General features: G+C 74.0%; 55 protein-coding genes and 1 riboswitch (2 of these 56 cut by a window edge). Of the genes, 34 read left to right on the plus strand and 21 right to left on the minus strand.

All coding sequences use genetic code 11. The features are described 5' to 3' along the window. From DOO78_RS01775 to DOO78_RS01810, 8 genes are all read left to right on the plus strand, one after another. Window positions 1-181 carry the final stretch of a 3-deoxy-D-manno-octulosonic acid transferase gene (locus tag DOO78_RS01775; protein ID WP_111467996.1) on the plus strand. 1,220 nt of this gene lie to the left of the window's left edge, so only the last 181 of its 1,401 coding nucleotides appear in the window; its start codon lies off the left edge, out of view; its stop codon occupies window positions 179-181. Between the two features lie 108 nt (window positions 182-289). Next, the gene (lpxK, locus tag DOO78_RS01780; protein ID WP_111467997.1) at window positions 290-1,279 is read left to right on the plus strand and encodes a tetraacyldisaccharide 4'-kinase; all 990 of its coding nucleotides are present in this window, start codon (window positions 290-292) and stop codon (window positions 1,277-1,279) included. A 40-nt stretch (window positions 1,280-1,319) separates the two neighbouring features. Then, entirely contained in the window at window positions 1,320-2,201 is an 882-nt protein-coding gene (locus tag DOO78_RS01785) for a lysophospholipid acyltransferase family protein (RefSeq protein WP_111467998.1), read from the plus strand. Window positions 2,202-2,503: 302 nt separating this feature from the next. Continuing rightward, on the plus strand, window positions 2,504-2,755 hold the full coding sequence (locus DOO78_RS01790) for a hypothetical protein (protein WP_111467999.1): 252 nt from the start codon (window positions 2,504-2,506) through the stop codon (window positions 2,753-2,755). Between the two features lie 64 nt (window positions 2,756-2,819). Beyond that, a complete protein-coding gene (locus DOO78_RS01795) occupies window positions 2,820-3,398 on the plus strand; it encodes a TetR/AcrR family transcriptional regulator (RefSeq protein WP_111468000.1) in 579 nt (192 codons plus the stop codon). Next, window positions 3,386-3,619, plus strand: coding sequence for a hypothetical protein (locus DOO78_RS01800; protein ID WP_111468001.1), 234 nt, complete (start codon window positions 3,386-3,388; stop codon window positions 3,617-3,619). The genes DOO78_RS01795 and DOO78_RS01800 overlap by 13 nt, the downstream gene beginning before the upstream one ends. Next, the gene (locus DOO78_RS01805; RefSeq protein ID WP_111468002.1) at window positions 3,616-3,909 is read left to right on the plus strand and encodes a hypothetical protein; all 294 of its coding nucleotides are present in this window, start codon (window positions 3,616-3,618) and stop codon (window positions 3,907-3,909) included. Before DOO78_RS01800 ends, DOO78_RS01805 begins: the two co-directional genes overlap by 4 nt. A 171-nt stretch (window positions 3,910-4,080) precedes the next feature. After that, entirely contained in the window at window positions 4,081-5,106 is a 1,026-nt protein-coding gene (locus DOO78_RS01810) for an amino acid ABC transporter substrate-binding protein (RefSeq protein WP_111468003.1), read from the plus strand. A 313-nt stretch (window positions 5,107-5,419) separates the two neighbouring features. Here the strand turns inward: DOO78_RS01810 and DOO78_RS01815 are convergent, their stop codons facing one another. The 5 genes from DOO78_RS01815 to xseA form a co-directional block, all read right to left on the minus strand. Beyond that, a complete protein-coding gene (locus DOO78_RS01815) occupies window positions 5,420-6,043 on the minus strand; it encodes a hypothetical protein (protein WP_111468004.1) in 624 nt (207 codons plus the stop codon). A gap of 45 nt (window positions 6,044-6,088) precedes the next feature. Continuing rightward, on the minus strand, window positions 6,089-7,351 hold the full coding sequence (locus DOO78_RS01820) for a papain-like cysteine protease family protein (protein WP_111468005.1): 1,263 nt from the start codon (window positions 7,349-7,351) through the stop codon (window positions 6,089-6,091). Window positions 7,352-7,514: 163 nt separating this feature from the next. Next, window positions 7,515-8,267 (minus strand): SDR family NAD(P)-dependent oxidoreductase, encoded by a 753-nt coding sequence (locus DOO78_RS01825; protein WP_111468006.1) that lies wholly within the window; start codon window positions 8,265-8,267, stop codon window positions 7,515-7,517. A gap of 154 nt (window positions 8,268-8,421) precedes the next feature. Beyond that, a complete protein-coding gene (locus DOO78_RS01830) occupies window positions 8,422-9,231 on the minus strand; it encodes a M23 family metallopeptidase (protein WP_243634301.1) in 810 nt (269 codons plus the stop codon). Between the two features lie 38 nt (window positions 9,232-9,269). Beyond that, on the minus strand, window positions 9,270-10,751 hold the full coding sequence (gene xseA, locus DOO78_RS01835; RefSeq protein WP_111468008.1) for an exodeoxyribonuclease VII large subunit: 1,482 nt from the start codon (window positions 10,749-10,751) through the stop codon (window positions 9,270-9,272). Between the two features lie 110 nt (window positions 10,752-10,861). Between xseA and purD the strand changes: the two genes are divergently transcribed. Both purD and bla read left to right on the plus strand, forming a co-directional pair. Then, on the plus strand, window positions 10,862-12,145 hold the full coding sequence (gene purD, locus DOO78_RS01840; RefSeq protein ID WP_111468009.1) for a phosphoribosylamine--glycine ligase: 1,284 nt from the start codon (window positions 10,862-10,864) through the stop codon (window positions 12,143-12,145). After that, window positions 12,142-13,011 (plus strand): class A beta-lactamase, encoded by an 870-nt coding sequence (gene bla, locus DOO78_RS01845; RefSeq protein WP_111468010.1) that lies wholly within the window; start codon window positions 12,142-12,144, stop codon window positions 13,009-13,011. Before purD ends, bla begins: the two co-directional genes overlap by 4 nt. Window positions 13,012-13,054: 43 nt before the next feature. Here bla and DOO78_RS01850 read toward each other — a convergent pair whose 3' ends face one another. Together DOO78_RS01850 and DOO78_RS01855 are read right to left on the minus strand one after the other, a co-directional pair. Next, complete coding sequence (locus tag DOO78_RS01850; protein WP_111468011.1) at window positions 13,055-13,786, minus strand: ABC transporter ATP-binding protein; 732 nt, start codon at window positions 13,784-13,786, stop codon at window positions 13,055-13,057. Between the two features lie 271 nt (window positions 13,787-14,057). Then, on the minus strand, window positions 14,058-14,909 hold the full coding sequence (locus DOO78_RS01855; protein ID WP_111468012.1) for an ABC transporter permease: 852 nt from the start codon (window positions 14,907-14,909) through the stop codon (window positions 14,058-14,060). Between the two features lie 359 nt (window positions 14,910-15,268). Between DOO78_RS01855 and DOO78_RS27310 the strand changes: the two genes are divergently transcribed. The 11 genes from DOO78_RS27310 to DOO78_RS01910 all read left to right on the plus strand — a co-directional run bounded on the left by DOO78_RS27310 (window position 15,269) and on the right by DOO78_RS01910 (window position 26,882). Continuing rightward, window positions 15,269-16,708: a lytic transglycosylase domain-containing protein gene (locus tag DOO78_RS27310; RefSeq protein WP_111468013.1), complete on the plus strand. Its 1,440-nt coding sequence runs from the start codon at window positions 15,269-15,271 to the stop codon at window positions 16,706-16,708. Window positions 16,709-17,060: 352 nt separating this feature from the next. Continuing rightward, window positions 17,061-17,327 (plus strand): hypothetical protein, encoded by a 267-nt coding sequence (locus DOO78_RS01865; RefSeq protein WP_111468014.1) that lies wholly within the window; start codon window positions 17,061-17,063, stop codon window positions 17,325-17,327. A gap of 356 nt (window positions 17,328-17,683) precedes the next feature. Continuing rightward, window positions 17,684-19,813: an acetate--CoA ligase family protein gene (locus DOO78_RS01870; RefSeq protein WP_111468015.1), complete on the plus strand. Its 2,130-nt coding sequence runs from the start codon at window positions 17,684-17,686 to the stop codon at window positions 19,811-19,813. Between the two features lies 1 nt (window position 19,814). Then, window positions 19,815-20,672, plus strand: a complete 858-nt coding sequence (locus tag DOO78_RS01875) for a MaoC family dehydratase (RefSeq protein ID WP_111468016.1) — start codon at window positions 19,815-19,817, stop codon at window positions 20,670-20,672. 279 nt (window positions 20,673-20,951) lie between these two features. Further along, window positions 20,952-21,527 (plus strand): 3'-5' exonuclease, encoded by a 576-nt coding sequence (locus DOO78_RS01880; RefSeq protein WP_165838671.1) that lies wholly within the window; start codon window positions 20,952-20,954, stop codon window positions 21,525-21,527. Continuing rightward, window positions 21,524-22,357 (plus strand): isocitrate lyase/PEP mutase family protein, encoded by an 834-nt coding sequence (locus DOO78_RS01885; RefSeq protein ID WP_111468018.1) that lies wholly within the window; start codon window positions 21,524-21,526, stop codon window positions 22,355-22,357. The genes DOO78_RS01880 and DOO78_RS01885 overlap by 4 nt, the downstream gene beginning before the upstream one ends. A 72-nt stretch (window positions 22,358-22,429) precedes the next feature. After that, window positions 22,430-23,125, plus strand: a complete 696-nt coding sequence (locus DOO78_RS01890) for a 3-oxoacid CoA-transferase subunit A (protein ID WP_111468019.1) — start codon at window positions 22,430-22,432, stop codon at window positions 23,123-23,125. 39 nt (window positions 23,126-23,164) lie between these two features. Next, a complete protein-coding gene (locus DOO78_RS01895) occupies window positions 23,165-23,800 on the plus strand; it encodes a 3-oxoacid CoA-transferase subunit B (RefSeq protein ID WP_111468020.1) in 636 nt (211 codons plus the stop codon). Window positions 23,801-23,864: 64 nt separating this feature from the next. Beyond that, window positions 23,865-24,938, plus strand: coding sequence for an acyl-CoA dehydrogenase (locus DOO78_RS01900; protein WP_111468021.1), 1,074 nt, complete (start codon window positions 23,865-23,867; stop codon window positions 24,936-24,938). Next, window positions 24,935-25,711 (plus strand): enoyl-CoA hydratase/isomerase family protein, encoded by a 777-nt coding sequence (locus tag DOO78_RS01905; RefSeq protein ID WP_111468022.1) that lies wholly within the window; start codon window positions 24,935-24,937, stop codon window positions 25,709-25,711. Before DOO78_RS01900 ends, DOO78_RS01905 begins: the two co-directional genes overlap by 4 nt. 1 nt (window position 25,712) lies before the next feature. Then, a complete protein-coding gene (locus DOO78_RS01910) occupies window positions 25,713-26,882 on the plus strand; it encodes an acyl-CoA dehydrogenase family protein (RefSeq protein WP_111468023.1) in 1,170 nt (389 codons plus the stop codon). A 247-nt stretch (window positions 26,883-27,129) separates the two neighbouring features. Here the strand turns inward: DOO78_RS01910 and DOO78_RS01915 are convergent, their stop codons facing one another. The 6 genes from DOO78_RS01915 to DOO78_RS01940 all read right to left on the minus strand — a co-directional run bounded on the left by DOO78_RS01915 (window position 27,130) and on the right by DOO78_RS01940 (window position 32,867). Beyond that, window positions 27,130-28,227: a sulfate/molybdate ABC transporter ATP-binding protein gene (locus DOO78_RS01915; protein WP_111468024.1), complete on the minus strand. Its 1,098-nt coding sequence runs from the start codon at window positions 28,225-28,227 to the stop codon at window positions 27,130-27,132. Then, window positions 28,224-29,075, minus strand: coding sequence for a sulfate ABC transporter permease subunit CysW (cysW, locus tag DOO78_RS01920; protein ID WP_111468025.1), 852 nt, complete (start codon window positions 29,073-29,075; stop codon window positions 28,224-28,226). Before cysW ends, DOO78_RS01915 begins: the two co-directional genes overlap by 4 nt. Window positions 29,076-29,099: 24 nt before the next feature. Further along, on the minus strand, window positions 29,100-29,954 hold the full coding sequence (cysT, locus tag DOO78_RS01925; protein ID WP_111468026.1) for a sulfate ABC transporter permease subunit CysT: 855 nt from the start codon (window positions 29,952-29,954) through the stop codon (window positions 29,100-29,102). Window positions 29,955-29,964: 10 nt separating this feature from the next. Then, window positions 29,965-30,990, minus strand: a complete 1,026-nt coding sequence (locus tag DOO78_RS01930) for a sulfate ABC transporter substrate-binding protein (protein ID WP_111468027.1) — start codon at window positions 30,988-30,990, stop codon at window positions 29,965-29,967. 172 nt (window positions 30,991-31,162) lie between these two features. Then, entirely contained in the window at window positions 31,163-32,287 is a 1,125-nt protein-coding gene (gene modC, locus DOO78_RS01935) for a molybdenum ABC transporter ATP-binding protein (RefSeq protein WP_111468028.1), read from the minus strand. Window positions 32,288-32,414: 127 nt separating this feature from the next. After that, window positions 32,415-32,867 carry a DUF1810 domain-containing protein gene (locus DOO78_RS01940; RefSeq protein WP_111468029.1) on the minus strand — a complete coding sequence of 151 codons (453 nt, stop codon included), beginning with the start codon at window positions 32,865-32,867 and terminating at the stop codon, window positions 32,415-32,417. 110 nt (window positions 32,868-32,977) lie between these two features. Here DOO78_RS01940 and DOO78_RS01945 point away from each other — a divergent pair, with 110 nt between their 5' ends. From DOO78_RS01945 to crcB, 3 genes are all read left to right on the plus strand, one after another. Then, entirely contained in the window at window positions 32,978-34,057 is a 1,080-nt protein-coding gene (locus DOO78_RS01945; RefSeq protein WP_111468030.1) for a phosphotransferase family protein, read from the plus strand. Between the two features lie 13 nt (window positions 34,058-34,070). Continuing rightward, window positions 34,071-34,874: an SDR family NAD(P)-dependent oxidoreductase gene (locus DOO78_RS01950; protein ID WP_111468031.1), complete on the plus strand. Its 804-nt coding sequence runs from the start codon at window positions 34,071-34,073 to the stop codon at window positions 34,872-34,874. Window positions 34,875-34,923: 49 nt separating this feature from the next. Further along, window positions 34,924-35,001: riboswitch (Fluoride riboswitch) on the plus strand. 77 nt (window positions 35,002-35,078) lie between these two features. Next, the gene (crcB, locus tag DOO78_RS01955; RefSeq protein ID WP_111468032.1) at window positions 35,079-35,507 is read left to right on the plus strand and encodes a fluoride efflux transporter CrcB; all 429 of its coding nucleotides are present in this window, start codon (window positions 35,079-35,081) and stop codon (window positions 35,505-35,507) included. 54 nt (window positions 35,508-35,561) lie between these two features. On the opposite strand, the gene DOO78_RS01960 is transcribed toward crcB, so the two are convergent. The 3 genes from DOO78_RS01960 to ptsP are packed head-to-tail and all read right to left on the minus strand — an operon-like array spanning window position 35,562 to window position 40,809. Beyond that, a complete protein-coding gene (locus DOO78_RS01960) occupies window positions 35,562-37,292 on the minus strand; it encodes a PTS fructose transporter subunit IIC (RefSeq protein WP_111468033.1) in 1,731 nt (576 codons plus the stop codon). Window positions 37,293-37,321: 29 nt separating this feature from the next. Further along, window positions 37,322-38,269 carry a 1-phosphofructokinase gene (gene pfkB / locus DOO78_RS01965; RefSeq protein WP_111468034.1) on the minus strand — a complete coding sequence of 316 codons (948 nt, stop codon included), beginning with the start codon at window positions 38,267-38,269 and terminating at the stop codon, window positions 37,322-37,324. Next, window positions 38,269-40,809 (minus strand): phosphoenolpyruvate--protein phosphotransferase, encoded by a 2,541-nt coding sequence (gene ptsP, locus DOO78_RS01970; RefSeq protein WP_111468035.1) that lies wholly within the window; start codon window positions 40,807-40,809, stop codon window positions 38,269-38,271. The genes pfkB and ptsP overlap by 1 nt, the downstream gene beginning before the upstream one ends. A 223-nt stretch (window positions 40,810-41,032) precedes the next feature. Between ptsP and DOO78_RS01975 the strand changes: the two genes are divergently transcribed. Together DOO78_RS01975 and DOO78_RS01980 are read left to right on the plus strand one after the other, a co-directional pair. Then, window positions 41,033-42,034, plus strand: a complete 1,002-nt coding sequence (locus DOO78_RS01975; protein WP_111468036.1) for a LacI family DNA-binding transcriptional regulator — start codon at window positions 41,033-41,035, stop codon at window positions 42,032-42,034. Between the two features lie 52 nt (window positions 42,035-42,086). Further along, window positions 42,087-42,521, plus strand: a complete 435-nt coding sequence (locus tag DOO78_RS01980; protein ID WP_111468037.1) for a hypothetical protein — start codon at window positions 42,087-42,089, stop codon at window positions 42,519-42,521. 121 nt (window positions 42,522-42,642) lie between these two features. Here DOO78_RS01980 and hemA read toward each other — a convergent pair whose 3' ends face one another. After that, window positions 42,643-43,869 carry a 5-aminolevulinate synthase gene (gene hemA / locus DOO78_RS01985; RefSeq protein ID WP_111468038.1) on the minus strand — a complete coding sequence of 409 codons (1,227 nt, stop codon included), beginning with the start codon at window positions 43,867-43,869 and terminating at the stop codon, window positions 42,643-42,645. A gap of 234 nt (window positions 43,870-44,103) precedes the next feature. Here hemA and DOO78_RS28025 point away from each other — a divergent pair, with 234 nt between their 5' ends. From DOO78_RS28025 to DOO78_RS02015, 6 genes are all read left to right on the plus strand, one after another. Then, complete coding sequence (locus DOO78_RS28025; protein WP_111468039.1) at window positions 44,104-45,174, plus strand: DUF6817 domain-containing protein; 1,071 nt, start codon at window positions 44,104-44,106, stop codon at window positions 45,172-45,174. A gap of 136 nt (window positions 45,175-45,310) precedes the next feature. Next, the gene (locus DOO78_RS01995; protein ID WP_128079982.1) at window positions 45,311-46,342 is read left to right on the plus strand and encodes an outer membrane beta-barrel protein; all 1,032 of its coding nucleotides are present in this window, start codon (window positions 45,311-45,313) and stop codon (window positions 46,340-46,342) included. A 181-nt stretch (window positions 46,343-46,523) separates the two neighbouring features. Beyond that, a complete protein-coding gene (locus DOO78_RS02000; RefSeq protein WP_111468041.1) occupies window positions 46,524-47,516 on the plus strand; it encodes a Bug family tripartite tricarboxylate transporter substrate binding protein in 993 nt (330 codons plus the stop codon). Continuing rightward, the gene (locus DOO78_RS02005; protein WP_111468042.1) at window positions 47,516-48,490 is read left to right on the plus strand and encodes a Bug family tripartite tricarboxylate transporter substrate binding protein; all 975 of its coding nucleotides are present in this window, start codon (window positions 47,516-47,518) and stop codon (window positions 48,488-48,490) included. Before DOO78_RS02000 ends, DOO78_RS02005 begins: the two co-directional genes overlap by 1 nt. A 78-nt stretch (window positions 48,491-48,568) precedes the next feature. Further along, a complete protein-coding gene (locus tag DOO78_RS02010) occupies window positions 48,569-49,483 on the plus strand; it encodes an EamA family transporter (protein WP_111468043.1) in 915 nt (304 codons plus the stop codon). Window positions 49,484-49,678: 195 nt separating this feature from the next. Continuing rightward, a complete protein-coding gene (locus DOO78_RS02015; RefSeq protein WP_111468044.1) occupies window positions 49,679-50,176 on the plus strand; it encodes a hypothetical protein in 498 nt (165 codons plus the stop codon). Window positions 50,177-50,203: 27 nt separating this feature from the next. On the opposite strand, the gene DOO78_RS02020 is transcribed toward DOO78_RS02015, so the two are convergent. The 4 genes from DOO78_RS02020 to DOO78_RS27315 form a co-directional block, all read right to left on the minus strand. Continuing rightward, complete coding sequence (locus DOO78_RS02020) at window positions 50,204-50,629, minus strand: acyl-CoA thioesterase (RefSeq protein WP_111468045.1); 426 nt, start codon at window positions 50,627-50,629, stop codon at window positions 50,204-50,206. Further along, window positions 50,626-51,645, minus strand: coding sequence for an enoyl-CoA hydratase/isomerase family protein (locus tag DOO78_RS02025; protein WP_243634302.1), 1,020 nt, complete (start codon window positions 51,643-51,645; stop codon window positions 50,626-50,628). The genes DOO78_RS02020 and DOO78_RS02025 overlap by 4 nt, the downstream gene beginning before the upstream one ends. 289 nt (window positions 51,646-51,934) lie before the next feature. Next, window positions 51,935-52,363 (minus strand): phage holin family protein, encoded by a 429-nt coding sequence (locus DOO78_RS02030; protein ID WP_165838672.1) that lies wholly within the window; start codon window positions 52,361-52,363, stop codon window positions 51,935-51,937. A gap of 24 nt (window positions 52,364-52,387) precedes the next feature. After that, the gene (locus tag DOO78_RS27315; RefSeq protein WP_165838673.1) at window positions 52,388-52,735 is read right to left on the minus strand and encodes a hypothetical protein; all 348 of its coding nucleotides are present in this window, start codon (window positions 52,733-52,735) and stop codon (window positions 52,388-52,390) included. Between the two features lie 124 nt (window positions 52,736-52,859). Between DOO78_RS27315 and DOO78_RS02040 the strand changes: the two genes are divergently transcribed. Then, window positions 52,860-53,924, plus strand: a complete 1,065-nt coding sequence (locus tag DOO78_RS02040) for an ABC transporter ATP-binding protein (protein ID WP_165838674.1) — start codon at window positions 52,860-52,862, stop codon at window positions 53,922-53,924. 63 nt (window positions 53,925-53,987) lie between these two features. Then, window positions 53,988-53,998, plus strand: the 5' portion of a protein-coding gene (locus DOO78_RS02045) for a superoxide dismutase (protein WP_111468049.1). It continues 733 nt past the right edge of the window; 11 of the gene's 744 nt are visible here — the first part of the coding sequence; its start codon is at window positions 53,988-53,990; the stop codon falls past the right edge of the window.

Consider the following 53,998-nt stretch of genomic DNA (forward strand, 5'->3'; position numbering starts at 1 on the left):
TCCCGCCCGCGGGCGGGCCATGGCGCAGGCGGCGGCCGCGGCGCTGGCGCCGGAAGCCGGCCTGCCGGCGCGTCTCGCGGAATTGCTGACGGGGCTCCTGCCCGCGGCCGGGGCGGTGGCGGGACGCCCGGCGCCCGATCTCGCCGAACCGATGGCGGCGCCGGGCCGTGGGCTGCGTTGAGGCCATGGCGGTGCGATGCCGGGCGCCGCTGCCGGAGCGGGGCCATGCGCTGGCGGCCGGAGCCGGGACGCACCGGCCCGGCGACAGGAGGAGGCTGATCGAGGCCTGATGCGTGCCCCAGACTTCTGGACCGGAGACGGCCATGGGCTGCTGCCCCTGCTGCTCTCCCCGATCGCGGCGCTCTATGGCGCGGCGACCGCGCGGCGCATGCGGCGGCCTGGCTGGACCGCGCCCGTGCCGGTGCTCTGCTGCGGCAACGCGACGGCCGGCGGCGCCGGCAAGACCACGGTCGCGCTCGATCTCGGCCGGCGCCTGGCCCGCCGCGGCGTCGGCCTGCATTTCCTGCTGCGCGGCTATGGCGGCACGCTGAAAGGGCCGGTGCGGGTCGATCCGCAGGCGCATGACAGCCAGGCGGTGGGCGACGAGGCGCTGCTGCTCGCCGCCGAGCGGCCGGCCTGGATCTCGGCCGACCGGGCCGCCGGGGCGCGGGCCGCAGTGGCGGCCGGGGCGCAGTGCATCGTCATGGATGACGGGCTGCAGAACCCGACCCTGGCGAAGGACCTTTCGCTGCTCATCGTCGATGGGCCCTATGGCTTCGGCAATGGCCGCATCATCCCGGCCGGGCCGCTGCGCGAGCCGCCCGAGGCCGCCGCCGCGCGCTGCCGCGCCGTGGTGCTGATCGGCGAGGACGAGACCGGCGCTCTGGCCCGGCTGCCGCCGCGCCTGCCGGTGCTGCGGGCGCGGTTGAAGCCGGGGCCGGAGGCGGAGCTGCTCGCCGGCCAGCCGGTCTATGCCTTCTGCGGCATCGCCAATCCGCGCAAATTCTTCGCCACGCTGCAGGAGGCGGGCGCGGTGCTGGCCGGCCGCATGCCCTTCGCCGACCACTACCCCTATGACGAGGCGGAGCTGCGCGAGATCCTCGCCGAGGCGGAGCGACTGCGCGCCATCCCGGTGACGACGCGCAAGGACTTCGTCCGCATCCCGCCGGCCTATCGCAACCGGGTGACGGTGGTGACGGTGGAGCTGGACTGGGAGGAGCCGGCCTCGATCGAGGCGCTGCTCGACCCGCTGGCGCAGCGGGTGCCGGTGCCGGCCTGAGCGCGTGTCGGGGGAGGCCGCATCCGCCCGGGCCGGCGGCATGAGGTCGCTGCGGCATGCGCTGGAACGCGCGGCGGTGGCGCTGGTGTTCCGGCTGGCGCGCTGGCTGGGGCCGGAGCGGGCCTCGGATCTGGGGGCCGCGGTCGCGGGCTGGCTGGGGCCGCGGCTGCCGGTCTCGCGCGTTGCCCTCGACAACCTGGCCCTGGCCCTGCCGGAGCGCGGCGCGGCGGAGCACCGCCGTATCCTGCGGGGCATGTGGGCGAATCTCGGCCGCACCGTCGCCGAGCTGCCGCATCTCTCGGCCATGCGCTGGGAGTTCGCCGGGGCCGAGCATCTAGCGCCGATCGCCGCCGGCGGCGGGCCGGCGATCCTGGTCTCCGCCCATCTGGCGAATTGGGAGGTGATCCCGCCGGCGCTCGCAGGGCTCGGCATCCGCGTGGGCAGCGTCTACCGCGCCGCCGACAACCGGGCGGTGGATGCGCTGGTGAACGGGCTGCGCGCCCATGCCGTGGCGGGCGAGCCCCTGCCGCTCTTCCCGAAGGGGGCGCAGGGGGCGCGGGCGGCGCTGAAATTCCTGGCAGGGGGCGGCGTGCTCGGGATGCTGGCGGACCAGAAGCTGAACGACGGCATCGCCGTGCCGCTGCTCGGGCATCTCGCCATGACGGCGCCGGCCCCGGCGCAGCTCGCGCTCCGCTTCCGGTGCCCGGTCATCCCCGGGCGCGTGCAACGGCTGGGGCCCTGCCGCTTCCGCCTGGCGGTCGACCCGCCCCTGTCCCTGCCGGAGCTGGCCGACCGGCAGGCGGCGATCCGGGCGATGACCCTGGCGATCAACGACCGGCTCTCGGCCTGGATCCGCGAGCGGCCGGAGGAGTGGCTCTGGCTGCACCGCCGCTGGCCGAAGGCGAGGCCGGCGGGCGGCTGAGGCCGGGCGCCGGACGGTTTCACCCTCCTGCGCCCTCACAGGCGCGCCAAAAGGCGCGACGCGCGGCGCCCATTCGGGCGCTCGGCCCTGCGGGCCGCAGGCCAGCACGTCGTGCGCCTGGCATGAGGCCGCGCCCGCCCGGGCGGCGTGGCATCGTCGGGAGGCTGGTCCCGCGACCAGCGGGCGCGCGCCGCCGCATTTCGCCACCGGATCGCCCCGCGCCGCCATCGCCGCGCCCCATCGCCGCCCTGCTGCCCGGCCAGGATCGCCGCCGTCGCCACCTGCTTCTGGAGGAGACCAGCATGCGGTTCCGTGCCGCCCTTCTCGCCGCCCTCGCCTCCCTGCCGCTGCTCGCCGGCGCCGCCTCGGCGCATGGCGGCTGGGGCGGCGGACCGGGCCATGACTGGCGGGCCCGCGAGGCGCGGCGCGCCTGGATCGAGCGGAGCCGGGCCCACGAACGGGCCTGGCATCGGGACCGGATGCGCATGCCGCCGCGCCAGGCCTGGCCGGCGCATCCACCGACCCCGCCCTACCGGCACCCGCCCCGTTGGTGATCCCCTGGCCTACTGTACCGGCTGGACGGTTGACAGACCGTCCGGTCGGTATAGTGTCCTCCCCATGCCCGACGGCCTGCCCAGCACCGATTCCCGCACCCGCATCCTCGATGCCGCGGAGGCGATCGTCCGCAGCCGCGGCGTCAGCGCCCTGACGCTCGAGGCGGCGGCGCGCGGGGCGGGCGTCTCCAAGGGCGGGCTGCTCTATCACTTCGCCTCCAAGGAGGCGCTGCTGACCGGGCTGCTCGGCCGCATGGCGGAATGGATGCAGCATGATTTCGAGGCGACGGTCGCCAGCCAGCCCGAGGGGCCCGGCCGCGTCGCCCGCGCCATGATGGCCTGGGCCTTCGCGCTGACGCCGGAGCGGGTGCATGAGCGCTGCGACCGGGCTGCCGCCGTCTTCCTCGCCGCCTTCCACCACGACCCCGCCCTGCTCGGGCCGATCCGTGCCGTGGTGACGCGGATGCGCGCGGCGGTGGCGGCCGATGGCCTGCCGCCCGGCCATGGCCACGCGATCATGGCGGCCGGGGACGGGATCTTCATGGCGCGGCTCTTCGGCCTCTACACGCCGACGGAGCAGGAGCGCCGCGACCTGCACGCCGCCCTCGCCCGCCTGCTGGAGCCGCCGTCATGCGCCTGCTGACCCTCCTCGCCGCCGCCGGCACCGCCCTGATGCTGGCCGGCGCCGCCATCGCCGCCACCCAGGCGCGCCCGGACGCGCCCCGGATGCTGGGCGCCCTCAGCCAGTTCTTCGAATGCGGCGATCCGGCCGAGGCGGCGCTGCTGGCGCGCGACATCCTGGACGAGGCGGAATTCGCCGCGACCCTCGACCCGTCGCTGCTCGCCCGGATGCGGATCGAATGACCGCGCCGGCCTCCCTGGAGCGCGCATCGGCCGGCCGGCCGGCCGCCCTGCCGGCGACGGGGCTGCTGCCCTGGGCGCCGGAGCTGACGGGCGAGGCGCCGCCCGGCCCCGCCGCCGCTCCCCCGGCCGATCCGCCGTCGGCGGCCGGCTGCCTGCGCCGATGGCTGCGGGCCGCCCGCACGCCGCTGTTCTCGGTGGTCCTCGGCGGCCTGCTGGTCGGCGTGGTGCTGGACCATGCCTCGACGCTCGTCGCCGGCCTGCGCAGCGCCGTCGCCCTGGCGCTGCCCTGATCCGGCCCTGGCGGATCGTTCCGCCAGAAGCGCCCCCGGAATGGGCGGTTCCTGCCGATCCCTTGGTCAGGGGGCGTCCCGCTGCCGCCGTTTCGGGCCGAGGCGGCGTTGACAGCCTGCTGAGCGAGCAGGGATCCTGGCGGCCGCATCGCACATAAGGAGCCGGGACTCATGCTGGGACGTGGCCTGCTCGCCGCGGCGTCGCTCGCCGGTGCGCTGCTCACCGCCGGCATCGCCTCCGCGCAACAGACGCTGGAGGCGATCAAGGCGCGCGGGCAGCTCATCTGCGGCATCAACACCGGCATCGCCGGCTTCGCCCTGCCGGACAGCAAGGGCGTCTGGCAGGGGCTGGACATCGATCTCTGTCGCGGCCTCGCCACCGCCATCTTCAACGACCCGGTGAAGCTGCGGCTGGTGCCGGTCTCCTCCTCCACCCGCTTCACCGCCCTCGGCACCGGCGAGGTGGACGTGCTGTTCCGCACCAGCACCCAGACCATGCTGCGCGACACCACGCTCGGCCTGCGCCATGCCGTCACCTATTTCTACGACGGCCACGGCTTCATGGTGCGCCGCGCCTCCGGCGTGCAGAAGGCGGCGGATCTGCGCGACGCCACCATCTGCCTGATCCAGGGCACGACCAACGAGCAGGTGACGGCGGATTACTTCCGCAGCATCAACACGCCCTTCAAGCCGCTGGTCTTCGACCGCACCGACCAGGCGGCGGCGGCGCTGCAGGCCGGGCGCTGCGACGCCTTCGGCACCGATGCCTCGCAGCTCGCCGGCACCCGGGCGACGCTGCCCGACCCGAAGGAATGGCTGATCCTGCCCGAGCGCTTCAGCAAGGAGCCATACGGCGCCTATGTCCGCCGCGACGACGCGCAGTGGTTCGACGTGGTGCGCTGGTACACCTATGCCATGATCGAGGCGGAGGAGCAGGGCATCACCCGGGCGAATGCCGAGGAGATGCGCCGGACCTCCACCAACCCGAACACCCGCCGCCTGCTGGGCGTGACGCCGGAACTGGGCGAATCCCTCCGCCTCGACCGCGCCTGGGCCTTCAACGCCATCCGGGCGCTGGGCAATTACGGCGAGATGTACGACCGCAGCATGGGCCCCGACACCGCGGTCGGCCTGCCGCGCGGCCCGAACGAGATCTGGACCCGCGGCGGCTTGCTCTACGCCTTGCCGATGCGCTGAGGAGGTGGGCGGGGCGCGGCCCTCGGGTGACGCCGCGACCGCTTCGCCCGCCACCGATCTGCCGGCCGCAATCCCGACAGGGGCGCCCCGATCCCGGCGATGGGGCGTCCCGCCGTCGGTTGTCCGAAGTGGTCGCACGCCGACACGAAGGCGGGCGGGCCTCGGAGCATCGTCGCCCGATCAGGTGATTTCGCCTGGTCGGGATTTGTTCCAGAGCAGATCCCGTCCGGGTGGAAACACTCGGACGGGTGAAGATGCTCTGAAAACAACACGCTGGAGCATTTGCCGCGAATGCGGGGGAGCGGACAATGCTCTAGCCACCCTTGCGCGGGTCGGAGTTCGCCAACTTGCTCTGCGCCGCCGGCGCCAGCGCCTGGAGAAAATCCGCCGCCGAATAATGCCGGCCCGGCGTCAGCGCCGGATCGGTCGGGTCCGCCGGCACCAGGATGTCGGCGCTGCCGCCCTGGCCCCGCAGCCAGACAGCCGTGACGAAGAGCGCCGGCACGCGCAGCACGGCCAGCTCGTAGTTCCCGGCCGCCACGGCTGGATCCGCCGGCAGGGTTTCGATCAGCCGCCGCACGCCATCCGGCTGCGGGCCCTCGGTCATGCCGTCGAAGCGCGCGGTATCCGCGGTGACGTCGGCGGCGACCACGCGGCCGCCGCCCGAGGGCAGCAGATGCGTCCAGTGGACCAGCGTGGCGGCGGAGAGGCCGGCGCCGCCCACGATGGCGTCGAGCCCGAGCGTGTAGACGCGCGACGAGACCGTGGCCAAGCCGCCCTGCGGGGCGGCGGTGCGAGCCCGGTTCATGAAGATGGCGGCGCCGGCCGCGACAGCCGGCGCCTGCGCCGCGATGCCCGGGCTGGCGGCTATCCTCGGCACGGCGGCATCCACCGCAGCGACGGATTCCGGCGGCGGAGCTGGGATGGTGAGGGGCATGGGATGCGTTTCCTCTGTGTTCGGTAATGCGGGAACCGCCGCGGCTCAGGGCTTGGTGTAGTAGGTGTGGGTCCAGCTGCCCGAGCCCGAGTAGCGTGTCCGCAGGGTTTCGTAGGGCACGATCGAGGTGGAGCCGGAACCGCAATCCGAGACGAAGACCAGGTCCTCGCCCTGCCGCCCGGTGGCGGTGATGAAATGCGCGCCGCCCCCCGACCAGGCGACGCGGATGCCGAGCGGCCGTCGCTGCAGCATCTGCTCCATGATCGTGTTGGCCGAGACGGAGCCGCCCTCGATGGAGACGAAATGCCCCGTCCGCTGCAGCGCGTCGTCGAGGAAGCCATAGACGTTGCAGACCGTCGAGGCGCCCGTGCCGCAGCAGTCGTTGCGGCCGAGCTGGCCGTTGGCGACGGCGCACTGCGTCCAGCCGGAATTCGGGTCGTAGAAGAGGGCGATGCTGGTCGAGGTCGCGGCCCAGCACCAGTTGCTCTGCTGCTGCCGCTGCATGGTGAAGCGCAGCACCGCGGAATCGGGTTGCTCCCCGGCATAGCCGGCGAGGAAGGCCGGCCGGTAGCCCTGGGCGGGCAGCTGCTCGAACAGGAGTTGGTAGGCTTCCGACGTCATGGCGTGGTGCGCGACCGGCACTGCGTCCGGCAGCTTCTCCCACAGCGCGGCGTACAGATCCTGGCCGCCGACCGTGCAGGCACGGGCGCATCGCAGGTGGTAGCCCTGGCCCGCGAGGTCGGTCGAGACGGCGTCGAACTCGGCCTCCTTCAGTCGGTGCCGCGCCACCCAGGCGGGACCCGCTGCCTTTACCCAGATCGAGGCGTAGCGGTCCTGCCCGCCCACCGCGTAGCAGTCGATCCAGACCGGCCGGTAACCCTGTGGGCTGAGCTGCTGGCTGAACAAGGCTTGGTGGCCATCCGAGTTGAGGCCGTGCCGCGCCGCCCAGGCCGGGCCGGGGGAATTCTCCCAGATGGCGGCATAGTGGTCCCTGCCGCCGAGCTCGTAGCCACTGACGCAGGTTGGCCGGAAGCCCTGCTGCGTCATCTGGTCGAAGGTCGCCTGGTAGGCCTGGGAGGTTAGGCCGTGGCGCGCCGCCCAGGCCGGGCCAGAGGTCTTCTCCCACAGCGCCGCATAGAAATCCCTGCCATTCAGCGAATAGCCGGAGACGAGCTTCGGCCGGAAGCCCTGCTGGGTCATCTGGTCGAAGGTGGTCTGGTAGGCCTCGGAGGTCAGGCCGTGGCGCGCCGCCCAGGCCGCCCCTCCCGACCTCTGCCAGACTGCAACATAGAGATCCCGCGTGGGCATGGTGCTTTCCTCGAAGCACCGGACCGCATTGTCCGGCGCGCCGAGGGGACGCTAGGCCGGTATTCATGCCGTATGATGTGTTGCCCGGCACAAGGCGCGGAGCGCAGCGGCGGCCGGTGCGGCGCGACGCGCGCGGCCGCGCTCATGCCAGCAGCCGTTGGTATCAGATCGCGCCGCCATCGACGACGAAGCTTTGCGCCGTCACCATCCGGCTGTCGTCGGCCGCTAGCCAAAGCACCATCCGCGCGAGGTCCGGCGGATAGAGCTTCTCCTTCAGGCATTGCCGCTCGAGCGTGGCCCCGACCGCCTCCGGCGTCGCCCAGAGCTGCTCCTGCCGCTCGGTGAAGACCCAGCCCGGCACCACGACGTTGCAGCGGATGCCGAAGGGCCCAAGATCCCGCGCCAGCCCACGCGCCAGGCCGTGCACGGCCGATTTCGCCGTGGTGTAGGCCGGCATGCCGCCCTGCGCCTTCATCCAGGACACGCTGCCGAAAAAGAGGATCGAGCCCTGCCGCGCCGCCTGCATCATCGGCGCGACGGCCTGGGCGCAGAAGAACTGGTGGCGCAGGTTGGTGTGCATGCGCTCGTCCCAGTCGTCAGGCTCAACCGTCTCCCAGCCATGGCGGTCGTCGCGCGCGGCGTTGTTGACCAGCACGCCGATCGGGCCGAGAGACCGCGCCACCTCGGCCACCGCCAGGCGCAGCGCCGGGATGTCGCGCAGGTCGCAGCGCAGGAAGAGCGCGCCGGTCTCCGCCGCCACCCGCTCGCCATTGATGGTGTCGATGTCGAGGAAGGCGGTGCGCGCCCCCTGCGCCGCGAATTGCTCGACCATGCAGGCGCCGATGCCGCTCGCCCCGCCGGTGACGAGCACCACGCGGCCCCGCAGGCTCGGATAGCGCGCGAATTCCTCCGGCATGCTCGTGTCCCCCTCAAAGGCTGGCCGTGCCCATCGAAGCCGCCGCCACCCGTTGTCCTGCCGCGGCTTCGCCGCGACAGGCTGTGACGCCCCTTGGGCCAGACGCGACTCATCGACCCCCCGCAACGCCGCGAGCGACGTCGTGGGGAGTGATCTAGCCCGTGACCGGCGGCAGCACCGGCTGCGCGTCCAGCCAGGTGGCGAACCAGGACAGGCCGAAATGCAGATGCGGCCCGGTGACCCGGCCCGTGGCGCCGACCGCGCCGATCCGCTGCCCGGCCTCGACCTGCTGCCCCTCCCGCACCCCGATCGCCGAGCAATGCGCGTAGAGCGTGTTCACCCCATGCCCGTGGTCGAGCACGATCAGCCGGCCGAAGAAGAAGAACTCGGCGGCGAGCGCGACCGTGCCGCCGCAGGCCGCGACGATCGGCGTGCCGGTCGGCGCGGCGATGTCGAAGCCGTAATGCGGCTGCCGCGGCTCGCCGTTCAGGATGCGCTGGCTGCCGAAGACGCCGCTCACCCGGCCATGCGTCGGCAGCACGAAGCCGGCGGCGAAATCCGTCCGGGCGCTGTCGAGGGCGCGGGCCGCGGCCAGGCGCTCGCGCTCGGCGGCGATGCGCCGCAGCGCCGCGGCATCGGGCGTCACCTGCTTCGGCGGCAAGCCGCTGATGGATTGCACCGGCCAGTCGCGCTTCGCCACCGCCATGCGCTGCGCCTCCGGCCGGCCGCCGGGCGGCGTCACCGTCAGCACCGCCTCCGGCCCCTGGTCGCGGCCGAAGCCGAAGGCGTATTCGCCGCCCGGCCCGACCCGCAGCGCCCGGCCGTCCAGGGCGAGGCGCGTGCCCGGCGCGACGCGGCCGGTGACCAGGCCGCCCTGGGCGAGCTCCGCGGCCCGGGCGGGGAGGGCAGCGAGCAGCGGCAGGGCGAGCAGCCCGCGCCGGCCCAGGGATGGAAGGGGCGCCACGGCGCCCGGGCGGCCTCTCCTCGGCATGCCTGCGTCCCTCACAGCAAGGCCCCCTGCTCCCCATCCTCGCGCTTGCGGCGCGCGGGCTTCGTCCCCTCGGCGGTCGCCCGCACCGGGCCATCGGCGAAGGTTAGCACCAGCCGCTCGCCGGGCGGCACCGCGGCGGCGCTGGCCAGCGGCGTGCCCTCGGCATCGGCGACCAGGGCGAAGCCGCGCGCCAGCACCGCCTGGTAGGAGACGCCCTCGAGCCGCGCCACCAGCCCCTCCAGCCGGGCCCGCTTCTCCCGCGCCAGGGCCGCGACCGGGGTCGCCGAGAAGCGGGCGAGCGCCGGTGCCGTCGTGCCGCGGGCGAGCTGGCGCCGCATCGCCCCCTCCGCGCGCTGGCCGAGCAGGCCCAGCGCGGCGCGGCGGGCGGCGATACCCTCGCGCGGATGCGGCAGGCGCGGCGCGGTCCGGGCCAGCGCCCCGCGCTTGCGCTCGAGCAGCGCCGGCAGGGCGACGGCCAGCCGCTCGCCGCGATCCTCCAGCCGCTGCCGCAGGGCGCCGAGCAGGTTCGGCAGGTCGGGCAGGCCGCGCTCGGCCAGCATCAGCCGGCGGCGGGCGCGGTCGAGCAGGGCGCGGCCGGATTGCAGCAGCCGCGCCTCGGTCTGGGCGAGGTCGGCCAGCAGGTCGGCGCGGGCCGGGATGGCCATCTCGGCGGCCGCCGTCGGCGTCGGGGCGCGGCGGTCGGCGGCGAAGTCGATCAAGGTCGTGTCCGTCTCGTGCCCGACGGCGCTGATCAGCGGGATCGGGCTCTCGGCGGCGGCGCGGACCACGACCTCCTCGTTGAAGGCCATCAGGTCCTCGAGGCTGCCGCCGCCGCGGGCGACGATCAGCACGTCCGGCCGCGGCACCGGCCCGTCCGGCGCGATGGCGCCGAAGCCGCGGATGGCGGCGGCGATCTGCTCCGCCGCGCCCTGGCCCTGCACGGGGACGGGCCAGAGCAGCAGGTGGCGCGGGAAGCGCCGGGCGATGGTGGTGCGGATGTCCTGGATGACGGCGCCGCGCTCGGAGGTGACGACGCCGATGACGCGGGGCAGCACCGGCAGCGCCCGCTTGCGCTCCGGCGCGAAGAGCCCTTCCTCGAGCAGGCGCAGCCGCAGCATCTCGATGCGGGCGAGCAGCGCGCCCTCGCCGGCATAGTCCAGCCGGTCGATGACGAGCTGGTATTTCGAGCGGTCGGCATAGGTGCCGATCTTGCCGGTGGCGATGACCTCGACGCCGTTCTCCGGCTTGATCGCCAGCCGCGGCACGAAGGTCTTCCAGATCACCGACTCGATCTTGGCGTTCTCGTCCTTCAGCGAGAGGTAGATGTGGCCGGAGGGGTAGCGCTTGAGCTCGGTGATCTCGCCGCGCACCCGCACCCGGCCGAAGGCGTCCTCCAGCGTGCGGCGGATGGCGCCGGCGATCTCGGAGACGGCGAATTCCGGGATGTTCGGCGCGGCCTTGGCGGCGCCGGCGCGGGGCGCGGTCGTGTCCATCGCCGCAGGATATGCTAGGGGGCCGCCCGCGGGGAGCCCGTGGGGCGGCGATCCCCACCCGGTTCCGCAGGCGGCACGGCCGCCGAACGGGCGGCAGGAGGCATGGCGGCATGAAGGTCCTCGTGGTCGGCGGCGGCGGGCGGGAACATGCGCTGTGCTGGGCGCTTTCGGGCTCGGCGCTGCTGACGAAGCTCTGGTGCGCGCCGGGCAATGCCGGCATCGCCGAGGTCGCGGAGTGCGTGCCGATCGGCGCCGAGGACGTGCCGGCCCTGGTCGATTTCGCCCGGGCGCAGGGGGTGGAGCTGGTCGTCGCCGGGCCGGAGGCGCCGCTCACCCTCGGGCTGGCGGATGCCTGCGCCGCGGCCGGGCTGCGCTGCTTCGGCCCCTCGGCGGCGGCGGCGCGGCTCGAGGGCAGCAAGAGCTTCACCAAGGCGGTGGCGGATGCGGCCGGCGTGCCGACCGCCGCCTGGGCCCGGTTCGAGGACCCGGCGGCGGCGCGCCGCCACCTCCGCGAGCGGGGGGCGCCGATCGTCGTCAAGGCCGATGGCCTGGCCGCCGGCAAGGGCGTGGTGGTGGCCGAGACGCTGGCCGAGGCCGAGGCGGCCATCGCCGAGATCATGGAGAGCCGGGTGCACGGCGCCGCCGGGGCGAGCGTCGTCATCGAGGAATGCCTGCGCGGCGAGGAGGTCTCCTTCTTCGCCCTCTGCGACGGCGAGACGGCGCTGCCCCTCGGCGCGGCGCAGGACCACAAGCGGGTCGGCGAGGGCGATACCGGGCCGAACACCGGCGGCATGGGCGCCTATTCGCCGCCGCCGGCCTTCACCCCGGCGCTGCAGGCGCAGGTGATGGCCGAGATCGTCCGCCCGACCCTCGCTGAGATGGCGCGCCGCGGCACGCCCTTCCGCGGCGTGCTCTTCGCCGGGCTGATGCTGACCGGGCAGGGGCCGAAGCTCATCGAGTTCAACGTCCGCTTCGGCGACCCGGAATGCCAGGCGCTGATGCTGCGGCTGCGCAGCGACCTGCTGGCGGCGCTGCTCGCCGCCTGCGACGGCGAGCTCGGGGATTTCGACCTGCGCTGGGACGAGCGGCCGAGCCTCGTCGTCGTCATGGCGGCGCGCGGCTATCCCGGCGCCTATGCCAAGGGCACGGAGATCCGCGGCCTGGAGCGGGCCGCGGCGGTGCCGGGGGTGCAGGTCTTCCAGGCCGGCACGGCGCGGCGGGCGGATGGCGCGGTGGTGGCCACGGGCGGCCGGGTGCTCGGCATCGCGGCGCGCGGCGAGACGCTGCCGGCGGCGCGGCAGGCCGCCTATGCGGCGGTCGATGCCATCGACTGGCCCGAAGGGTTCTGCCGCCGCGACATCGCCCATCGGGCCCTGCCAGGAGGTGGGCGGTGACCGGCCGGCGGGCCCTGCTCGGCGGCACCCTGGCGCTGGCCGCCGGGCGCCCCGCCGCGGCGCGCGGCTTCGAGCCGCTGCCGGCGGCGCTGCAGCGGATCGAGCGGGAGAGCGGCGGCCGGCTCGGCTTCGTCATGCTCGAATCCGGCTCGGGCGGCGGCGCGGCGCATCGCCCGGCCGAGCGCTTCCCGATGTGCAGCACCTTCAAGCTGCTCGCCGCCGCCGCCGTGCTCGCCCGCGTCGATGCCGGGCAGGAGCGGCTGGAGCGGCGGGTCCGCTTCGGGCGGGCGGCGCTGGTGCCCTATTCCCCGATCACCGAGCAGCAGGCGGAGGGCGAGGGGATGACGCTCGCGGCGCTCGCGGCCGCGGCCATCGGCTACAGCGACAACACCGCCGGCAACCTGCTGCTGGAGGCGATCGGCGGCCCGGCCGGGCTGACCGGCTTCGCCCGCGGCCTCGGCGATGCGGTGACCCGGCTCGACCGCATCGAGCCGGCATTGAACGAGGCGCTGCCCGGCGACCCGCGCGACACCACCTCGCCGATGGCGATGCTGACCGATCTGCGGCGGCTGCTGCTCGGCGATGCGCTCTCCGCCGCGGGACGGGAGCGGCTCACCGGCTGGCTGCTCGGCAGCCGCACCGGCGACAGCCGCATCCGGGCCGGCCTGCCGGCGGGCTGGCGCTTCGGCGACAAGACCGGCTCGGGCGAGCGGGGCACGACCAACGATGTCGGCATCGTCTGGCCGCCGGGGCGGCCGCCGGTGCTCTTCGCCGCCTTCCTGACCGAGACCGAGGCCGGGATGGAGCAGCGCAACGCGACCCTCGCCGCGGTGGGCCGCGCCATGGCGGCGGAGCTGATCGGCTGACCGGCCCGCCGGCCGGCCAGGCGGCGCAGGGCGCGGCGCGGGGTCAGGCCGGCTCCAGCACCTCGGCCACCGGGCCGTCGGCGACGATGCGCCCGGCATCGAGGCGGATCGCCCGGGTGCACCATTCCCGGACCACCTCCATGTCGTGCGTCGCCAGCACCAGGATGTCGGCGTCGTTGACCAGGCGGGTGAGCTTCTCCCGCGCCTTGGCCATGAAGGCGGCGTCGCCGGCCAGGAACCACTCGTCCATCAGCAGCACCTCCGGCTCCATGACCGTCGCCATGGCGAAGGAGAGGCGCACCTGCATGCCGGCCGAATAGGTGCGGACCGGCACGTCGAGGAACTCGCCGAGGCCGGAGAAGGCGCCGACCTCGTCGGCCATGGCGGTGCTCTCGGCCTCCGACAGGCCGCGGAACAGGCCGCGCAGCACGATGTTCTCCCGCCCGGTCGATTCCTGGTCCATGCCGGCCGAAGGGTCGATGAGGGAGCCGATGAGCCCCGCCACCTCGAGCCGCCCGGCGACCGGCTCGTAGACGCCGGCGAGGGTGCGCAGCAGCGTCGTCTTGCCGGCGCCGTTATGGCCGATCAGCGCCACCCGCTCGCCGCGCTCGATCCGGAAGGAGAGGTCGCGGAGCGCGGAGACGACCACGCGGTGCGACGCATCCTCCCGCAGCCGCAGCGGCGCCTTGGAGAGGATGCGTTTCTTCAACGACCTGGCGCCCATGTGGTAGAGCGGGAAGTCGATGGCCAGGCTCTCGGCGAGGATGTGGGGCATGGGGTGGCCTGCGTGCTCCGTCGCCCGGGGCCGGTGCGCCGGATCGGCGCCCCGGCCGGGGCGGGCCAGACCACGATCCGTTCACACGGGCTCGCGGACCATGGGCCAGCCTGTTGTTGTGTCGCGTGAGTCGCGCCTTCGGTGCGTCCACCCCAGGCGGTCACGCCCTAGAGCATGTCCTGCGAACTTCCGTTCACCTGAAATGCTCTAGGTGGTTGTTTTTACGAGCATCTTCACCTGTCCGGATGAGGTCATCCGGACAGGATCTGCTCTAGACCCAGAAGGCGATGCGGCCGCGGAAGCGGACGAAGAAGGCGAGGGCCACGGCGGCGACGAGCAGCGTGTAGAGCACCGCCGAGAGCCAGACCAGGGGCGTGACCCCGCCCTCGACCAGCGGTCCGCGGACGGTCTCCATCACCGTGTAGAAGGGGTTGAGCGGCAGCCAGCGGGCGGTGTCCCCCAGCAGCTCCGGCTTCCAGAGCACCGGCGACATGTAGAAGGCGAGCTGCATGAAGCTGTTGACGATCGGCGCGATGTCGCGGAAGCGGGCGCAGACCATGCCGAGCAGCAGCGAGACGAAGAAGGCGTTCACCACGACGAGCAGCAGGCCGGGGAAGAGCAGCAGCACCTCCCGGCCCGGCAGGGTGCCGGTGGCGAGGAAGACGAGGAAGACCAGCGGCAGGCTGTGGGCGGTGATCAGCGCGTTGCGGAAGACCGAGCGCAGCACATGCACCGTGAAGGGCAGGGGGAGCTGGCGGATGATCCCCTCGGCGCTGGTCAGGCTGGTGCAGGCATCCGTGACCGTCTGGTTGATCATGCCCCAGACGATCAGGCTGACGGCGACGAAGGGCAGGTAGTTCCGCACCTCGAGCTTGAAGAGCGAGGAGTAGAGGATGCCGAGCCCGACCACCATGACGGCGGTCGAGAGCGTCAGCCAGAAGGGGCCGAGCACCGAGCCGCGGTAGCGGTTGCGGATGTCGAGCCGGGCCAGGGCGGCGGGCAGCCGCCAGCGCCTGAGGCCGGTCGCCAGATCCTCGAGCGCCGCCGCGCGGCGGCGCGGCCGTGCCGCGTCGCAGATATAGAGCTGGCCCTGGTCGGGCCGCGGCAGGGTCGCATCCAGCATGGGCCGGCCTATAGACCGGTCCGGCCATGGCTTCCAGCGCGATGCGCGGCTGGCCCCAGGACCTCCGCGTCGCCATCAGGACACAGGCAAGAAATGACGCATGCAAAGTATTGCGATGAAGACTCGGTCTTGCCGAACGCGCCCATAAACGTGTAGGGCTGACAGTCTTACGGACGCATGCCGTCCGCCTGGTCTTCGGGGCAAGCCTGGAGTCGCGCATCGTGGGGACGGTGCGCGTCTCGGGGGGGCAGGCTTCGGAACCCGGTGGTCCAAAACCCGACGGAGCCAAGGGGATGCCCCAGGGGAAGCGGACGACGATCGAGGCTGGCCGGACAGCGAGGGCGCCAGGCGCCCGCCTGATGCGCCCGGTCATCGCCTTGTCGGTCCTCGCATTGCTGGCCGCCTGCGGCCAATCGACCCAGACATCGGGCGGCAAGCATGCCGCCGCGGTGTATGGCCACTACAACCGCCCGAGCAGCTACGATCCGCCGGGCCCGCCCGGCGATCCCTGGGGGCCCTGGATCCGCGACGCCGCGCGCCGCTTCGACGTGCCGGAGCGCTGGATCCGCGAGGTCATGCGCCAGGAATCCGGCGGCCGGGTCGGCGCCACCAGCCCGGTCGGCGCCATGGGGCTGATGCAGGTCATGCCCGGCACCTACCGCGAGGTGGCGGCGCGCTACGGCCTCGGCGACGATCCCTACCACCCCTATGACAGCATCATGGCGGGGGCGGCCTACATCCGGGAGATGTACGACCTTTACGGCACGCCGGCCTTCCTCGCCGCCTACAATGCCGGCCCGCGGCGGCTCGAGGACTATCTCTGGAACAGCCGCGGCCTGCCGGCCGAGACGCGCAACTACGTCCGCCGCATCGGCCCGAACATCATCGGCCACCATCCGCAGCGCCAGGTGGCGCCGGAGATCCAGCTCGCGGGCGAGATCCCACTCAGCATCCCGGCCGGGCCGCGCCGCATGGATGCCGGCACCATGCTCGCCCTCAGGGAGCAGCGGAACGCGCAGCAGCCCGGCATCCAGGTGGCGCAGCTGCCGCCCGGCCCGGTGGTGCGCATGGAGCCGATCCCGGATGGCAGCACCGAGCGGCCGGTCCAGGTCGCCTCGCTGGGCCCGGTGGTGCGCATGGATCCCATCCCGGATGGCAGCACCTACCGCGCCGGCCAGGGCGAGGTGGTGCGCATGGAGCCGATCCCGGACGGCAGCACCTATGGCAGCACCTACCGTTCCGCCGCGCCCGCCAGCCAGGGCGAGGTGGTGCGGATGGAGCCGATCCCCAACCCGCCGGAGCCGGTGCCCGAGCCCGCGCCGCGCCGCGCCGCGCCCGAGGCGCCGGTTGCCGCCGCGCCGCGGCCGGCTGCCCTGGCCGCCCGCCCGGCGCCCGCCCGCACCCAGGTTGCCGCGCTGACCGCGCCGCCGGCCCGGCCGGCGCCCGCCGCTCCGGCCGCCGGCTTCGGCCTGATGGGCACGGCGCAGGCGGCCACCATGCCGAACGCGGCCCGGCCGGTGCTCGGCCGCGCCCCTGCCCCTGCTCCTGCCCTGGCCACCGGCGGTGGCTGGGCGGTGCAGGTCGGCGCCTTCGCCAACCAGGCCCAGGCGCGCGGCGCGGCGGCGGCGGCGAAGGATGCCGCCGGTGGCCGCCCGATGGTCCAGCCGGTCGGTGCCGGCAAGGCGATGCTCTATCGCGCCCGGGTGACCGGCCTGTCGCAATCGGCCGCGCAGGCCGCCTGCGACCGGCTGCGCCGCAAGGGCGGCTGCATGGTCATCTCGCCCGACTCGCAGGGCTGAGACGCGCCGCCGGCGGCCCCCTGGCCGCCGGCCGTGCCGCGCCCGCCCCGGCGCCCCTACGATCCTGCATCGCAATTGCCGGCGGGGCGCAGGCCCGCCCGTGCCGAGTCGCGCCTTCGGGCGTTGTCCCCCAGCCGCAACCGGCGCCGGAGGATGGTCCCGGCAGGACTGTCCCGCCGGCACGCTTGCGGATGGCGGAAGAACCATGCCACGCCAATCCGCTGCCTGCCCCGGCCGGATGACGGGTCGGTCGCGGATCGGGCCGGCCCTGGTGGCCCCGAGGGTGGAGCGCCGTTCCGGTCGGACGGCGCGACGCCGCAGCGCGTGCCTTGATTGGATCGGAGGAGCATGCATGTCCGACCCCACCCCCGAGCCCGGCCTTGCCGCGCCGGGCCTCGTCCCGGTCCGCCGCCCGTATCCGCCCCTCATCGCGGGCGGCGAGGGCGAGGATGACGAGGAGGAGGACGAGTTCGACGAGGACGACGATCTGGACGAGGAGGAGGACGAGTTCGACGAGGACGACGCCTTCGACGGGGATGAGGAGGCGGACGACCTCGACGAGGATGAGGACGAGGACCTCGACGATGACGATGACGATGACGACGAGGAGGAGGAGTAGGGCCGATCGCGGACGGGGCCGCCGCGTGATCGCTTGTGGCGGACGCACCGAGACGCGTGACGCCCGCGATTGAAGAATGGCCTGGACCAGGGCCCGTGACCCCGTGGGGGCAAAGCATGGTCCAGGCGCCTGGGCACGCGACGCGGCCGCGGCGGCCCGGCGCCCGCCCTGGCGCGTGATCCGCCGCGCCGTCCGGGCAGCCCATGGCCCATGGCGGGCCGGGCCTTGCCCCGGCCTGCCTCGCGTCACCCGATCGGGCGTCGCCGCCTGGCCGGGCCCGGCGGCCCTTCCCCCTTGCTGTCGCGCCGCCTCTCCCTCAGGGTGCGGGACCGATAGCAAGCTAATGGGAGACGTCCATGACTGCCGTTGCCGCGCCGGCCAGTGCCGGTTTCGCATCCCTCGATGCGCTGGTGCGGCCCCGCTCCGTCGCCGTGATCGGCGCCTCCGACGAGCCGGCGCGGATCGGCGGCCGCCCCATCGCCTACATGAAGGAGCGCGGCTTCGCCGGTGAACTCTGGCCGGTGAACCCGAAGCGGCAGACCGTGCAGGGCCTGCCGGCCTTCGCCTCGGTCGAGGCGCTGCCGGCCGCGCCGGACGTCGCCATCATCGCCGTGCCGGCCGAGCACGCCATCGCCACCCTCGATTCGCTCGGCCGCAAGGGCTGTCGCGCCGTCATCGTCTTCTCCGCCGGCTTCGCCGAGATGGACGAGGCCGGCGCCGCGGCGCAGGAGCGGCTGACCGCCGTCGCCCGCTCCCACGGCATCCGCCTGCTCGGCCCCAATTGCCTCGGCGTCTTCAACGACAGCATCCGCTTCTACGGCACCTTCACCGCGAGCTTCGAGAAGGGCTGGCCGATCCCCGGGCGGATCGGCGTCGTCTCGCAATCCGGCGCCTATGGCACGCATGTCTTCTCGGCGGCGCTCGACCGCGGCCTCGGCATGCAGGTCTGCATCACCACCGGCAACGAGGCCGAGGTCGCGCTCGGCGACGCGCTCGGCTGGATGGCGCAGGCGCCCGAGGTGGACGTGATCTGCGCCTATGCCGAGGGGATCCGCGAGAGCGAGCGCTTCATCGCGGCGCTGGAGCTGGCGCGGCGCAACCGCAAGCCGATCGTGATGATGAAGGTCGGCCGCAGTCAGCTCGGCGGCGCTGCGGCCAAGTCGCACACCGCTTCCATCGCCGGCGACGACACCGTCACCCAGGCGGTGCTCGACGAGTTCGGCGTGGTGCGGGCGCGGACGACGGAGGAGATGCTCGACATCGCCTATGTCGCGGCGAAGCGCATCTACCCGGCGCGCAACACGCTCGGCGTGCTCACCGTCTCGGGCGGCGCCGGCGTGCTGATCTCGGATGCCGCCGAGCAGGTGGGGCTCGAGATGCCGCCGATGCCGGAGGCGGCGCAGGAGCGGCTGCGCGGCTTGGTGCCCTTCTGCGCCCCGCGCAACCCGGTGGACTGCACCGCGCAGGTGACCAACAACCTGCCGCTGATCGGCCAGTTCGCCGAGAGCGTGGCGACGGATGGCGGCTACACCTCCATCCTCTCCTTCTGGTCGCAGACCGCGGCCGGGCGCAGCGTCGGCCCCAGCCTGCGGCAGCAGATGCAGGCGGTGCGGGCGGCGCATCCGGACCGGCTCTGGGTGATGTCCATGCTCGCGCCCGACAAGGTGCGCGACTACGAGGCGGATGGCTGGGTCTGCTTCGAGGACCCCTCGCGGGCGGTGAACGCCATCGCCGCCATGGGGCATTACGGCGCCGCCTTCGCCGCCGCCGGGGAGACGCGCCCCGCCGTGCCGCTGCCGCAGGTGACGCTGCCCGAGACCACGCCCTCCGAGGCGGCGGCCAAGGCGCTGCTCGCCACGGCGGGCGTGCCGGCGGTGCCGGAGGCGGCCTGCCCGGAGGCCGAGGCGGCGGTCGCCGCGGCGGAGCGCTTCGGCTATCCGGTGGTGCTCAAGATCCTCTCGCCCGACATCCTGCACAAGAGCGAGATCGGCGGCGTGCTGCTCGATGTCGGCGATGCCGGCGCGGTGCGGCAGGGCTTCGCCACGCTGCTGGAGCGCGCCCGGCAGCACGCCCCGACGGCGCGGATCGAGGGCGTGCTGGTCGCCAAGCAGATCAAGGGCGCGGTGGAGATGGCGCTCGGCATGTTCCGCGACCCGGTCTTCGGCCCGGTGGCGATGGTCGGCCTGGGCGGCATCTTCATCGAGGTGCTGAAGGACGTCTCCTTCCGCCGCTGCCCCTTCGACACGGCGGAGGCGGAGCGGATGATCCGCTCGCTGAAGGGCTTCCCGCTGCTGGACGGCGCGCGCGGGCGGCCGAAGGCGGATCTGCCGGCGCTGGCCAAGGCGCTCTCGGCGCTCTCCGCCTTCGCCGCGGCGGCCGGGCCGCGCCTCGCCGGCATCGACGTCAATCCGATGCTGGTGCTGCCGGCGGGCGAGGGCTGCTACGCCGCCGATGCCGTCATCGAGTTGGAAGGGGGGAGCCACTGAGATGGCCATCGTCTACGAGATGCTGCTGAATTACCCGATCCCGGAGGTGCGGCAGGTGCTGCGCTGGCAGGATGTGGCGCTGTACAATTTCTCCATCGGGCTCGGCCAGGACCCGATGGACGAGAAGCAGCTCGACTTCCTCTACGAGCCGCGGCTGAAGGTGATGCCCTCCATGCCGGTGGTGCTCGCCTCGCCCGGCTTCTGGTCGCGCAACCCGGATACCGGCATCGTCTGGCAGCAGATCCTGCATGGCGAGCAGGGGCTGATCCTGCACAAGCCGCTGCCGACCGAGGGCGAGGTGATCGGCCGCTCGCGCATCACCGGCCTGGTCGATCGCGGCGAGGGCAAGGGCGCGCTGATGTATTCCGAGCGCGAGATCGTCGATGCGAAGACCGGCGAGGTGCTGGCGACCAGCACCTCCACCAGCTTCATGCGCGGCAATGGCGGCTTCGGCGGGCCGAGCGGCCCGGTGAAGAAGCCGCATCCCGAGCCGGAGCGGGCGCCGGATGTCACGCTCGATCTGGCGACGCGGCCGGAACAGGCGCTGGTCTACCGGCTGAACGCCGACCTGAACCCGCTGCATATCGACCCGGCCGTGGCGAAGCAGGCCGGCTTCCCGCAGCCGATCCTGCACGGGCTCTGCACCTTCGGCACCGTCTGCCATGGCCTGCTGCGCAGCCTCTGCGACTACGACACGGCGCGCTTCGGGCGGATGGATCTCCGCTTCTCCTCGCCGGTCTTCCCGGGCGAGACGATCCGCACCGAGATCTGGAAGGAGGAGGGCGGCGCCGCCTTCCGCGCCCGCGTCGTCGAGCGCGACAAGGTGGTGGTCAGCAACGGGCTGTTCCGCTACGCATGACGCCGCTGGCCGTTGATGGCGACCCATCAACGGCCCCCGCGGACGCCGGGCGGTTTGCTCCGCAAACTTGGCTTCGCCGCATTGGCGGCGGCGCCGCTTCGGGCGCTCGGCAGGACCATGGCGGTCATGCCGTTGGTATGATGCCCCGGTGAAGTCCCTTCGGGGGCTGAGGCGCGTCACGGCCTGTCGCGGCGAAGCCCGCGCCAGGGCAACGGGCGGCGACAGCATCACCGGGCGTCGGAGCTGACGGCGGCTTCGGACAAGGACAAGCGCATGTGGATGGGTGGGCCGGTCGTCGTCTTCGATACCGAGACCACCGGGGCCGGGGCGGGCGACCGCGTGGTCTCGCTCGGCGCCGTGCGGCTGGACGCGGCGCTGGAGCCGGAGGCGACGCTGCATCTCGCCTTCGCCCCCGGCATCCGCTGCCATTGGGGCGCCATCCGCGTGCATGGCATGTCGGACGCCTTCCTGGCGCGGCACCCGCCCTTCGCCGCGCATGCCGAGGAGATCGCCGGCTTCTTCGCCGGCTGCGCCGCGGCGGCGCACAACCTGCCCTTCGACCGGCGCATGCTGGGCGGCGAATTCGCCCGGCTCGACCGGCCCCTGCCTTGGGCCGAGGCGCATTGCACCCTGGCGCTTTGGCGCCGGGCGCGTCCCGGCCAGCGCGCCGGCCTCGCCCAGGCCGCCGCCGCCTGCGGCCTGGCGCGCGAGGGCGCCCTGCACGGCGCGCTCGAGGATGCCTGGCTGGCGGCGCAATTGCTGCGGACGCTGCACGGGTTGCCGCCGGTGCCGATGCGCCTGCATGGCATCACCAACGGCCCCGCGGAGGGCCTGTCGGAGGAGATCGCCGCATGACCGCCCCCGCCGATGCCGCCGCCCGCGCCGAGCGCTTCGTCGCGCTGCACCAGTCGGGCTGCTTCGCCCTGCCCAATGCCTGGGATGCCGGCAGCGCCCGGCTGCTCGCCGGGCTCGGCCCGGTGGCGCTGGCCAGCACCTCGGCCGGCGCCGCCTGGACGCTCGGCCGGCAGGACGGCGCCCTCAGCCGCGCCGAGGCGATCGCCAATGCCGCGGCGATCCTCGCCGAGACCAGCCTGCCGGTCTCGGCCGATCTCGAGGACGGCTTCGGCCCCGCGCCCGACGATTGCGCCGCCACCGTGCGGGCGGCGGCCGAGGCCGGGCTCGCCGGCTGCACCATCGAGGACACGACGCGCGACCCGGCGGCGCCGATCCATGGCTTCGAGGCGGCGCTGGCGCGGGTGCGGGCGGCCGTCGCCGCGGCGCGCGGCCTCGGCCGGCCCTTCGTGCTGACGGCGCGGACGGAGAATTTCCTGCACGGCCGCCCGGATCTGGAGGACACGATCCGCCGCCTCACCGCCTTCGCCGAGGCGGGGGCGGATTGTCTCTACGCGCCGGCGCTGCCCGATCTCGAGGCCATTCGCCGCGTCGTCTTGGCCGTCGCGCCGAAGCCGGTGAACGTGCTGCTCGGCCCGCGCGCCGGGCTGCTGCCGATGGGCGAGCTGGCCGCGGCCGGGGTGCGGCGGGTGAGCGTCGGCGGGGCGCTGGCGCGGGCGGCCTATGGCGCGGCGCTGGAGATGGGCCGGGCCCTGGTCGCGGGCGAGCTGCCGCGCCTGGCCGCCATCCCGCCGCATGCGGCGGTGAACGGCCCGATGCGCCCACCCGGCTGAGGCGCGGCGCGCGGGGGGCTGGACCCCGGGGGCGCCCCGGTCTACCTGATCCCCCGGTCCGGGAGGGGTTGGATGATCAACAAGATCGTGCAGTCGGTGGCCGAGGCGCTGGCCGGCGTGAAGGATGGATCGACGGTCCTGATCGGCGGCTTCGGCAGCGTCGGGCAGCCGGACGTGCTGATCGAAGGGCTGATCGAGCAGGGCGCGAAGGACCTCGTCGCCGTGCTGAACAATGCCGGCGTCGGCCGCATCGGCGTGGCACGGCTGATGGAGCTGGGCCGGGTCCGCAAGATCATCTGCTCCTTCCCCCGCTCCTCCGACCCGGTGGTGTTCGAGACCCTCTACCGCGAGGGCCGGATCGAGCTCGAGATCACGCCGCAGGGCACGCTGGCCGAGCGCATCCGCGCCGCCGGCGCCGGCATCCCGGCCTTCTACACCGCGACCGCGGCGGGCACGCTGCTGGAGCGGGGCAAGGAGGTGCGCGAGTTCGACGGCAAGCGCTATGTCATGGAGCGCGCCCTGCCCGGCGATGTCGCGCTGATCGAGGCCTGGGAAGCGGATCGCTGGGGCAACCTCGTCTACCGGGGCTCGGGCGCGAATTTCAACCCGGTGATGGCCATGGCGGCGACGCTGACCGTCGCCCAGGTGCAGCACATCCGCGAGCTCGGCGCGTTGCATCCGCACATGATCATGACGCCGGGCGTCTATGTGAACCGCGTGGTCCAGGTGGATCGCGGCGGCGACTGGGTGACGCCCGAGCAGGCCTGACCGGGCCGAGTTGAGCGAGCAGAGGAGGAGAGGAAGCCCATGCCCTTCACCCGCGACCAGATGGCCGCCCGCCTCGCCACCGACGTGCCGGAAGGATGGTGCGTCAATCTCGGCATCGGCATCCCGACCCTGGTGGCGAACCACGTGCAGGGCAAGGAGGTGATCTTCCAGTCCGAGAACGGCGTCATCGGCATGGGGCCGGCGCCGGCGAAGGGCCATGAGGATCCCTGGCTGATCAATGCCGGCAAGCAGCTCGTCACCCTGGCGAAGGGCGCGAGCTTCGTCGGCCATGCCGACAGCTTCGCCATGATCCGTGGCGGCCATATCGATCTCTGCGTCCTCGGCGCCTTCGAGGTGGCGGAGAATGGCGACCTGGCGAATTGGGCGACGAGCGAGAACGACACCGCCCCGGCGGTCGGCGGCGCCATGGACCTCGCGGCCGGCGCCAAGCGGCTCTGGGTGGTGATGGAGCACACCACCAAGGACGGGCGGCCGAAGCTGGTCGAGCGCTGCGGCTACCCGCTGACCGGCCTCGCCTGCGTCCGCCGCGTCTACACCAACCTCGCGGTGATCGACGTGCTGCCCGAGAAGGGCTTCATGCTGGTCGATCTCGCGCCCGGCGTGACGCTGGACGAGCTGCGCGCCAAGAGCGGCGCGGCGATCCACGCCAACTGAACCCCCGCATCCCGGGGGGCCGGGAGCCCCGCATTCCGGGAGCCCGCAGTCTGGGAGAGTCTCCATGAGCGCCGCCGAAGCGGATGACCGCGCCGAATCCATCCGCATGATCCGCGACAGCGCCGCGGCCGTGGTTCCGCCCGATGGCGACCTGAAGCGGATCCGGGCGCTGCGCTTCCAGGAACCCGGCTTCGACCCGGCCATGCTGCGCCAGATGGGCGAGATGGGCTGGATCGGGCTGCGGGTGCCGGAGGCGCTGGGCGGCGCCGGGCTCGGCCTCGGCGAGATGTGCGCGCTCGCCGAGGAGCTGGGCCGCGGCCTGGCGCCGGAGCCGCTGATCCAGGCGGCGCTCTCGGCGCAGCTTCTCGCCGCCGCCGGCGGCAAGGGCGCGCTGGCGAAGCTGCTCTCCGGCGAGGCGCTGCTGCTGACCGCCTGGCAGGAGCGGGCCGATACGCTGGAGGCGCCGGGCACGCCGGAGGCGACGCGGCTCTTCCTGCCCATGGCGGGGGGCGCCACCGGCTTCCTGCTGCCGGCGCGGATCGGCGACCGCCTCGCCCTGCACGAGGTGCCGGCCTCGGCGGTGCGGCTGGAGACCGCGCCGACCCAGGATGGCGGCTTCCTCGGCACCATCACGCCGCCGCGCGACCTCGGCACGCCGCTCGCCACGGATATCGGCCCGGCGCTGACGGAGGCGCTGGACGAAGCGGCGCTGGTGACCGCCGCCTATCTGCTCGGCGGCATGGAGCGGGCCTTCGCCATGACGCTCGACTACCTCCGCACCCGGCAGCAATTCGGCCGCATCATCGGCACCTTCCAGGCGCTGCAGCACCGCGCCGCCGACCTGAAGATGCAGGTGGCGCTGACCCGCGCCAGCATCGAGGCGGCGGCCGCGGCGCTCGATGCCGGGGTCCGCGGCGATGCCCGCCGCGCCGCCGTCTCCCGCGCCAAGGCGCGGGCGGCGGAGGCCAGCCTGCTGGTGACGCGCCAGAGCATCCAGCTGCATGGCGGCATCGGCTACACCGACGACTACGATGTCGGCCTGTTCCTGCGGAAGGCGATGGTGCTGGCCAACCAGTTCGGCAGCGCCGCCCTGCATCGCCGCCGCTTCATGGCGGTGAGCCCGGAGGTCGAGGCATGAGCGCGCCCTCGGCCCTGCGGCTGATCGAGGAGCGGGACGGCGCCGTCCTCATCCTCACCATCGACCAGCCGGCGCGGCGCAACGCCCTCGCCATGCCGATCCGCACCGCCATGATCTCGGCGCTGGAGCGGGCGCAGTCGGATGCGGCGATCCGCGCCGTGGTCGTCACCGGCGCCGGCGGGCATTTCTGCTCGGGCGGCGACATCTCCGGCATGGATGTGGAGAGCGCGCTGGCGGGGCGGGAGCGCATGCGGCTCTCGCACCAGCTCATCCGCCTGATGGTGCTCGGCAGCCTGCCGGTAGTGGCGGCGGTGGAGGGGTATTGCGTCGGCGCCGGCCTGTCGCTCGCCTGCGCCTCGGATACCGTGGTGGCGGCCGAGGATGCGCGCTTCGCCGCGGGCTTCGGCAAGATCGGGCTGATGGCCGATCTCGGCCTGCCGCATACCCTGCCGCTGCGCGTCGGCCAGGGGCGGGCGCGGCAGATCCTGTTCTACCACGGCCAGATGACGGCGCCGGAGGCGGAGCGCATCGGCATCGTCGATGCGGTGGTGCCGAAGGGCCATGCGCTGGCGACGGCGCTGGAGAAGGCGCGCTTCCTCGCCGAGCAGGCGCCGGCGCCGATGGCGCTGACCAAGCAGATGCTGGGCGAGGGGCTGGACCGGGCGCTGGAGCAGGAGCGGCATTTCCAGTCCACCCTGTTCCTGACCGAGGATTTCAAGGAAGGCCGCGCCGCCTTCCTCGGCAAGCGCGCACCGCAATTCAAGGGAGCCTGAGATGGACGCCATCCGCATCCCGCCGCCCGCCGAGCTCGACGGGCTGGAGGACGAGCATTTCCGCCAGGTGGTCCGCGCCTTCCTGCACGCCAACTACCCCGAGGCGCTGCGCAACCCGCCGAAGCGCCTGCACTGGGCCGAGAACAAGGCCTGGTACATGACGCTGGCCGAGAAGGGCTGGCTCTGCCCCGGCTGGCCGAAGGAATATGGCGGCCTCGGCCTCTCGCCCTCGAAGCAGATCATCCTGACCGAGGAATACGAGCGCCACGGCGTCGCCCGCACCAACGACCACGGCATCGTCATGCTGGGCCCGCTGGTGATCAAATACGGCACCGAGGCGCAGAAGCAGCGCTTCCTGCCGAAGATCCTGACCGGCGAGCATATCTGGTGCCAGGGCTATTCCGAGCCGAATGCCGGCTCCGACCTCGCGGCGCTGCGCACCGAGGCGGTGCTGGACGGCGACCACTACGTGGTCAACGGCCAGAAGATCTGGACCACCCTGGCGATGGACGCCAACTGGATCTTCCTGCTGGTCCGCACCGACAAGACTGCGAAGAAGCAGGAGGGCATCTCCTTCCTCCTCGTGGACATGAACACGCCCGGCATCACCGTGCGGCCGATCATCAACCTCGAGATGCATGACGAGTTCTGCGAGACCTTCTTCGACAATGTCCGCGTGCCGAAGGAGAACCTGGTCGGCCAGCTCAACAAGGGCTGGGACATGGCCAAGGCGCTGCTCGGCTTCGAGCGGATCTTCCTCGGCTCGCCGCGGCAATCGGGCTATGCGCTGTCGCGGCTGAAGATCCTGGCCGAGCGCATGGGCGTCTGGGAGGAGGCCGGCTTCCAGGACCAGTATGCGCGGCTGCGGCTGGAATTCGAGGATCTGAAGGCGCTCTACGGCACCTTCGTGGACCGGCTGAAGCGCGGCCAGTCCCTCGGCCCGGATGTCTCCATGCTGAAGATCATCCAGACCGAGCTGTTCCAGAAGATCACCGACACCATGCTGGAGATCGCCGGCGAGAATGCCGGGCTGCTGGAGCCGCTGGACGGCAACCGCGACCTCAATATCGGCGGCCTCTACATCCAGGCGCGGCCGGCGACGATCTATGGCGGCTCCAACGAGATCCAGCGGAACATCCTGAGCAAGAACGTCCTCGAACTGCCGGGCTGACCGGGCCATGGTCCGCGAACCCGGGTGAGCGGATCGTGGTCTGGAGCAGATCCCGTTCGAGTGGAAACACTCGAACGGGTGAAGATGCTCCGAAAACAGGAGCCCAGGGCGCTTCCTGTGAACCGGTGTTCACGGGAAGCGCCCTAGAGTATGTCCTGCGAACTTCCGTTCACCTGCAATGCTCTAGGTATTTGTCTTTACGAGCATCTTCACCTGTCCGGATGAGGTCATCCGGACAGGATCTGCTCTAGAGAACCGGCGCGGCCCGCAGCGGCCGCGCCTCGGCCCGGCCGCCGCCGGCGCCGAAGACCTGGGCGCCGGCGATGTGCAGCCGGCAGGGCGCGCCGCGCGCCGCCCGCGCCTCGCTGCCCGGGGCGAGCCGCGCCTCCAGCGTCACGCCGCCCAGCGTCAGCACGGCCCGCCTCTCGCCCTCGGCCGTCACCCGCAGCAGCTCGATCGCCGCCGGCGGCGCCCCGCCCGGCGCCTCGGCCAGCGCCTCCGCCACCACCGCGCCGGGGCGGAGGAAGGCGGTGGCCGGGCCATCCGGCAGCGCCGCCCGCAGCGGCGGCAGCGGCAGGCTGCCGAAGCGCAGCACGCCCGCGCGCACCTCCCCCTCCAGCCGCGCCGCATGGCCGATGAAGCCGGCGACGAAGGGCGTCGCCGGCGCCGCCAGCAAGGCGGCGGGCGGATCGAACTGCACCACCCGGCCGCGCTCCATCACCGCCACCCGGTCGGCCAGCTCCATCGCCTCCTCCTGGTCATGGGTGACGAGGAGGGTGGTGAGGCCGAGCCGGTCGTGCAGCCCGCGCAGCCAGCGCCGGACATCGCGGCGCACCAGCGCATCCAGCGCGCCGAAGGGCTCGTCGAGCAGCAGCAGGTGCGGCTCGATCGCCAGCGCCCGGGCCAGCGCCACGCGCTGCCGCTGGCCGCCCGAGACCTGGTCGGGGTAGCGCCGCTCCAGCTCCGGGATCTGCACGAGCTGCAGCAGCTCCCGCACCCGCCGCGCCGTCTCCGCCCGGTCCGGCCGGGCGGCGCGGGGGCGGACGCGCAGGCCGAAGGCGACGTTCTCGAAGATCGTCATGTGGCGGAACAGCGCGTAGTTCTGGAACACCACGCCGATGTTGCGCGCGCGCGCCGGCACCCCCGCCATGCTGCGGCCGGCGATCCGCACCTCGCCGGCCTCGCTGCCCTCGAGCCCGGCCAGGATGCGCAGCAGGGTGCTCTTGCCCGAGCCGGACGGGCCGAGCAGGGCGGCGAACTCGCCCTCCGCCAGGGCGAACGAGACGCCATCGAGCGCCGTGGCGGCGCCGAAGCGGCGAACCAGGCCGGTGACGGTGACCGTCATGCCGCGTCTCCCGTACCCTCTCCCAGGCGGCGGCCGGTCAGGCGCTCCAGTGCCGTCTTGGCCGCGAGCGTCGCCAGGCCGAGCAGCGCCAGCAAGGCGGCGACGGCGAAGGCCCCGGCGAACTGGTACTCGTTGTACAGGATCTCGACATGCAGCGGCACGGTGTTCGTCTGGCCGCGGATATGGCCGGAGACGACCGAAACCGCGCCGAACTCGCCCATCGCCCGGGCATTGCAGAGCAGCACGCCGGAGAGCAGCGCCCATTGCACGTTCGGCAGCGTCACCCGGCGGAAGACCTGCCAGCCGGAGGCGCCGAGCGTCGCCGCCGCCTCCTCCTCCGTCCGCCCCTGCTCCTGCATCAGCGGCAGCACGGTGCGGGCGACGAAGGGGAAGGTGACGAAGAGGGTCGCCAGCACCAGGCCTGGCAGGGCGAAGACGATCTGGATGTCCCGCGCCTGCAGCCAGGGGCCGAACCAGCCCTGCAGGCCGAAGAGCAGCACGAAGACCAGGCCGGAGATCACCGGCGAGACGGAGAAGGGCAGCTCGATCAGGGTCGTCAGCAGCCGCCGCCCCGGGAAGTCGTGCTTGGCGATGCACCAGGCGGCGGCGAGCCCGCCGACCAGGTTCACCGGCACGGTGATGGCGGCGACCAGCAGGGTGAGGCGGATGGCGGAGAGCGTGTCGGGATCGGCCAGCGCCGCCGTCGCCACGCCCCAGCCGCGCCGCAGCGCCTCGGCGAAGACCACGGCGAGCGGCAGAGCCAGCAGCAGCAGCCCGACCAGCAGCGCCGCGCCGGCCAGGAGGGCGCGGACCCAGGCGGGATCGGCGATGCCGGGCCGCTCGCTCATGCCCAACCCCTCATGCCCGGCCCCTCATGCCCGGCCCCGGCGCAGCGCGCGTTGCAGCAGGTTGAGGCCGAGCAGCACCGGGAAGGCGAGCAGCAGCATGGCCAGCCCGACCGCCGCCGCCCCGGCATAGTCGAACTGCTCCAGCCGCACCACGATCAGCAGCGGCGCGATCTCGCTGACCAGCGGCATGTTGCCGGCGATGAAGATCACGCTGCCATATTCGCCGACGGCACGGGCGAAGGCGAGGGCGAAGCCGGCCAGCAGCGCCGGCCAGAGGGCGGGCAGCACGACGCGGGCCAGGGTCTGCGGCCGGCTGGCGCCGAGCGTTGCCGCCGCCTCCTCCGCCTCCGGGCCCGTGTCGCGCAGCACCGGTTCGACGGTGCGGGCGACGAAGGGCAGGCCGACGAAGACCAGCGCCGCGACGATGCCCCAGGGGGTGAAGGCGATGCGCCAGCCGAAGGCCGCCGCGAGCAGCGCGCCGAGCCAGCCATTCGGCGCAAGGAGGGCGGTCAGCGCGATGCCGGCGACGGCCGTCGGCAGGGCGAAGGGCAGGTCGATCGCCGCGTCCAGCAGGCCGCGGCCGGGGAAGCGCAGCCGGGTGATCGCCCAGGCCAGCAGCAGGCCGAGCGGCAGGTCGATGGCGGCCGCGAGCAGCGCCGCGCCGAAGGAGAGCCGCAGCGCCGCCAGCACCCGCGGCTCCGTCACCGAGTCCCAGACCCCGGCCAGGCCCAGCTCCCAGGGCCGGACCAGCAGCGTCGCCAGCGGCAGCAGGACGATGAGGCCAAGCCAGAGCAGGGTGATGCCGAGGGAGAGGCCGAAGCCCGGGATGGCGCGCACCCGCACGCCCCGGGTGGGGAGCGGGAGGGTGCCGGCGCTCATCGGTTGGTGCTCATCGGCCTGGCTTGTAGAGCTGGTCGAAGACGCCGCCATCGGCGAAATGCCGCCGCTGCGCCTCGCCCCAGCCGCCGAAGGCGCCGTCCACCGTCACCAGCTCCATGGCCGGGAAGAGGGCGGCATGGGCGGCGAGCAGCGCCGCATCGCGCGGCCGGTAGAAATGCTTCGCCGCCAGCGCCTGGCCCTCCGGCGCGTAGAGGCCCTGCAGATAGGCCTCGGCCAGGTCGCGCGTGCCGCGGCGCTCGGCATTGCGGTCGACGACCGCGACCGAGGGCTCGGCCAGGATGGAGAGCGAGGGGGTGACGATCTCCACCTTGGCGCCGGCGAATTCCTGCAAGGCCAGATGCGCCTCGTTCTCCCAGGCCAGCAGCACGTCGCCCTGGCCGCGCTGGACGAAGCTGGTGGTGGAGCCGCGGGCGCCGGTGTCGAGCACCGGCACGTTGCGGTAGAGCCGGCCGAGGAATTCCTCGGCCGCGCGGTCGTCGCCGCCCGGCTGCCGCAGCGCCCAGGCCCAGGCCGCGAGGTAGTTCCAGCGCGCCCCGCCGGAGGTCTTCGGGTTCGGGGTGATGACGCCGATACCGGGCTTCACCAGGTCGCCCCAGTCGCGGATGCCCTTCGGGTTCCCCTGCCGCACCAGGAAGGTGATGGTGCTGGTGTAGGGCGCGCTGTTGTGCGGCAGCCGGGTGATCCAGTCGCGGGCGATCAGCCCGCGCTCGGCGATGGCGTCGACGTCATAGGCGAGGGCGAGGGTGACGACATCGGCGGCGAGCCCGTCGATCACCGAGCGCGCCTGCCGGCCGGAGCCGCCATGCGAGGTGTTCACCCGCACCGCCTGCCCGGTCCGCGCCTGCCAGGCCTTGGCGAAGCCGGCATTGTAGTCCCGGTAGAGCTCGCGCGTCGGGTCGTAGGAGACGTTCAGCAGCTCGCGCGCCGCCTGCGCCCGGGCGGGCGCGGCGGCGAGCAGGGCGGGGGCCGCCAGCAGGGCGCGGCGGGGAAGCGGTGGGAGGCGGGATCCAGGCATGGGTGGCGTCTCCTGGCAACGGGCGGGGGCGGCAGCCCGGCAAACCCCGTATTGCAAACGCGCAATGTGTCCGAAACTCCGAGAATTAACGATTCGATCTGGAGTTTGGTCAACCAAAATAACAGAACATGATTGTGGATATCGTCCCGCGCCGCGGCCTGGGGCTGCAACCCTACAACGCGGCACCCCCGGCGCGGTCGAAGGTCACCGCCTTGATCACCGCCCAGACCGGCCGCCCCGGGGCGAGCTGCAACCGGGCCACGCTGTCACGGGTGACGCGCGAGAGCAGCTCGGCCTCGCCGACGCGCAGCCGCAGGAAGGCCTCGTGCGGCGAGGGCGCCTCGCCGATCGCCAGCAGCGTCGCCGGCAGCAGGTTCTGGGTGGAGAGGCCCTGCGGCTTCTCGGTCGCCACCGCCACGTCGCGCGCCCGGAGGCGCACCCGCGCCCGCGTGCCGACCGGGTCCTCGCGCAGCGGCAGGGTCAGCTCGCCCCCCGCGAAGCCGAGCCGCGTCAGGCCGCGCTCCGGCGCATGAGCCAGCACCCGGCAGGGCAGCAGCGCGCCGGCGTCGCGGCGCAGCGCGAGCGGCAGGTCGGTGCGCAGCGACAGCGCCTCCACCGTGCCCTCGGCCAGCAGCCGCCCCGCCTGCATCAGCACCAGCCGGTCGGCCAGCGCGTCCACCTCCTCCATGGCATGGGTGACGTAGAGGATCGGCAGGCCGGCGCCCTGGCGCAGCCGCGCCAGGAAGGGCAGCACCTCGGCCCGCCGCCCGGCATCGAGGGCGGCGAGCGGCTCGTCCATCAGCAGCAGCCGCGGCCGGGCGAGCAGGGCGCGGCCGAGCGCGACGCGCTGCCGCTCGCCGCCGGAGAGCCGGCCGGGGCGGCGGCCGAGCAGCGGGCCGATGCCGAGCAGCGCCACCACCTCCTCGAAGCCGGGGCCGGTGGCGCCGGCTGGGGCGCGCCGCAGCCCGTAGCGCAGGTTGGTCTCGACGCTGAGATGCGGGAAGAGCCGCGCATCCTGGAAGACGACGCCGCAGCGCCGCCGCTCGGCCGGCACCGCGACGCCCCGCGCCGTGTCGAGCAGCGCCACGCCATCCAGCGCGATGCGGCCCTCCTGCGGTCGCAGCAGCCCGGCGACGGCGGCGAGCACGGTGCTCTTGCCGCAGCCCGAGGGGCCGAAGAGCGCGGTGACGCCGCTGGTGGGCTCGGCGAAGGCGATGTCGAGCGAGAAGCCGTCCGGCTCCGCCCCCGCCTGGCGCGGCCGGGGTCCGAAGCGATGGCGCAGCGCGACCTCGAGCATCAGCCGCGATCCGGGCCGGTCACGCGGCGGCGGGTGGGAAGGCGCATGCGAGGGGTCCGGCGGGCATGGTCTCCCGCCGGCAATACCGCCTGGCGCCGCCGGCGTCGATGACGCAGGCGGCGCGGCGTCAGCCGCGCGCCGCGTCCTCGCGCAGCAATGCCAGCGTCCGTGGGTCCGGCTGGCCGTCGCAGTAGCGGCGCAGGGCGTCGCCGAAGGCCGGCTCCGCCGGCCGCGCGGCGGCGAAGAGCGTCATGCAGGAGCGGAATTTCATGTCGTCCGGGCTGCCGAAGACGGCATGCGCCGACCGGCCCTCGACGCGGTTGACGAGGCCGGTGCAGTCCAGCAGCCGCGGCCCGAGCAGGGGATGCGCCAGATAGGCCGCCGCCTCGGCGAGGCCGGCGAGGCCGTAATGCCGCGCCATGGCGCTCTGCCCGAGGCCGCGGAGCTGCGGGAAGACGAACCACATCCAGTGGCTCTGCTTCCGCCCCGCCGCGAGTTCGGCGCGAACCTGGTCGAGCACCGGCTCCTGGGCGGCGACGAAGCGCGCGAGGTCGAAGGGGTCGGACGGGTCGGCTGCCATGCCCGGGGCAACGCCCGGGCGGCCTGCCCGGTTTGTCGCGCGGCTTGACACGGCCCGGTTGCGGCGCAGGCTGGCCGGCAAGGGAACGCAACCGAGGGGGAGGAGGCGGGATGCCGCCAGGCGGCGCCCAGAGCGGCGCGGAGACCGCGGCCGCACCGATCGATCTGGCGGCGCTGGCCCGCTGGATGGATGCGGCCGGGCTGGGCTCGGGCCCGGTCGCGGTGCTGGAGCGGCTGCCCGGCGGCACCCAGAACCTGATGCTGCGCCTCCGCCGCGGCGGCCGGGACCTCGTGCTGCGGCAATCGCCGCCGAGCCCGGTGCTGGACGGCAACCGCACCATGCGCCGCGAGGCGCGGCTGCTGGCGGCGCTGGCCGGGACCGATGTGCCGCATCCGCGGCTGGTCGCGCTCTGCGACGACCCGGCGGTGCTCGGCGGCGTCTTCTACCTCATGGAAGTGGTGCGCGGCTTCAACGCCACCACCGGCCTGCCGCCCCTGCATGCCGGTGACCCGGCGGTGCGGCATGCCATGGGCCTGGCGCTGGTCGATGGCATCGCCCGCCTCGCCGCGGTCGATCCCGCGGCGGTGGGGCTCGGCGATTTCGGCCGGCTGGAGGGCTTCCTCGCCCGCCAGGCCGGCCGCTGGCGGGCGCAGCTCGAAGCCTATCGCCAGTATGCCGGCTGGCCGGGGCCGCAGGCGCTGCCGCGCGTGGAGGCGGTCGGCGCCTGGCTCGATGCACATCTGCCGGCGGCGTTCCGGCCCGGGCTGATGCATGGCGACTACCACATCGGCAACGTGATGTTCGCCCCCGACGGCCCGGCGCTCGCCGCCATCGTCGACTGGGAGCTGGCGACGCTCGGCGATCCGCTGCTCGATCTCGGCCGGCTGCTGGCGCAATGGCCCGAGGGCGGGGCGCCGCCGCCGGGCGGCTTCCGCATCGCCCCGCATGACGGCCTGCCCGACATGCCGGCGATGATCGCGCATTACGCGGCGCGCACCGGCCGCGATCTCGCGCCGCTGCGCTGGCACGCGGTGCTGGCCTGCTACAAGCTCGGCATCCTGCTCGAGGGCAGCCATGCCCGCGCCTTCGCCGGCAAGGCGCCGCGCGAGACGGGCGAGACGCTGCACCGCACCGCCATCGAATGCCTCGAACGGGCCGCGGCCTGGATCGAGGGTGGGCCATTCGCATAGGGGAGGAGGCAGCATGAGCGAGGGCAAGGGACGCTTCGCCGGCAAGGTGGCGGTGGTGGCGGGCGGCGCCTCGGGCATCGGCCTCGCCATCCTGCAGGGGCTGCGGCGCGAGGGCGCGCGCGTGGTCTGCGGCGATGTCAGCGAGGAGCGGCTGGACGAGGTTGCGCGCGGGGCGGGGGAGGGCCTCGCCACGCTGCGCACCGACGTGACGCGGGAGGCCGAGGTGGCGGCGCTGATGGCGCTCGCCGTGGAGCGCTTCGGTGCGCTCGACTGCGTCTTCAACGTCGCCGGCGCCTCGCGCCCCGGCTACATCGTCGACCTGTCCGAGGCCGACTGGGACTTCACCGTCGATCTCTGCCTGAAGGGCGTGTTCCTCGGCATGAAGCATGCGGCGCGGCACATGCTCGGCCGCGGCGGCGCCATCGTGAACATCGCCTCGCTCAACGCCCATGTGCCGATGCATGCCGGCGCCGCCTATGCCTCGGCCAAGGCGGGGGTCGAGATGTTGACCAAGAACGGCGCGCTGGAGATGACGCCGGACGGCGTGCGGGTGAACGCGGTCCTGCCCGGCCTGGTGCAGACGCCGCTGACCCGGCGGCATTTCGACAACCCGGCGGCGCTGGAGGCCTTCCTCGCCCGCATCCCGATGGGCCGCGCGGCGCAGCCCGAGGACATCGCCGGCCCGGCGCTGTTCCTCGCCAGCGAGGAGGCGCGCTACGTCTCCGGCGCCAGCCTGCTGGTGGACGGCGCCTGGGCGGTGACCGGCTATCCGGACATGCGGCCCTTCCGCGGCAGCCCGGGCTGGCCGCGCGGCTGAGCGTCCGCAAGGGGGCTGCTTGCCGCCCCCATCGCCGCAGGATAGCCTCCGAGGCGATGGGGATGGAGTTCCCCGAAACCGCCCCCTGCGGGACACCCCCGTCCGGGCTGATGACTCCTACCGCAACCAGGCGGTAGGGGTGCGCCCGCAGCAGCCCGCCGCCCGGCGGGCTTTTCCATGCCCGCCCGATGTCACGGAGCGCGCATGTCCTTCGCCACCTGCCTCATCGTCATGCTCGGGGGCGCCATCGGCACCCTGGCCCGCTACACCGTCTCGGTGCTGGCCCTGCCCATCAGCCGCGAGCTGCCCTGGGGCACCATCATCATCAACGTCACCGGCTCCTTCCTCATCGGCTTCTTCGGCACGCTGACGCTGGCGCAGGGCCGCTACCCGGTCTCGGAGAACCTGCGGCTCTTCGTCATGATCGGCTTCTGCGGCGGCTACACGACCTTCTCCTCCTTCAGCCTGCAGACGCTCGACCTGCTGCGCGGCGGGGCGGTGCTGCGGGCGGGGGTCAACATCATCGGCTCGGTGCTGCTCTGCCTCGCCGGCGTCGCGCTCGGCCATGCGTTGGCGGCGCAGCTGAATGGCGGGGCGGCGCCGATCGTGCGGGCGGCGATCGAGGAGGAATGAGGTGTTCCCGTCCCTCCGCCCGCGATGCCGTTGCGTGGCGCCCCGGCCGCGCCGTCAGGCCAGCGCCACGGCCGGCCGCTTGAACAGCCGCACCGCCAGGGCCGTCACCACCGTGCCGGCCAGCAGCGCCACCACATAGCCGCCGAGATGCGTCACCGCATTCGGGATCGGCAGCACGAAGACGCCGCCATGCGGCACCCGCAGCTCGGCGCCGACCGCCATGGAGATGGCGCCCGCGACGGCCGAGCCGAGGACCAGCGCCGGGATCACCCGCAACGGGTCCTTGGCGGCGAAGGGGATCGCGCCTTCGGAGATGAAGGCGAGGCCGAGCACGCCCGCCGCCGGCGCCGCCTCCCGCTCCTCCAGGCTGAAGCGGTCGCGGAACAGGAAGGCGGCCAGCGCCAGGCCGAGCGGCGGGGTCATGCCGGCGACCATGGCGGCCGCCATCGGGCTGTAGACCGAGCTCGCCAGCAGCCCGGTCGAGAAGGCATAGGCCGCCTTGTTCACCGGCCCGCCCATGTCGAAGGCCATCATCGCGCCGATCAGCAGACCGAGCAGGATGGCGGCGCTGCCCTGCATGCCGCGCAGGAACTCGGTCAGCCAGCCGAGCGCCGCGGCGACCGGCCCGCCCGCGACATAGATCATCAGCAGCCCGGTGATCATGGCGCCGAGCACCGGCAGGATCAGCACCGGCTTCAGCCCCTCGAGCGTCCGCGGCAGCCTGAGCGCGCGGTTCAGCCAGGCGACCGCGTAGCCGGCGACGAAGCCGGCGACGATGCCGCCGAGGAAGCCGGCATTGAGCTGCGCCGCGATCATGCCGCCGATCATCCCGGGCGCGATGCCCGGCCGGTCGGCGATGGAATAGGCGATGTAGCCGGCCAGCGCCGGCACCATCAGCGCCAGGGCGGCGCGGCCGCCGATCTGGAACAGCGCGCCGCCCAGCGTGTCGCGATGCGCGTCGTCATAGACGTAGATGCCGCCGAGGGCGAAGGCGAGGGCGATGAGCAGCCCGCCGGCGACGGTGAAGGGCAGCATGTAGGAGACGCCGGTCATCAGGTGCTTGTAGGGGCCGCTGAGCGGCTTCTTGCCCGGCGCGGCGCTGGCCGCCGCCTCGCCGGCGCCGCCCCCGGCCGCCCCTTGCGGCTTCGCCTCGGCGAAGGCGCGGGCGATCAGCGCCTGGCCGTCATTGATCGCCGGCTTGGTGCCGCTGAGGAACACCTGCTTGCCGGCGAAGCGCGAGAGATCCACCTGCGTGTCGGCGGCGATCAGCACCAGGTCGGCGGCGGCGATCTCGGCCGGCGTCAGCGCGTTCTGCGCCCCGACCGAGCCCTGGGTCTCGACCCGGATGCCGTGGCCGAGCGCCTTCGCCGCCCCCTCCAGCCCCTCGGCGGCCATGAAGGTATGGGCGATGCCGGTCGGGCAGGAGGTGATGGCGACGATGCGGCGGCCCGCCGCCGGCGCGGCGGGTGCCGCGGCCGTGGCGTCGGGCGCCGCTGGCAGGGCGCGCGCCAGCACGGCGCCGGCATCGGCCAGCACCTCCGCGATGCGCGCCCGCACCACGCCCAGCCGGTCGAGCCCGGCCGGGGGCTCCACCGCCTCGCCGACCAGCAGCAGCGCCTCGGCCTCGGGGCTGGCGGGCAGCGGCGAGAGCACGCCGCGTTCCGTCCGCACCTCGACGGCGAGGTCGCGGCCGCCGCGCCGCGCCGCCTGGCGCAGCGCCTCGGCCGCCAGCATGGCCTGGACCGGGCTGTCCCCCGCCTCGACCACCGCGATCACTCCGGACATCCGTTCCTCCCTGGATTCTGTGCCAGTGGTCAGCCGAGCGGCTCGGCCCGCAGCCCGGCGGCGATGGCCTCCACCGCGGCGCGGCCCGGAAGCTGCGCGCCCGGGCGCTGCAGCTTGGCGGCGGCGAAGGCGGTGGCGCGGCAGGCGAGCGCCGGCAGCGGCAGCTCCTCGGCCAGCCCGGCGGCGATGCCGGCCACCATCGCATCCCCGGCGCCGACGCTGCTGGCGACGGCGATCGCCGGCGGGCGGACCAGCACCACCGCCGCAGCGGTGACGAAGAGCGCCCCCTCGGCGCCGAGCGAGACGGTGACGAGGCCGATGCCGCGGGCGACGAGCGCGCGGGCGACGGCCACCAGGGCCGCGCGGTCGGGCAGCGCATGGCCGGCCCAGCCCTCCAGCTCGTGCCGGTTCGGCTTCACCGCCTGCGGCATCACCGGGCCGGCGAGCACGGCGGAGAGCGCGGCGCCGCTGGCATCGACCACCACGCGGGCGCCCTGCTCGACCAGCAGGCCGGTGAGGTCGGCATAGGTCTCGGCGGCCAGGCCGGGCGGCAGGCTGCCGGAGAGCACCGCCGTCGTGCCCGGCCCGGTCGCCGCGTGCAGCGCGGCGAGGGCGAGGTCGAGCGCCTCCGGCGAGGGCGCGCTGCCGGGGAGGTTGATGTCGGTGGTGTCGCCCTTCGCCTGGTCCAGCAGCTTGATGTTGGTGCGGGTCTCGCCGGGGATGCGGATGCAGTGATCCACGATGCCGCGGTCGGCGAAGAGGGCGCGGAAGGGCGCGTCGTTCGCCTCGCCCAGCAGGCCGGTCGCGGTGACCGGGGCGCCCCAGTCGGCGAGGCAGGCGGCGACGTTGATGCCCTTGCCGCCGGCATGGCGCAGGCTGTCGCGGGCGAGGTTCACCGCGCCCGGCAGCAGCGCGTCCAGCACCACGGTCTGGTCGATCGCCGGGTTGAGCGAGAGGGTGACGAAGGGCGCGGCCATCAGGCGGCCACCTGCGCGGCGGGCTGCGTCATGGCGCGCAGCGCCGGCTCCAGCGCCCGCACCTCCTCGGCGGTGCCGCAGGCGAGGGCGCGGGCGGCGAGGTCGCGCAGCCCGGCGAGCTCCGCGCCCCGCAGCGCTGCCTTCACCGCCGGGATGTCGCGCGGCGTCATCGACAGCTCGGCGACGCCGAGCCCGGCCAGCAGGGCGGCGCCGAAGGGCTCGCCGGCCAGCCCGCCGCAGACGCCGACCCAGCGCCCGTGCCGCGTCGCCGCCTCCACCGTCTGGCCGATCAGCCGCAGCACCGCGGGGTGCAGGCTGTCGGCCTCGGCGGCGAGGTCGGGATTCTGCCGGTCGATCGCCAGGGTGTACTGCGTCAGGTCGTTGGTGCCGACCGAGAAGAAGTCGACATGCCGGGCCAGCGCATCCGCCTGCACCGCCGCCGCCGGCACCTCGACCATGATGCCGAGCGGCACCGCGGGCGCGCCGAGCTCGGCGCGGATGCGCTCGCAGGCGGCGCGCAACGCGATCACCTCCGGCACCGAGGTCACCATGGGGAACATGATGGAGAGCGGCCCGCCCGCCGCGGCGGCGCGGTAGAGGGCGCGGAGCTGCGGCTCCATCAGGTCGGGCCGGCGCAGCAGCAGCCGGGCGCCGCGGACGCCGAGGAAGGGGTTGGCCTCCACCGGCAGGCGCAGATGCGGCACCTGCTTGTCGCCGCCGATATCGAGGGCGCGGACGATCAGCGGCCGGCCCTCCAGCGCCGCCAGCATGGCGCGGTAGATGGCGTGCTGGTCCGCCTCGTCCGGCGTGTCGCCGCGCTCGAGGAAGAGGAACTCGGTCCGCATCAGCCCGACGCCCTCGGCGCCCTGGGCGAGGGCGAAGCCGGCTTGGTCGGGCGTGTTGATGTTGGCCGCGACCTCGATGCGGTGGCCGTCGCGCGTCACCGCCGGCTCGGCCCGGAGCGCCGCCTCGCGCGCCCGCTGCTCCCCCTGCGCGGCGAGGAAGGCGCGGGCCGCGGCGAGGTCGGCCTCGCCGGGGGAGAGGTGCAGCCGGCCGGCGCCGCCATCCAGCACCGCCTCGGTGCTGGGGGGCAGGTCGAGCAGGGCCGCGGTGCCGGCGACCATGGCCGGCAGGCCGAGGGTGCGGGCGAGGATCGCGGTGTGCGAGGTCGGGCCGCCCGCCGCCGTCGCCAGGCCGACCACCCGCTTCGGGTCGAGCCCGGCGGTGTCGGAAGGCGCCAGGTCCTCGGCGACCAGGATCACCGGCCCCTCCGGCAGGGAGGCCAGGGAGCCGCCGGCCAGGGTCGGGTCGATCTGCGCCAGCACGCGGCGGCCGACATCGCGCAGATCGGCGGCGCGGCCGGCCAGCACCGGGTTGCCGAGGGCGGCGAGGCTGCCCGCCACCCGCTCCACCGCCTGGTGCCAGGACCAGGCGAGGCCATGGCCCTCGACCATGAGCTGGCAGGTGAGGGTGATCAGGTCGGGGTCCTCCAGAAGCCCGGCATGGGCGCGGAAGATGGCGGCCTCGCCGGGGCCGAGGCGGCGGGCGGTGTCGTCCTCCAGCGCCTTGAGCTGGGCCCGCGTCGCGCGGATCGCCGCCTCCAGCCGGGCGCCCCCCTCGGCGAGCGGCAGCGGCGTGTCGGGGATCGCCGCCTCGGCCTGGGTCAGCACATGCACGCGGCCGATGGCGAGGCCGGGGCTGGCGCCGATGCCGGCGAGGGCGACCAGCGGCCCCGCCGGCTCCCAGCCCCGCACCGGCGCCGCGGCGCGCTGCGCGGCCAGCGCCGCATCCGCCTTCTCCTGCGCGCTGAGGCCGGTGATGGTGGCGCGCAGCCGGGCCAGCGCCGCGGCGGCGTCGCGCCCATCGGCCGAGACGGTGATGCGGTCGCCGGGCCGGAGGCCGAGCTGCAGCAGCCCGACCAGCGCCGTCGCCTCCGCCGCCTGATCGCCGTGCCGCACCTGCACCCGGCAGCCGGTGGCGCGGGCCGCCTCCACCCAGCGGGTGGCGGGGCGGGCATGCAGGCCGGCCGGGTAGTCCACCACCCAGTCGAAGCGCTCGGCGAGGTCCTGGGCGGGCGCGGCCGGCGCCGCCGCGGCCGGCTCGGCGCCGAGGGCGGCGATGATCACCTCGGCATCGTCGGTGGTGAAGAGGGATTGCAGGGCCGCCGGGTCGTTCAGCAGCCGGGTGAGGCGGCGCAGGATGGCGATGTGCTCGTCCGAGGCGGCGGCGATGCCGATGACGAGATGCGCCACCTGGCCGGGATTCCATTCGATGCCGTCGCGGATCTGCAGGATGGCGAGGCCGTTGCGGCGGACCAGGCCGCGATCCTCGCCCAGGCCGTGCGGGATGGCGACGCCATGGCCGAGGAAGGTGTTCGCCGCCTGCTCGCGCCGCGCCATGCTGGCGGCATAGCCGGGCTCGACGCAGCCGGCGGCGGCGAGGAGCTGTCCCGCCTCCGCGATGGCGGCGGCTTTGTCGGCCGGCCGGGCATCGAGCCGGACGAGCTCGCGGGCGATCGGCATGGAGGCGGCTGAGGCCATGGGGACGTTCCTGCCTGGCTTGTTGCGGTCAATGAAAACGTTCTCAGTCACCTTGTCAAAGAATTTCGCTGGCCTTGGGCGGGAACGGGCTTGAGGCCGGCAAAAGGCTGGGGTTATCTAGAGATCAGATGGTGAAACCGATCTCACAGCTCAGCCCCTTCCACCAGCGGTTCCGCCGTCCGCCGCGCCCCGTCCCAGGGGGCAACGCGCGGGGGCGCGCCGCGTGACGGCGAGCATCAAGGATGTCGCCCGCGCCGCCGGCGTCTCCCCGGCCACCGTCTCGCGCGCCCTCGGCAAGGGGCCGGTCAGCGCGGCGCTGCGGGCCCAGGTGCTGGAGGCGGTGCGCGCCACCGGCTACCGGCCGAACCTCGCCGCCCGCCGCCTGCGCTCGCAGGAGAGCGGCACCATCGGCCTCGTCGTCGCCGATATCGGCAACCCCTTCTTCACCGGCGTCGCCCGGGCGGTGGAGGAGGCCGCCTACCAGGCGGGGCTGCGCGTCATCCTCTGCAACACCGGCGAGGACCCGGCGCGGGAGGCGATCTATCTCCGCCTGATGCAGGAGGAGCGGGTCACCGGCATGATCCTGGCGCCGACCCGCGTCACCGCCGAACGCCTGGCGACGCAGCCGCCCGAGGTGCCGGTGGTGCTGATCGACCGCGCCGGGCCGCCCGGCGGCTTCGACAGCGTGCTGCTCGACAACCAGGCGGCCAGCGCCGCGCTGGTCGATCACCTGGTCGCCCAGGGCTATCGCCGCATCGCCGGGCTGTTCGGGCAGACCAGTGGCACCGGCATCGAGCGCGCCGAAGGCTACCGCGCCGCCATGGCGCGGCACGGGCTGCCGGTGCGGGAGCGCTTCCTGCTGCCGCAGGTGGTGGCGGCCGAGCAGGGCTTCGCCGCGCTGCGGGCGGAGGGGCCGCTGCCGGAGGCGGTGCTGGTCAGCAACTCCCTGCTGCTGATGGGCGTGCTGCGGGCCAGCCGCGCGGCCGGGCTGCGCATCCCGGCCGACCTGGCGCTGGCCGGCTTCGACAACGAGGACTGGACCGGGCTGGTGGAGCCCGGCCTGACGGTCGTCGAACAGCCGCTCGCCGAGATCGGGCGGGTGGCGATGGCGCTGCTCTTCGAGCGGCTGCGCCTGCCCGGGACGCCGGTCCGCAAGGTGATGCTGAGCGGCCGTTGCGTGCTGCGCGGCTCCACCGCCCGCCGCGGCGGGCCGGAAGCCGATTGACCCCCTGCGCCGTCCGCTGTCCCATGCCCGGAACACAGGCAAGGCCTTTCCCATGACCAAACCCCGGCGCATTCCGGCCACGGAATTCGCCGCGCCGGCCTGCGGCCACGTGGCGGCGGCCGCGCGGCCGGGCCGGCGCGGCGCCCGGCGGGCGCCTCTCTCCCTGCTCCTCCTCGGGCTGCTGCTGCCGCTCCTCTCGGCCTGCGGCGGCGGCGGCGGTGGCTGTGCGGTGCGCCTGGCCAATGCCTCCAGCCTGCCGGTCGAGCAGGTCTATGTGGCGCCGATGGGCGCGCCGGGCTGGGGCCCGGACCAGCTCGCCCCGGCGACCCTCGCGCCCGGCGCCGGCATGCCGCTGCGCTTCGCCGGCCGCGGTCGCTTCGGCCTGCGTGCCGTCTGGACGGATGGCCGCGCCATCGAGATGCATGACGTCGAGGCCTGCGCCATCAGCCGCGTCACGCTGCGCGACGGGGCGATGCAGGCCGAATGATGCCGGCGGCCTGACGGATTCATGCAGGCCGGGCGTCCGAACGGGCGCCGCCGATGGCGGTCGTTGATGGGGCGCCAGCAACGGCCGTTGGTATGAGGGTGCCCGCCCCCTGCCGCGTCCGCTATGCGGCGGCGGCCGACAGGCGCTGCGGCAGCACCGCCCGCAGGGCGCGGACCAGCTCGCCGATCATCGCATCGGTGTGGAAGGGTGTGGCGCAGAGCCGCAGCCGCTCCGTGCCGCGCGGCACCGTCGGGTAGTTGATCGGCGTGGCGTAGAGCCCGTGCTCCTCGAGCAGCCGGCGCGCTACCTCGCGGCAGAGCGCCGCCTCGCCCACCATGACCGGGACGATATGGCTCGGCCCCGGGATGCGCGGCAGGCCGGCGGCGTCGAGCGCCGCCTTCAGCGCCGCCGCCCGCTCGGCCAGGGCCTCGCGCCGGGCGGCGTCGCCCCGCAGGGCACGGACGCTGGCCAGCGCCGCCGCGGCGACCGCGGGCGGCAGGGAGGTGGTGAAGATCAGCCCGCCGGCGGTGCTGCGGATGAAATCGACCAGCTCCGCCTCGCCCGCGACATAGCCGCCGAAGACGCCGAAGCCCTTGGCCAGCGTGCCCTCGATGAGGTCGACCCGGGCCGCGACGCCGTCGCGCTCGGAGATGCCGCCGCCGCCGGCGCCGTAGAGGCCGACGGCATGCACCTCGTCGAGATAGGTGATGGCGCCGTGGCGCTCGGCGAGGTCGCAGATGGCGCCGATCGGCGCGATGTCGCCATCCATGGAGTAGACGCTCTCGAAGGCGATCAGCTTCGGCACGCCGGCGGGCGCGGCGGCCAGCTTCGCCTCGAGATCGGCGAGGTCGTTGTGCTGCCAGATGACGCGGGTCGCGCCCTTGGCGTGGCGCATGCCGGCGATCATCGAGGCGTGGTTCTTGGCGTCGGAGAAGACCCAGAAGCCGGGCAGGGCCTCCAGCACCGCCGAGATCGCGGCATCGTTGGCGATGTAGCCGGAGCCGAAGAGCAGGGCGCCGGACTTGCCGTGCAGCGCAGCCAGTTCCGCCTCCAGCGCCGCGTGCAGCGGCGAGGTGCCGGAGATGTTGCGGGTGCCGCCGGCGCCGGCGCCATGCTCGGCGACGGCGCGGCCCGCCGCCTCCAGCACCGCCGGGTGGTTGCCCATGCCGAGATAGTCGTTGGAGGACCACACCGTCACCTCGCGCGGCCCGGCCGCGCTGTGCCAGCGATAGACCGGGAAGCGGCCGGCGAGCTTCTCGAGCTGCGCGAATTCGCGGTAGCGGCCTTCCCGGCGCATGGCGCCGAGCCTGTCGCGGCAATGGGCAAGGAGGGCGGCACGGGTCTGCATGGCAGGGCGGTGTGTAGCACTCCGCCAGCCGCGGCGAAGTGCCGTTTCCCACCGCGAATCGATGAAAGCGCTGCAATCCTGCGCTGCGGTGCGCGCGTGGGGCGGCGGCAATTGCCGATCCGGCCGGCCGCGCGCATGCTCCGCCGCGAGACGGAAGCGGGCCCGGACTAGGGCCAGGGCCGAAGGCAGGGAGGGGCGAGATGCGGATCGGCAGCGGGCGGCGGGGGCGGCATCATGGCTGAGCGCCTGCATCCCAAGCTGCGGGCCCTGCTCGCGGATGACTGGGCCGCGGTGGATCCGGAGCTGCCCGGCCTGCTGCACCTGCTGTTCAGCCGCAGCGCCGGCGAGGACTGGCACAAGGCCGGCACCTTCAAGGACCACCTGCTCGGCGTCTGCCGCACCCTGACGCTCTGGGACCAGCCGCGGGAGGTGCGGCTGCTCGGGCTGTTCCACAGCGTCTATTCCAATGAATACGTCGACCTGAAGCTCTTCGACGGCACCGGCAACCGGGCGGAACTGGCCGCGGCGCTCGGCGAGGAGGCGGAGCGGCTGATCCACCTCTTCTGCGTCATGCCGCGCAGCCGCTTCACCGAGCAGTTGCTGGCCGCGGACGCCCTGCCGCTGGAAGGGATGCTGCTGGACCGGCCCGAGGGGCCGCCGCTGCACCTCTCGGGCCGCGACGTCGCGGTCTTCGCCATCGCCACCATCGCCGATATCGCCGAGCAGTGGCATTCCTGGCAGGACGAGGTCTTCGCCGGCTTCCCGGCGGTGCGGCCGCGGCCGATCCGGGAGAACTGGGCCGCCTCGCTCTGGCCGGGGCCGCTGAAGCCGACCGCGACCGCGCTCTCCCTGCTCTCCCGCCTGGCCCGGGTGCTGGAGGACCTGCCCGAGGAGTGGGGCCTGCCGGTGCCGCCGGTCTTCGCGCGCTGCACGGCGGTGCTGGAGCCGGAGGAGGAGATGGCGGCCGTCACCCTCTACTGGCAGGCGGTGACGCGCGGCCTGCCCATGGCCGGGCTCGGCCCGACGCACCGGGCGCTCTCGGCCTGCATCCGCCACAACCCGCATGTCGGCGAGCCGCGGCTGATGCTGGCGCAGCTCGGCCTGCTGGCCGGGGACTGGGCGATGGCGGAGGCGCATGCCCGGGCCGGGCTCGACCTGCTGCAGGATTGGGGCGTCGCCTGGGACAAGCGCATCGCCTGGTCCGGCTGGGTGGCCTGGGCGCGGATCCTGCTGCAATCGGCCGAGGCGCGGCGCTGGCCGGAAACGCTCGGCGGGCTGAACGGGCTCGGGCTGGTCACTGCCTGAGCCCCGGCCGGACTGTCACGGCTTTGCAACAGACAGGGCCATTCGGGTCGAAATCAGAATGAATGGACGGCATCTTCTCGCCGTTCCGTGATAAGAACGTCCGGTGGCCGTGGCGCGGCCAGCCGGGAGAGGCCCCGTGTCGGGATGCAGCAGATGGACGGCGATGGCGGTGGTGGCGCTCGGCGCCGGCACGGCCGCGGCGCAGCCGGTCGAAGGCCTCTATCTCGGCGCCGGGATCGCCGCCAATGTCCATGAGAGCGCCGGGCCGCAGGCGATGCGACTGCACGGCCAGACCGGTCCGGCCGGCCTGCTCAGCCTCGGCTGGGGGTTCGGCAACGGCATCCGGCTGGAGGTCGAGGGCAGCTACCGGGAGAACGGCATCGCCCGGCCCGCCAGCGGCTCGGTCTCGACCTATGGCGGCATGGCCAATCTCTACATCGGCACGGAGCGTGCCCTCGGCGGCCAGCCCCTGCAGCCCTATCTCGGCGCCGGGCTCGGCATCGCCTGGACGGAGTTCCGTCAGGTCGGCGTCGCCGGCACCCCGCTCGGGCCGGGCCGGCGCGTCTTCGACGATGTCGATGGCCGCCTGGCTTTCCAGGGGATCGCCGGCATGGCGCTGCCGATCCTGGCCTTGCCCGGCCTCGCCCTGGCCACCGAATACCGTTTCCTCGGCACGGCCGGCGATGCGCGGATCGAGAGCCGGGCCGAGGGGGCCGGCGGCCAGCTGCCCAGCCAGGGCACGGGCCAGTTCGCCAACCGCAACCACACGCTGCTGATCGGCCTGCGCTACGCCTTCGGCCGGCCGGCGGCCGAAGCGGCCGGGCCGCAGGAGGCATCGGCCGCGGCCGAGCCGGTGCGGCTCTACCTGGTGCATTTCGACTGGGACCGCAGCGAGCTCAGCGACCGCAGCCGCCGCACCCTGGCCGAGGCGGCGCGGCAGGGCGGCCCGTATCGCCTCGCCCGCATCGCGGTGCGGGGCAGCGCGGACCGGGCGGCGACGCCGGAGGCGCGGGAGCGCCTGACGCGGCAGCGGCTCGAGGCGGTCTGCGCCGAGCTCGAGCGGCTGGGGGTCGGGCGCGAGGAGATCGCGCTCACCGGCCCGGGCGCGACGCAGCCCGCCGCGGCGCTGGGCACGCCGCGGCGGCGCATCGAGATCCTGCCGCAATAGGTGGGGCATACCGGCGCGGAAGCCCGCGCCGCGCTGCGGCCTGTTGCGGGTCCGGGACGGGCACTCTTTCCCGCGCGCCCCAGGGGCGGCATGGTGCGGCGATGATGCCGGCCCGGGATGGCCGGCCCCGTGCCGGACGGACCCCAGCCGGTCCGGCCTGTCGAAACGAGGAAAGCCGTCCATGATCCGCCTGCCGCGCCGTGCCGCGCTGCTCACGCCGCTCGCTCTGCCCTTCCTCGCGCCCGGTGCCGCCCGGGCGCAGGAATGGCGGCCGAATCAACCCATCCGCATCGTCGTCCCGGCGGCGCCCGGCGGCACCGCCGATATCAGCGCCCGGCTGCTCGCGCCCTATCTGCAGGCGCATTACGGCCAGAACTGCGTCGTCGAGAACCGCTCGGGCGCCGGCGGCGTGATCGGCACCGCCGAGGTGGTGCGGTCGGCGCCCGACGGGCTGACGCTGCTGCTCGGCAATATCGGACCGCAGGCGATCGGCCTCTCGCTCTTCCGCAACCTGCCCTATGGGCGCGACGCGCTGCTGCCGGTCTGCGGCACCGTGCGCGGGCCGAACGTGCTCGTCGTGCACCCCTCGATCCCGGCCAACACCCTGCCGGAGCTGGTGGCGCATCTGAAGAAGAATCCCGGCAAGCTCAGCTACGGCTCGCCCGGCGTCGGGCAGAGCCCGCACCTGACCGGCGTCTGGTTCAACCAGGCGACGGGGACCGAGGCGATCCACGTGCCCTTCCGCGGCGCCGGCCCGGCGGCCATGGAGCTGGTTGCCGGCAACATCCAGTACATGTGGGACAACCTGACCAGCGGCATCACCCAGATTCGCGCCGGCCGCGTCCGCGCGCTCGCGGTCAGCAGCGCCGACCGCAACCACCAGCTCCCCGACATCCCGGCGGCGCGGGAGACGATGCCGGAGCTGGCCGGCTTCGACGTCAACACCTGGTTCGGCATCTTCCTCCCCGCGGCGACGCCGCGGCCGGTGGCCGAAAGCCTGAACGCCGCCATGAAATCCTGGCACGAGACCGAGGAGGTCAAGGCGCGCTGGCGCGAGATGGGCGGCGTCTCGCTCTATGGCAGCACCGAGCAATTCGCCGCCTTCGTGAATGCCGAGATCGAGAAATGGGGCACGGTGATCCGCAAGGAGGGTCTGCAATTGGACGTCGGCTGATGCGCCGGCGCCTCGCGCTCGCCGCGCCCGCCCTGCTGCTCGTCGGCCCGGCGCGCGGGCAGGGCTGGCGGCCGGCGCAGCAGGTGCGCATCATCGTGCCGGCGGCGGCGGGCGGCACCACGGACATCATGGGGCGGCTCTGCGCCCAGCACCTGCAGGCGCGCTGGGGCCTGCCGGTGGTGGTGGAGAACCGCGCCGGCGCCGGCGGCACCATCGGCACGCTCGAGGCGGTGCGGGCGCGGCCGGACGGCACCACCCTGCTCTCGGGCAATATCGGGCCGCAGGCCATCGCCTATTCGCTGTTCCGCGACCTGCCCTACAGGCCCGAGCAATTGCTGCCGGTCGCCGGGCAGATCCGCGGGCCGAACGTGCTGGTGGTGAACGCCGCGACGCCGGTGCGCAGCATGGCCGAATTCGCCGCCTGGCTGCGGGCCGAGCCGGGCCGGGTCAGCTACGGCTCCACCGGCGTCGGGCAATCGACGCATCTGACGCCGGTCTGGCTGCTGCAACTGCTGAAGGCGCAGGCGATCCACGTGCCCTTCCGCGGCTCGGCGCCGGCGCAGACCGAGCTGCTGGCTGGCAATCTCGGCTTCCTGGTCGACAACCTCACCGGCGTGATCGAGCATATCCGCAGCGGCCGGGTGCGGGCCCTCGCGGTGACCAGCGCCGAGCGCAATGCCGAGCTGCCGGAGGTGCCCGCGCTGCGCGAGACCCTGCCCGAGCTCGCCCGGTTCGAGGTGAACACCTGGTTCGGCCTGTTCGCGCCGGCCGGCCTGCCGCCCGAGGTGGTGCAGGCGGTGAACGGCGAGATCAACGCCATGCTCGACCAGCCGGGGATGCGGCAGCGCTTCGCCCAGCTCGGCGGCGTGCCGCTGCGCCTCTCGCCGGAGGGCTTCGCCGACTGGGTCCGCGCCGAGACGGAGAAATGGCGCGGCGTGATCCGCACCGAGGGGCTGCAACTCGATCTCGGATGACCACGCCATGCGCTTCCCATCGTCGTCCCGGCGCCCGGCATTGACGGCCCGTCGGGCACGCCGCAGCTTGCCGGCCAGATGATCCTCTCGCCTCTCTGGCTGCCGGTGACCCTGGCCGCCGCGCTGTTCCAGACCTGGCGCACGGCCATGCAGCAGAAGCTGCGCGGCCAGCTTTCGGTGAATGCGGCGGCGGTGGTGCGCTACCTCTACGGCGTGCCGGTCGGCGCCCTGTTGCTGCTGCTCTATCTCGCCGCCTTCGGCGGCGCGCTGCCCCCTCTCGGCGGCACCTTCCTGCTGCTCGCCGCCGCCGGCGGGCTGGGCCAGATCCTCGGCACCAACCTGCTGATCATGTCCTTCGGCTTCCGCGGCTTCGCGGTCGGCACGGCCTATGCGAAGACCGAGGCGGTGCAGGGCGCGATCCTGGCCCTGCTGCTGCTCGGCGAGCGCATCTCGCCGCTGGCCTGGTGCGGCATCGCGGTCGGCGTCGCCGGGGTGCTGTGGCTGTCGCTGGCCGGCAAGGGCCGCAGCCTCGGCGAGGTGCTGCGCGCGACGGTGCAGCCGGCGGCGCTCTGCGGCCTCTCCTCCGGCTTCTTCTTCGCCCTCACCAGCGTCCTCATCAAGGCGGCGAACCTGGCTCTCCCGGGCGAGGACCCGATCCTGCGCGCGCTGGTGACGCTGGTGACGGCGAACATCCTGCAGACCGTCATGCAGGGCGGCTGGCTGCTGGCGCGCGAGCCGGACCAGGCGCGCGCCGTCTTCGCCACCTGGCGCAGCAGCGCCCAGGTCGGCGCGCTCTCCGCCTGCGGCTCGGCCTGCTGGTTCACCGCCTTCGCGTTGGCGCCGGTGGCGATGGTGCGGGCGGTCGGGCAGGTGGAGATCATCTTCACGCTGCTCTTCGGCCGCTTCTATCTGAAGGAGAGGCCGGCGGCGGCCGAGATCCTCGGGGTCTGCGTGGTGATGCTCGGCGTCGTCCTGGTGCTGGTCGGGCGGTAGCGCCCCGGCCGTCGCATGCCATGCAAGGCGCCGCGGCCTGCCCGGGCCACGGGCGGCCGGTATTGCCGGCACGTGTCGCAGCCTGACGCATCCTTCATCGTCCCGCCGCGTCCCCGCCAGACCGGAGCGCGCATGGATGGGGCTGCGGCATGGCCGGCAGGCCCTGGCCGCCGCACCATCGAGGAGGAGTGACCCATGCGCTTCCCGAGCCCGATTCTCGCCGCTGTCCTGGCGCTCGCCGCCGGCCCCGCCCTCGCTGACGACAGCGCCGTCCCGGGCCTGGGACGGACGGGCGCGCAATGGCAGCGTCCCGTGGCCGAGAATCCCGAGATGAAGCCCTTCCTGCAGGCGGCGCCGGCCCAGGCCGCGGTGCCGGCGCAGACGGTGGCCGCGCCCGCGGCCCCGCCGGCCGGCCCGGCGCCGGGCGATACGCGGCATGCCGCGTTGCAGGACGTGGATCGGTTGCTCCGCCAGGCGGAAGGCGAGATGGCGGCGCGCAACCGGCAACAGGCCGGCGAGGAGCTGGAGCAGGCCCGCCTGGCGCTGCGGAATGCCGAAGCGGCGGGCGATGCCATGCCGGCCTCGGCGATGCAGCGCCTCCTGCTCGCGCAGCACGACCTGCGCAGCGGCCAGTACCAGGCCGCCATGCGGGCGACCGCCGGGGCCGAGCGCATCATCGAGGCCGCGGAATAGGCGCCGGACAAGGCCGGCGCCGCGGCGTCAGCCGGGCGGCGGATCGACCGGGCGCGGCTGGCCGGCCTCGTCCAGCGCGACATAGGTGATGTCGGCCGAGGTCACCTTGATCCGCTCGCCCTGGCCGTGGCGCAGCACCCAGGCCTCGACATGCAGGGTGAGCGAGGTGCGGCCGATGCACTTGAGGTCGCAATAGCAGCAGACGACATCGCCGACCTTCACCGGCTTGAGGAAGGTCATGTCGGTGGCCGTGACGGTGACCACGCGGCCGGCGGCCCGCGCCGAGGCGGAAAGGCCGCCGGCGATGTCCATCTGCGCCATGATCCAGCCGCCGAAGATATCCCCGGCGGGGTTGGTGTCGGCCGGCATGGCGAGGGTGCGGATGGCGAGCTCGCCGCGCGGGCCCGCCTCCCCGGCGCCGTCTGGCGCCTGGCCACCGGCCGCCCCGCTCATCCGGCGAAGAGGGCGCGGATGGCGGCCGGATCCACCGCCTCGACCCTGGCCGGCGACCAGCTCGGCTTGCCGTCCTTGTCGACCAGCACGCTGCGCACGCCCTCGCGGAAATCCGGGTGCCGGTTCACCACGCTGCGGGTCAGCGCCAGCTCCATCTCCAGGCATTCGTCGAGCGAGGCGCCGGCGCCGCGGCGGATCAGCTCGAGCGAAACGCAGAGCGAGGTCGGCGACATCCGGCGCAGGATCGCCACCTGCTCGCGCGCCCAATCGGTGTCCTCGGCCTCCAGCGTGGCGAGGATCGCCGGGATGCTGTCGCGGCCGAAGCAGCGGTCGATGGCGGCGCGGTGCGGCGCGAAGCCGGGCGCCGGCGCCGCCTCGGCGAAGCGCTCGACCACCGCGGCATCGCCGCCGAGCAGCGCCTCGCGCAGCGCCGGCAGCTTTGCCTTGGGCACGTAATGCGTGGCGAGGCCAGCATGCACCGCATCGGCGCCGCGCAGCCGCGCGCCGGTCAAGGCCAGCCAGGTGCCGACCGCGCCCGGCAGGCGCGGCAGGATGTAGGAGGTGCCGACATCGGGGAAGAGGGCGATCGCCGTCTCCGGCATGGCGAGCAGCGCGCTCTCGCTGACGACGATCGGCTTGCCATGCACCGAGACGCCGATGCCGCCGCCCATGCAGACGCCGTCGATCAGCGACACCCAGGGCTTGCCGAAGGTGGCGATGCCGCGGTTCACGGCATATTCCTCGGCGAAGAAGGCCTCGATCGCCGCGCTGTCGCCGTCGATGGCGAGCTGGCGGATGCGGCGGACATCGCCGCCCGCGCAGAAGGCCTTGCCGCCGGCGCCTTCGAGCACCACCAGCCGCACCGCCGCATCCCCCTTCCAGGCATCGATGGCGGCCTGGAAGCCGCGGATCATCTCGAGGTCGAGGGCGTTGAGGGTCTTCGGCCGGTTCATCAGCAAGGTGCCTGCGGCGCCCTCGCGGCGGGCCAGGATGGTCGGCTCGGTGGTGTCGCTCACGCGGCGCTCCTTGGATGTCGTCCCGCGACATCGCCGGCGGCGGAGCATGGCTAGGACCGGAGAGGCCTCCGCCGCGGCGCGTCGTATATCGGGCGCAGCCGGGCCTCCGGCACTCATGCCCGCCCGCTCACGCCCGTTCGGCGCCTGCTCTAGCCCCTTGCCACCGGACCAGCAACCGACCTCGCCGGGCGCGCCCGCCCGGCGAACTTCCGTCCTGGCCTCCGGCCCGCCCGAGGGATGGGACGTCCCACCCGCGGCGCGGACCAATGAGGCCTTTCGGGCGAGGGCGCTACCGGCGGGAGAACAGCCCGACCGCGATGGCGGTCAGCACCGCGCCCACTAGGCCCTTCTTCGCCGACTGGCTGCGCAGCAGGGGCAGCACCATGGCGGCGCGCGCCGTGGTGTCGCCGACCTGCCGCAGGGCGTCGTCACGCACCCGCTGCGCCTCGAGGGCAACCGGATCCTCGGCATGCCGCGCCGCGAGCCAGCCGAGGATGGCGGCGAGCACGAGATCGACGCCGCCGATGATCAGCGCGGCGGTGGCGCCGTCCCGGCCCCGCGCCAGCCAGATCAGCGCCGCGACATGCAGCATGATCACCAGCATCAGCGCGAAGACGGCCGCAGCCGCGCCGAGGCCGGCCTGGATGGCGTAGCCGCGGCCGGTCCGCTTCCAGCGCAACGCCTCCGCCTGGGCTGCCAGGCGGAGCAATTGAAACATGCGCATCCCCGGCCGCCTCCCGGGTCAGTGACGATCGCGCGGATAGACGTAGGTGTTGCCGCCCATCAGCCGGCCGATCAGGTAGCCCGCGGCGGCGGCGATCGCCACCGCCGTCAGCGGCCGCTCCCGCACCGTCTCCGAGATCGCGTCCGCCTGGTCCTCGATGGTCTCGCGGGCGCGGTTGGCATAGCCCTGCACCTGGTCGGCGGCGCCGGCGAGCGCCGGGGTGACGCGGTCCTGCATCAGCCGCTCCACCTGCGCGCGCAGCTTCGCCAGCTCCTCCTTCGCGTCGTCGTTGACGCGCTGCGCGGAGGCCTGCGCCTGGTCCTTCAGGTTGCGGGCGTCGTTGGAGAAATCGTTCGCGGCGCTCATGGCATGCTCCTTCCGCAGGGGTAACTTGGCGACGGAACGCCGCCGCGACGCAACTGGTTCCGCCTTGTGTCGACCCGCCGCCGAAGGGTGTAAAGCCCCCGTCGCAAGGGGGCTGGGGACTCGCATGGACGCGCCTTGGCTGCGCTTCGAGGGTGTGCGCAAGCCGGCACTGGGGGTGCACGGCATCGACCTGGCCATGCCGCGCGGCGGCTGCACGGTGCTGCTCGGCCCGCCGGGCTCGGGCAAGACCGGCGTGCTGCGCCTGCTCGCCGGCCTCGCCTCGCCGGAGGCGGGGCGGGTGCTGCTGGGGGAGGCGGCGCTCGACCGGCCGCCGCCGGGCTGGGGCGGCGTCGGGCTGTTCCAGCCCGTGACGGGGGCGGCGGGGCGCCGCGTCGAGCAGGTGGTGACCGAGCTGGTGCTGTCCCTGCCGGGACCGCAGCGCGCGGCGCAGGTGGCACGCGCCCTGACGCGGCTCGGCCTCGATGGCCAGGAGGCGACGCGGCTCGGCCAGCTCGGCCCGGCGCAGCTCCGCCGGCTGGCGCTGGCCCGCGCCCTGGCGCCGCAACCCGCGGTGCTGGTGTTGGACGATCCCTTCGATGGCCTGGACCAGGCGTTGCGGCACCGGCTGGCCCTGGAATGGCGCGGGCTGTTCCGCCGCATCGGGCTGACGACGGTGGTGGCGACGCGCGAGCCGGGCGAGGCGATGCTGCTGGCCGACCACCTCGCCATCCTGGAGGCCGGCGAGGTGGTGCAGGAGGGCACGCCGCAATCCCTCTACGAGGAGCCGGTCTCCGCCCCCGTCGCCTTCCTGCTCGGCGACAACAACCGCCTGGCCGGCACGGTGCTGGCCCTCGACGGCGAGGATTGCCAGGTGCGGCTCGATTGCGGCCCGGAGCTCTGGGCGCGGCGCGGCGACGCGGCCGGGCCGGGCAGCCGCTGCATCGTCGCGGTGCGGCCGGAGCGGGTGGCGGTGGCGGCGATGAGCGCCGAGGAGATGGGCGAGGGCGCGCTGCCCGCGGCGCTGCAGGACGTGATCTTCCTCGGCGACCATCTGCGCCTGCTGCTGGAGGTCGGGCGGGGCGGCGCGCTGGTGGCGAAGCGCCCGCCCGGCAGCCGGGTGCCGCGCATCGGCGGCCCGGCCTCGGTGGCCTGGGACCCCTATGCGGCCTTCGCCTACCGGGCTTTGTGACGGCGGTCACTTGGCCTGCGGGGCCCGGCACCTAATCTCCCCCGGATCCTGAGGGAGAGAGCCATGCCCGTGTC

Source organism: Roseicella frigidaeris, from assembly GCF_003258945.1.
GTDB lineage: Bacteria > Pseudomonadota > Alphaproteobacteria > Acetobacterales > Acetobacteraceae > Paracraurococcus > Paracraurococcus frigidaeris.

What these genes read in the sequence shown, in the direction of transcription:
- DOO78_RS01930 (WP_111468027.1), bottom strand. Translation starts at nt 30,990, where the DNA reads ATGCCTGGATCCCGCCTCCCACCGCTTCCCCGCCGCGCCCTGCTGGCG.
- DOO78_RS01800 (WP_111468001.1), top strand. Translation starts at nt 3,386, where the DNA reads ATGCGCCTGCTGACCCTCCTCGCCGCCGCCGGCACCGCCCTGATGCTG.
- DOO78_RS01945 (WP_111468030.1), top strand. Translation starts at nt 32,978, where the DNA reads ATGCCGCCAGGCGGCGCCCAGAGCGGCGCGGAGACCGCGGCCGCACCG.
- DOO78_RS01795 (WP_111468000.1), top strand. Translation starts at nt 2,820, where the DNA reads ATGCCCGACGGCCTGCCCAGCACCGATTCCCGCACCCGCATCCTCGAT.
- DOO78_RS01870 (WP_111468015.1), top strand. Translation starts at nt 17,684, where the DNA reads ATGACTGCCGTTGCCGCGCCGGCCAGTGCCGGTTTCGCATCCCTCGAT.
- crcB (WP_111468032.1), top strand. Translation starts at nt 35,079, where the DNA reads ATGTCCTTCGCCACCTGCCTCATCGTCATGCTCGGGGGCGCCATCGGC.
- cysW (WP_111468025.1), bottom strand. Translation starts at nt 29,075, where the DNA reads ATGAGCGAGCGGCCCGGCATCGCCGATCCCGCCTGGGTCCGCGCCCTC.
- DOO78_RS01820 (WP_111468005.1), bottom strand. Translation starts at nt 7,351, where the DNA reads ATGCCCACGCGGGATCTCTATGTTGCAGTCTGGCAGAGGTCGGGAGGG.
- DOO78_RS01815 (WP_111468004.1), bottom strand. Translation starts at nt 6,043, where the DNA reads ATGCCCCTCACCATCCCAGCTCCGCCGCCGGAATCCGTCGCTGCGGTG.
- DOO78_RS27315 (WP_165838673.1), bottom strand. Translation starts at nt 52,735, where the DNA reads ATGAGCGCCGCGAACGATTTCTCCAACGACGCCCGCAACCTGAAGGAC.
- DOO78_RS28025 (WP_111468039.1), top strand. Translation starts at nt 44,104, where the DNA reads ATGGCTGAGCGCCTGCATCCCAAGCTGCGGGCCCTGCTCGCGGATGAC.
- DOO78_RS02030 (WP_165838672.1), bottom strand. Translation starts at nt 52,363, where the DNA reads ATGTTTCAATTGCTCCGCCTGGCAGCCCAGGCGGAGGCGTTGCGCTGG.
- xseA (WP_111468008.1), bottom strand. Translation starts at nt 10,751, where the DNA reads ATGGACACGACCGCGCCCCGCGCCGGCGCCGCCAAGGCCGCGCCGAAC.
- DOO78_RS02005 (WP_111468042.1), top strand. Translation starts at nt 47,516, where the DNA reads ATGCGCCGGCGCCTCGCGCTCGCCGCGCCCGCCCTGCTGCTCGTCGGC.
- DOO78_RS01910 (WP_111468023.1), top strand. Translation starts at nt 25,713, where the DNA reads ATGGACGCCATCCGCATCCCGCCGCCCGCCGAGCTCGACGGGCTGGAG.
- DOO78_RS02010 (WP_111468043.1), top strand. Translation starts at nt 48,569, where the DNA reads ATGATCCTCTCGCCTCTCTGGCTGCCGGTGACCCTGGCCGCCGCGCTG.
- DOO78_RS01890 (WP_111468019.1), top strand. Translation starts at nt 22,430, where the DNA reads ATGATCAACAAGATCGTGCAGTCGGTGGCCGAGGCGCTGGCCGGCGTG.
- DOO78_RS01790 (WP_111467999.1), top strand. Translation starts at nt 2,504, where the DNA reads ATGCGGTTCCGTGCCGCCCTTCTCGCCGCCCTCGCCTCCCTGCCGCTG.
- DOO78_RS01905 (WP_111468022.1), top strand. Translation starts at nt 24,935, where the DNA reads ATGAGCGCGCCCTCGGCCCTGCGGCTGATCGAGGAGCGGGACGGCGCC.
- hemA (WP_111468038.1), bottom strand. Translation starts at nt 43,869, where the DNA reads ATGCAGACCCGTGCCGCCCTCCTTGCCCATTGCCGCGACAGGCTCGGC.
- DOO78_RS02020 (WP_111468045.1), bottom strand. Translation starts at nt 50,629, where the DNA reads ATGAGCGGGGCGGCCGGTGGCCAGGCGCCAGACGGCGCCGGGGAGGCG.
- DOO78_RS01960 (WP_111468033.1), bottom strand. Translation starts at nt 37,292, where the DNA reads ATGTCCGGAGTGATCGCGGTGGTCGAGGCGGGGGACAGCCCGGTCCAG.
- DOO78_RS01855 (WP_111468012.1), bottom strand. Translation starts at nt 14,909, where the DNA reads ATGCTGGATGCGACCCTGCCGCGGCCCGACCAGGGCCAGCTCTATATC.
- DOO78_RS01880 (WP_165838671.1), top strand. Translation starts at nt 20,952, where the DNA reads ATGGGTGGGCCGGTCGTCGTCTTCGATACCGAGACCACCGGGGCCGGG.
- DOO78_RS02000 (WP_111468041.1), top strand. Translation starts at nt 46,524, where the DNA reads ATGATCCGCCTGCCGCGCCGTGCCGCGCTGCTCACGCCGCTCGCTCTG.
- lpxK (WP_111467997.1), top strand. Translation starts at nt 290, where the DNA reads ATGCGTGCCCCAGACTTCTGGACCGGAGACGGCCATGGGCTGCTGCCC.
- DOO78_RS01805 (WP_111468002.1), top strand. Translation starts at nt 3,616, where the DNA reads ATGACCGCGCCGGCCTCCCTGGAGCGCGCATCGGCCGGCCGGCCGGCC.
- DOO78_RS01825 (WP_111468006.1), bottom strand. Translation starts at nt 8,267, where the DNA reads ATGCCGGAGGAATTCGCGCGCTATCCGAGCCTGCGGGGCCGCGTGGTG.
- purD (WP_111468009.1), top strand. Translation starts at nt 10,862, where the DNA reads ATGAAGGTCCTCGTGGTCGGCGGCGGCGGGCGGGAACATGCGCTGTGC.
- DOO78_RS01915 (WP_111468024.1), bottom strand. Translation starts at nt 28,227, where the DNA reads ATGACGGTCACCGTCACCGGCCTGGTTCGCCGCTTCGGCGCCGCCACG.
- modC (WP_111468028.1), bottom strand. Translation starts at nt 32,287, where the DNA reads ATGCTCGAGGTCGCGCTGCGCCATCGCTTCGGACCCCGGCCGCGCCAG.
- DOO78_RS01810 (WP_111468003.1), top strand. Translation starts at nt 4,081, where the DNA reads ATGCTGGGACGTGGCCTGCTCGCCGCGGCGTCGCTCGCCGGTGCGCTG.
- DOO78_RS01950 (WP_111468031.1), top strand. Translation starts at nt 34,071, where the DNA reads ATGAGCGAGGGCAAGGGACGCTTCGCCGGCAAGGTGGCGGTGGTGGCG.
- DOO78_RS02015 (WP_111468044.1), top strand. Translation starts at nt 49,679, where the DNA reads ATGCGCTTCCCGAGCCCGATTCTCGCCGCTGTCCTGGCGCTCGCCGCC.
- DOO78_RS02040 (WP_165838674.1), top strand. Translation starts at nt 52,860, where the DNA reads ATGGACGCGCCTTGGCTGCGCTTCGAGGGTGTGCGCAAGCCGGCACTG.
- DOO78_RS01865 (WP_111468014.1), top strand. Translation starts at nt 17,061, where the DNA reads ATGTCCGACCCCACCCCCGAGCCCGGCCTTGCCGCGCCGGGCCTCGTC.
- DOO78_RS01900 (WP_111468021.1), top strand. Translation starts at nt 23,865, where the DNA reads ATGAGCGCCGCCGAAGCGGATGACCGCGCCGAATCCATCCGCATGATC.
- ptsP (WP_111468035.1), bottom strand. Translation starts at nt 40,809, where the DNA reads ATGGCCTCAGCCGCCTCCATGCCGATCGCCCGCGAGCTCGTCCGGCTC.
- DOO78_RS01885 (WP_111468018.1), top strand. Translation starts at nt 21,524, where the DNA reads ATGACCGCCCCCGCCGATGCCGCCGCCCGCGCCGAGCGCTTCGTCGCG.
- DOO78_RS01980 (WP_111468037.1), top strand. Translation starts at nt 42,087, where the DNA reads ATGACCAAACCCCGGCGCATTCCGGCCACGGAATTCGCCGCGCCGGCC.
- DOO78_RS27310 (WP_111468013.1), top strand. Translation starts at nt 15,269, where the DNA reads ATGCGCCCGGTCATCGCCTTGTCGGTCCTCGCATTGCTGGCCGCCTGC.
- cysT (WP_111468026.1), bottom strand. Translation starts at nt 29,954, where the DNA reads ATGAGCGCCGGCACCCTCCCGCTCCCCACCCGGGGCGTGCGGGTGCGC.
- DOO78_RS01940 (WP_111468029.1), bottom strand. Translation starts at nt 32,867, where the DNA reads ATGGCAGCCGACCCGTCCGACCCCTTCGACCTCGCGCGCTTCGTCGCC.
- DOO78_RS01850 (WP_111468011.1), bottom strand. Translation starts at nt 13,786, where the DNA reads ATGCCCCACATCCTCGCCGAGAGCCTGGCCATCGACTTCCCGCTCTAC.
- pfkB (WP_111468034.1), bottom strand. Translation starts at nt 38,269, where the DNA reads ATGGCCGCGCCCTTCGTCACCCTCTCGCTCAACCCGGCGATCGACCAG.
- DOO78_RS01875 (WP_111468016.1), top strand. Translation starts at nt 19,815, where the DNA reads ATGGCCATCGTCTACGAGATGCTGCTGAATTACCCGATCCCGGAGGTG.
- DOO78_RS01785 (WP_111467998.1), top strand. Translation starts at nt 1,320, where the DNA reads ATGAGGTCGCTGCGGCATGCGCTGGAACGCGCGGCGGTGGCGCTGGTG.
- DOO78_RS01895 (WP_111468020.1), top strand. Translation starts at nt 23,165, where the DNA reads ATGCCCTTCACCCGCGACCAGATGGCCGCCCGCCTCGCCACCGACGTG.